This is a genomic window from Mycobacterium venezuelense (genome assembly GCF_054919535.1).
Genome location: NZ_JBONDW010000035.1, coordinates 1 through 45,551, shown reverse-complemented (window position 1 = coordinate 45,551; position 45,551 = coordinate 1). Strand labels below are relative to the sequence as shown.

Annotated in this window: 44 protein-coding genes; 32 read left to right on the top strand and 12 right to left on the bottom strand. The window is 67.2% G+C overall.

Annotation, left to right across the window (positions count from 1 at the left end; all coding sequences use genetic code 11):
* Positions 1 to 36: 36 nt before the first annotated feature.
* Complete coding sequence (locus ACRCUN_RS33240) at positions 37 to 888, bottom strand: aldo/keto reductase (protein WP_462145854.1); 852 nt, start codon at positions 886 to 888, stop codon at positions 37 to 39.
* 5 nt (positions 889 to 893) lie between these two features.
* Positions 894 to 1,721 (bottom strand): aldo/keto reductase, encoded by an 828-nt coding sequence (locus ACRCUN_RS33235; RefSeq protein ID WP_462145858.1) that lies wholly within the window; start codon positions 1,719 to 1,721, stop codon positions 894 to 896.
* Between the two features lie 13 nt (positions 1,722 to 1,734).
* Here ACRCUN_RS33235 and ACRCUN_RS33230 point away from each other — a divergent pair, with 13 nt between their 5' ends.
* From ACRCUN_RS33230 to mutM, 11 genes are all read left to right on the top strand, one after another.
* Entirely contained in the window at positions 1,735 to 2,859 is a 1,125-nt protein-coding gene (locus ACRCUN_RS33230) for an alpha/beta hydrolase (RefSeq protein ID WP_462145853.1), read from the top strand.
* A gap of 33 nt (positions 2,860 to 2,892) precedes the next feature.
* Complete coding sequence (locus ACRCUN_RS33225) at positions 2,893 to 3,645, top strand: thioredoxin domain-containing protein (RefSeq protein ID WP_462145852.1); 753 nt, start codon at positions 2,893 to 2,895, stop codon at positions 3,643 to 3,645.
* Positions 3,642 to 4,274, top strand: a complete 633-nt coding sequence (locus ACRCUN_RS33220; protein WP_462145851.1) for a vitamin K epoxide reductase family protein — start codon at positions 3,642 to 3,644, stop codon at positions 4,272 to 4,274. Before ACRCUN_RS33225 ends, ACRCUN_RS33220 begins: the two co-directional genes overlap by 4 nt.
* A gap of 34 nt (positions 4,275 to 4,308) precedes the next feature.
* Complete coding sequence (locus ACRCUN_RS33215; protein ID WP_462145850.1) at positions 4,309 to 7,701, top strand: pyruvate carboxylase; 3,393 nt, start codon at positions 4,309 to 4,311, stop codon at positions 7,699 to 7,701.
* Positions 7,698 to 8,252 carry a 16S rRNA (guanine(966)-N(2))-methyltransferase RsmD gene (gene rsmD / locus ACRCUN_RS33210; protein ID WP_462145857.1) on the top strand — a complete coding sequence of 185 codons (555 nt, stop codon included), beginning with the start codon at positions 7,698 to 7,700 and terminating at the stop codon, positions 8,250 to 8,252. Before ACRCUN_RS33215 ends, rsmD begins: the two co-directional genes overlap by 4 nt.
* Before the next feature lie 36 nt (positions 8,253 to 8,288).
* A complete protein-coding gene (gene coaD, locus ACRCUN_RS33205) occupies positions 8,289 to 8,765 on the top strand; it encodes a pantetheine-phosphate adenylyltransferase (protein WP_462145849.1) in 477 nt (158 codons plus the stop codon).
* 84 nt (positions 8,766 to 8,849) lie between these two features.
* The gene (locus ACRCUN_RS33200; protein ID WP_462145848.1) at positions 8,850 to 9,416 is read left to right on the top strand and encodes a hemerythrin domain-containing protein; all 567 of its coding nucleotides are present in this window, start codon (positions 8,850 to 8,852) and stop codon (positions 9,414 to 9,416) included.
* A 187-nt stretch (positions 9,417 to 9,603) separates the two neighbouring features.
* The gene (sepIVA, locus tag ACRCUN_RS33195; RefSeq protein ID WP_462145847.1) at positions 9,604 to 10,341 is read left to right on the top strand and encodes a cell division protein SepIVA; all 738 of its coding nucleotides are present in this window, start codon (positions 9,604 to 9,606) and stop codon (positions 10,339 to 10,341) included.
* A 58-nt stretch (positions 10,342 to 10,399) separates the two neighbouring features.
* Positions 10,400 to 10,990, top strand: coding sequence for a YceD family protein (locus ACRCUN_RS33190; protein ID WP_462145846.1), 591 nt, complete (start codon positions 10,400 to 10,402; stop codon positions 10,988 to 10,990).
* Positions 10,987 to 11,679 carry a ribonuclease III gene (rnc, locus tag ACRCUN_RS33185; protein WP_462145845.1) on the top strand — a complete coding sequence of 231 codons (693 nt, stop codon included), beginning with the start codon at positions 10,987 to 10,989 and terminating at the stop codon, positions 11,677 to 11,679. Before ACRCUN_RS33190 ends, rnc begins: the two co-directional genes overlap by 4 nt.
* Positions 11,672 to 12,529: a bifunctional DNA-formamidopyrimidine glycosylase/DNA-(apurinic or apyrimidinic site) lyase gene (gene mutM / locus ACRCUN_RS33180; protein WP_462145844.1), complete on the top strand. Its 858-nt coding sequence runs from the start codon at positions 11,672 to 11,674 to the stop codon at positions 12,527 to 12,529. The genes rnc and mutM overlap by 8 nt, the downstream gene beginning before the upstream one ends.
* Positions 12,530 to 12,533: 4 nt before the next feature.
* Here the strand turns inward: mutM and ACRCUN_RS33175 are convergent, their stop codons facing one another.
* Entirely contained in the window at positions 12,534 to 13,310 is a 777-nt protein-coding gene (locus ACRCUN_RS33175; protein WP_462145843.1) for an Rv0361 family membrane protein, read from the bottom strand.
* A 140-nt stretch (positions 13,311 to 13,450) separates the two neighbouring features.
* On the opposite strand from ACRCUN_RS33175, the gene ACRCUN_RS33170 reads away from it, so the two are divergent.
* The 7 genes from ACRCUN_RS33170 to ACRCUN_RS33140 all read left to right on the top strand — a co-directional run bounded on the left by ACRCUN_RS33170 (position 13,451) and on the right by ACRCUN_RS33140 (position 23,809).
* Entirely contained in the window at positions 13,451 to 13,858 is a 408-nt protein-coding gene (locus ACRCUN_RS33170; protein WP_462145842.1) for an OsmC family protein, read from the top strand.
* On the top strand, positions 13,855 to 14,151 hold the full coding sequence (locus tag ACRCUN_RS33165; protein WP_462145841.1) for an acylphosphatase: 297 nt from the start codon (positions 13,855 to 13,857) through the stop codon (positions 14,149 to 14,151). The genes ACRCUN_RS33170 and ACRCUN_RS33165 overlap by 4 nt, the downstream gene beginning before the upstream one ends.
* A gap of 26 nt (positions 14,152 to 14,177) precedes the next feature.
* A complete protein-coding gene (gene smc, locus ACRCUN_RS33160) occupies positions 14,178 to 17,765 on the top strand; it encodes a chromosome segregation protein SMC (RefSeq protein ID WP_462145840.1) in 3,588 nt (1,195 codons plus the stop codon).
* Positions 17,766 to 17,915: 150 nt separating this feature from the next.
* Positions 17,916 to 19,283: a signal recognition particle-docking protein FtsY gene (gene ftsY, locus ACRCUN_RS33155; RefSeq protein ID WP_462145856.1), complete on the top strand. Its 1,368-nt coding sequence runs from the start codon at positions 17,916 to 17,918 to the stop codon at positions 19,281 to 19,283.
* Positions 19,284 to 19,457: 174 nt separating this feature from the next.
* Complete coding sequence (locus ACRCUN_RS33150; protein ID WP_462145839.1) at positions 19,458 to 20,837, top strand: ammonium transporter; 1,380 nt, start codon at positions 19,458 to 19,460, stop codon at positions 20,835 to 20,837.
* Positions 20,838 to 20,843: 6 nt separating this feature from the next.
* Entirely contained in the window at positions 20,844 to 21,182 is a 339-nt protein-coding gene (locus tag ACRCUN_RS33145; protein WP_003881099.1) for a P-II family nitrogen regulator, read from the top strand.
* Between the two features lie 101 nt (positions 21,183 to 21,283).
* Positions 21,284 to 23,809 carry a [protein-PII] uridylyltransferase gene (locus ACRCUN_RS33140; protein WP_462145838.1) on the top strand — a complete coding sequence of 842 codons (2,526 nt, stop codon included), beginning with the start codon at positions 21,284 to 21,286 and terminating at the stop codon, positions 23,807 to 23,809.
* A 6-nt stretch (positions 23,810 to 23,815) separates the two neighbouring features.
* On the opposite strand, the gene ACRCUN_RS33135 is transcribed toward ACRCUN_RS33140, so the two are convergent.
* The gene (locus tag ACRCUN_RS33135) at positions 23,816 to 25,999 is read right to left on the bottom strand and encodes a molybdopterin-dependent oxidoreductase (RefSeq protein WP_462145837.1); all 2,184 of its coding nucleotides are present in this window, start codon (positions 25,997 to 25,999) and stop codon (positions 23,816 to 23,818) included.
* A gap of 85 nt (positions 26,000 to 26,084) precedes the next feature.
* Between ACRCUN_RS33135 and ACRCUN_RS33130 the strand changes: the two genes are divergently transcribed.
* From ACRCUN_RS33130 to ACRCUN_RS33120, 3 genes are read left to right on the top strand one after another with little or no spacing between them, the layout of a single operon-like run.
* On the top strand, positions 26,085 to 26,720 hold the full coding sequence (locus ACRCUN_RS33130) for a TetR/AcrR family transcriptional regulator (protein WP_462145836.1): 636 nt from the start codon (positions 26,085 to 26,087) through the stop codon (positions 26,718 to 26,720).
* A 44-nt stretch (positions 26,721 to 26,764) separates the two neighbouring features.
* Positions 26,765 to 28,336 (top strand): signal recognition particle protein, encoded by a 1,572-nt coding sequence (ffh, locus tag ACRCUN_RS33125; RefSeq protein WP_462145835.1) that lies wholly within the window; start codon positions 26,765 to 26,767, stop codon positions 28,334 to 28,336.
* Complete coding sequence (locus tag ACRCUN_RS33120) at positions 28,336 to 29,397, top strand: amidohydrolase family protein (protein WP_462145834.1); 1,062 nt, start codon at positions 28,336 to 28,338, stop codon at positions 29,395 to 29,397. Before ffh ends, ACRCUN_RS33120 begins: the two co-directional genes overlap by 1 nt.
* On the opposite strand, the gene ACRCUN_RS33115 is transcribed toward ACRCUN_RS33120, so the two are convergent.
* From ACRCUN_RS33115 to ACRCUN_RS33105, 3 genes are all read right to left on the bottom strand, one after another.
* On the bottom strand, positions 29,394 to 31,007 hold the full coding sequence (locus tag ACRCUN_RS33115; RefSeq protein WP_462145833.1) for a diflavin oxidoreductase: 1,614 nt from the start codon (positions 31,005 to 31,007) through the stop codon (positions 29,394 to 29,396). The two genes, ACRCUN_RS33120 and ACRCUN_RS33115, sit on opposite strands and share 4 nt — an antisense overlap.
* Positions 31,008 to 31,109: 102 nt before the next feature.
* Positions 31,110 to 31,925, bottom strand: coding sequence for a D-alanyl-D-alanine carboxypeptidase (locus ACRCUN_RS33110; RefSeq protein WP_462145832.1), 816 nt, complete (start codon positions 31,923 to 31,925; stop codon positions 31,110 to 31,112).
* A gap of 80 nt (positions 31,926 to 32,005) precedes the next feature.
* Positions 32,006 to 32,893, bottom strand: a complete 888-nt coding sequence (locus tag ACRCUN_RS33105; RefSeq protein WP_462145831.1) for a D-alanyl-D-alanine carboxypeptidase family protein — start codon at positions 32,891 to 32,893, stop codon at positions 32,006 to 32,008.
* A gap of 32 nt (positions 32,894 to 32,925) precedes the next feature.
* Here ACRCUN_RS33105 and ACRCUN_RS33100 point away from each other — a divergent pair, with 32 nt between their 5' ends.
* The 5 genes from ACRCUN_RS33100 (at position 32,926) to trmD (ending at position 35,503) form a co-directional block, all read left to right on the top strand.
* Positions 32,926 to 33,357 (top strand): nuclear transport factor 2 family protein, encoded by a 432-nt coding sequence (locus ACRCUN_RS33100; protein WP_462145830.1) that lies wholly within the window; start codon positions 32,926 to 32,928, stop codon positions 33,355 to 33,357.
* 183 nt (positions 33,358 to 33,540) lie between these two features.
* On the top strand, positions 33,541 to 34,023 hold the full coding sequence (gene rpsP / locus ACRCUN_RS33095) for a 30S ribosomal protein S16 (protein WP_462145829.1): 483 nt from the start codon (positions 33,541 to 33,543) through the stop codon (positions 34,021 to 34,023).
* Positions 34,024 to 34,031: 8 nt separating this feature from the next.
* On the top strand, positions 34,032 to 34,274 hold the full coding sequence (locus ACRCUN_RS33090; RefSeq protein ID WP_003881089.1) for an RNA-binding protein: 243 nt from the start codon (positions 34,032 to 34,034) through the stop codon (positions 34,272 to 34,274).
* 17 nt (positions 34,275 to 34,291) lie between these two features.
* Entirely contained in the window at positions 34,292 to 34,813 is a 522-nt protein-coding gene (gene rimM, locus ACRCUN_RS33085; protein ID WP_462145828.1) for a ribosome maturation factor RimM, read from the top strand.
* A gap of 12 nt (positions 34,814 to 34,825) precedes the next feature.
* Complete coding sequence (trmD, locus tag ACRCUN_RS33080; protein ID WP_462145827.1) at positions 34,826 to 35,503, top strand: tRNA (guanosine(37)-N1)-methyltransferase TrmD; 678 nt, start codon at positions 34,826 to 34,828, stop codon at positions 35,501 to 35,503.
* A gap of 16 nt (positions 35,504 to 35,519) precedes the next feature.
* On the opposite strand, the gene ACRCUN_RS33075 is transcribed toward trmD, so the two are convergent.
* Complete coding sequence (locus tag ACRCUN_RS33075) at positions 35,520 to 36,464, bottom strand: serine hydrolase (RefSeq protein ID WP_462145826.1); 945 nt, start codon at positions 36,462 to 36,464, stop codon at positions 35,520 to 35,522.
* 300 nt (positions 36,465 to 36,764) lie between these two features.
* Here ACRCUN_RS33075 and rplS point away from each other — a divergent pair, with 300 nt between their 5' ends.
* The 5 genes from rplS (at position 36,765) to ACRCUN_RS33050 (ending at position 40,389) form a co-directional block, all read left to right on the top strand.
* Positions 36,765 to 37,106 carry a 50S ribosomal protein L19 gene (gene rplS, locus ACRCUN_RS33070; protein ID WP_067854222.1) on the top strand — a complete coding sequence of 114 codons (342 nt, stop codon included), beginning with the start codon at positions 36,765 to 36,767 and terminating at the stop codon, positions 37,104 to 37,106.
* 67 nt (positions 37,107 to 37,173) lie between these two features.
* Positions 37,174 to 38,007 (top strand): signal peptidase I, encoded by an 834-nt coding sequence (gene lepB / locus ACRCUN_RS33065; protein ID WP_462145825.1) that lies wholly within the window; start codon positions 37,174 to 37,176, stop codon positions 38,005 to 38,007.
* 22 nt (positions 38,008 to 38,029) lie between these two features.
* On the top strand, positions 38,030 to 38,791 hold the full coding sequence (locus tag ACRCUN_RS33060) for a ribonuclease HII (RefSeq protein ID WP_462145855.1): 762 nt from the start codon (positions 38,030 to 38,032) through the stop codon (positions 38,789 to 38,791).
* Positions 38,792 to 38,854: 63 nt separating this feature from the next.
* Entirely contained in the window at positions 38,855 to 39,160 is a 306-nt protein-coding gene (locus ACRCUN_RS33055; RefSeq protein WP_003881082.1) for a DUF2469 domain-containing protein, read from the top strand.
* A 5-nt stretch (positions 39,161 to 39,165) separates the two neighbouring features.
* Positions 39,166 to 40,389 carry an amidohydrolase gene (locus ACRCUN_RS33050; protein ID WP_462145824.1) on the top strand — a complete coding sequence of 408 codons (1,224 nt, stop codon included), beginning with the start codon at positions 39,166 to 39,168 and terminating at the stop codon, positions 40,387 to 40,389.
* Here the strand turns inward: ACRCUN_RS33050 and ACRCUN_RS33045 are convergent.
* From ACRCUN_RS33045 to ACRCUN_RS33030, 4 genes are all read right to left on the bottom strand, one after another.
* Positions 40,376 to 41,080 (bottom strand): dienelactone hydrolase family protein, encoded by a 705-nt coding sequence (locus ACRCUN_RS33045; RefSeq protein WP_462145823.1) that lies wholly within the window; start codon positions 41,078 to 41,080, stop codon positions 40,376 to 40,378. The genes ACRCUN_RS33050 and ACRCUN_RS33045 overlap by 14 nt on opposite strands.
* Before the next feature lie 42 nt (positions 41,081 to 41,122).
* Positions 41,123 to 42,598, bottom strand: coding sequence for a protein adenylyltransferase SelO (locus ACRCUN_RS33040; protein WP_462145822.1), 1,476 nt, complete (start codon positions 42,596 to 42,598; stop codon positions 41,123 to 41,125).
* Between the two features lie 158 nt (positions 42,599 to 42,756).
* A complete protein-coding gene (locus tag ACRCUN_RS33035; protein ID WP_462145821.1) occupies positions 42,757 to 43,143 on the bottom strand; it encodes a DUF2237 family protein in 387 nt (128 codons plus the stop codon).
* Between the two features lie 179 nt (positions 43,144 to 43,322).
* Positions 43,323 to 44,963 carry a PucR family transcriptional regulator gene (locus ACRCUN_RS33030; protein WP_462145820.1) on the bottom strand — a complete coding sequence of 547 codons (1,641 nt, stop codon included), beginning with the start codon at positions 44,961 to 44,963 and terminating at the stop codon, positions 43,323 to 43,325.
* A gap of 120 nt (positions 44,964 to 45,083) precedes the next feature.
* On the opposite strand from ACRCUN_RS33030, the gene ACRCUN_RS33025 reads away from it, so the two are divergent.
* Positions 45,084 to 45,551, top strand: a 468-nt coding sequence (locus tag ACRCUN_RS33025) for an aldehyde dehydrogenase family protein (RefSeq protein WP_462145819.1), incomplete at its 3' end; no start/stop codon positions are given.

The following is a 45,551-nucleotide window of genomic DNA, read 5'->3' as shown; positions in this document are numbered from 1 at the left end:
CTGTTGATCTAGGGTGCTTTTGCGTCTGCTCGCGGTTTAGGTGCCGGTGTAGGTGGCCGGATCCGGACGGAACCGGGTGCCCTCGTCGAGGCCGTTGAGGGTCGCCATCTCGTCCTCGGTCAACTCGAAGTCGAACACGTCCAGGTTGGACACGATGCGGTCCGGATTCGCCGATCGCGGGATCACGATGTTGCCCAGCTGCACACTCCACCGAATGAGCACCTGTGCCGGGGTCTTGCCGTGCGCGTCGGCGACGGCCGTGATGGCCGGGTTGTCCAGCAGGCGGCCCACGCCGAGCGGCCCGTATGCCTCGGTGGCGATGTTGTGTTCGGCGTTGGCCGCACGCAGTTCGGCCTGGTTGAGCAGCGGGTGCAACTCGATCTGGTTGACCGCCGGGGTGAAGAACGTCAGATGGACGATCGTCGAAAGGTCGTCGGCGCTGAAGTTGCAGACCCCGATCGAGCGGGCCACGCCGTCCTCCTTGGCCCGCATCAGGCCGCCCCAGCTGTCGACGTATTTGCTGGTGTCACCGCCGGGCCAGTGGATGAGATACAGGTCGATGTAATCGAGCCCGAGGCGCTCGAGGCTCGCGCGGGCCGCGTCCTGGGACGACTGGAAGCCCTGGTCGCTCGTTGCGAGCTTCGTGGTCACGAAGATCTCGTCACGGGCAAGACCCGAGGCGGCGATCGCGCGACCCACGCCGGCCTCGTTGCCGTAGGCGGCCGCGGTGTCGATCAACCGGTAACCTGCCTCCAGCGCTGCCGAGACCGAGCGCTCGGCCTCTGCGTCGGACAATTCGCCGACACCGAGGCCGACGATCGGCATCGTGTTGTCGTCGTTGAGCGTGACGGTGGGAATTGCAGCCGCCTGCCCATGGGACGAGGTCATGTCACCTACCCTGTGAAATTGAAGGTTCGTGGATCGGGACCCATTCGTGTTCCCGTCTCCAGCGACGCGATGGACGCCATGTCCTGTTCGCTGAGATCGAAATCGAACACGTCGAAATTGCTCGCAATCCGTTCTGGGTTCACCGACTTGGGGATGACGATATTACCCAGGTGTATATGCCACCTAATCAGAACCTGGGCGGGCGTTTTACCGTGCTGATCGGCGATGCCGGTGATCACCGGGTCCGACAACAGCGATCCCTGACCCAGCGGACTCCACGCCTCGGTGGCGATGCCCAATTTGGCATGCACCTCGCGGAGTTCCTGCTGAGGCAAAAGCGGATGGAGTTCGATCTGGTTCACCGCGGGAACGATGCCCGTCGCGTCGATCAAAATGTTCAAGTGCTCGGGCTCGAAGTTGCTGACACCGATCGAACGAACACGTTGCTGGTCGTGCAGGTGCGCAAATGCCTTGAAGGTGTCGATGAAGGTGTTTTTCGCGGGCATCGGCCAATGGATGAGGTATAGGTCGAGGTAGTCGACTCCGAGACGCTCCAGGCTCGCATCGAACGCCGCGAGCGTGGAATCGTAGCCCTGATCGCTGTTCCACAGCTTGGTCACGAGGAAGATGTCCTCACGCGGCACACCCGAGTTGGCGATCGCACGACCGGTTTCGGTCTCGTTCTGATACGCGGCTGCGGTGTCGATGTGCCGGTAGCCGGTCTGCAGCGCAGCGGTGACGGCACGTTCGGTGTCTTCGGCAGGCGTCTGCCAAACACCCAACCCGACTTGCGGTATGGAATTACCGTCGTTGAGCGTGACACGAGGATTCACAGAGGAAGCTGCCATGACCAGAAGTCTGCCAGGCGAGGACGTCGCTGTCGGAAGTCCAGGTGAGAGGACCGGACTCGTCAAGGACATGCTGCTGGGCCGCGCCACCAAGTTCACGCTCAACGCCATCCCGCACATCTCGGACCGGCGTAAACGCCTGCTGCTCGGCGGGCGCACGGTGACCGTCGACGGCAACACCCTCGACACGACCCTGCAGTTCACCCTGGCCGCCCAGCAGTCCGCCGGACTGGCCGGCCTCGTCGCGGATTTCAGCCCGGTCTCCGGGGTGGCGGTGTCTCGAGCCCAGCTGCGCGCGACCGCGGCCATGATGCCGGGCAGCATCCACGTCGACGTGAGCGAAATCTCCATCCCCGGGCCGGCCGGGACGATGGCCGCCCGGCGCTATATGCCCGTCGACGCCGGACCGGTCACCGCGCTGCTGCTCTTCTTCCACGGCGGCGGTTTCGTGATCGGCGATCTCGACACCCACGACGGTTTGTGCCGGCTGATCTGCCGCGACGCCGGCGTCCAGGTGGTCTCGGTCGACTACCGGCTGGCTCCCGAACACAAAGCCCCGGCAGCCGCGGAAGACGCCTATGCCGCCTATCAGTGGGCCCTCGACCACGCTGCGGGGCTCGGGGCGGCCCACATCGTGATCGGCGGGGACAGTGCAGGCGGCAACCTGGCCGCGGTCGTTTCCCAGTGGGCGCGCGACGACGAACTGCCGCTGCCCGCGCTGCAACTGCTGCTGTACCCGGTCACCGACTTCTCGAGCGAGACGCGATCGCGGACGCTGTTCGCCGACGGCTACTTCCTGACCAAACGCGATATGGACTGGTTCAGGGACCACTATCTGGAGGGTGCGGACGTCACCGCCGAGGATCCGGCGGTATCGCCCTTGCTGGCCGAAGACCTCTCCGGGCTGCCGCCCGCGCTTGTGATCACGGCCGGGTTCGATCCGCTGCGTGACGAGGGCAACCGTTACGCGGGAGCCATGCGGGATGCCGGCGTGCTGGTTGACCTGCGGGAAGAGCGCTCGCTGATCCATGCCTTCGCCAACTTCTTCCCACTCGGCGGCGGCAGCGCCAAGGCCATGACCGCCATGACGTCTGCGCTGCGGGCTCATCTGAGCCACGCCTGAGGTGGCGGTCATCATCGCCGGTACGCTTGATCCGTGGCCAAACCGAAAAAGACCGCCAAGTACGACCTCAAGGCAGCCGATCGCAAGCGCAATCTGTGGGTGCAGATCGGGCTGACCTCGGTCGTGGTGCTGTTCGCTGTCGCACTGGTGCTCTACATCGTGATGACCGGCGAGAAGCGGCCCGACTCGAATGCGGGCAAAGCCATCCGGGTGGTGTCGAGCAACGTCATCACCAACGAAGGCACGAGCGACCCCAAGGCCGTGCTCGGCCTCTACGAGGACTTCCTGTGCCCCGCGTGCGGCAACTTCGAGCGTCAGTTCGGTCCCACGATCAACAAGCTCATCGACACCGGCGCGGTCGCCGCGGACTACTACATGGTCGGCATCCTCGACCGTGCCGGCAACGGCTACTCGTCCCGCGCCGGTGGCGCGGCCTACTGCGTGGCCGACGAATCCAACGAGGCGTTCCGCCGCTTCCATTCCGCGCTGTACACCAGAGAGCTTCAGCCGCAAGAGAACAGCGGTGTCTACCCGGACAACGCCCGGCTGATCGAGCTGGCCCGTCAGGCCGGTGCCGCCGGTGGCGTGCCCGACTGCATCAACAACGGCCGCTATGTCGAGATGGTTCAGGGCATGGCAGGCGCGACGGGCATCAACGCCACCCCCACCATCCGGATCAACGGCGAGGACTACGAGCCGTCCACGCCGCAGGCCCTGGTGGACAAGATCAAGGAGATCGTCGGTGACGTGCCGGGTCTCGAAGCCGTGGCACCCGCAGCATCATGACCGTGACCGCCCAGCCGCCAGCTGACTCCCAGCACACCGCCGACGAGCGTTCGTCGGGGGTGCCGGTCGCGCGGGCCAGTGCGGTGTGGGTGCTGATCGCCGGTGTGATCGGCCTGGCGGCATCGTTGACGCTGACGGTCGAGAAGATCGAAATCCTGATCAACCCGGCGTACGTGCCGTCCTGCAGCATCAATCCGGTGCTGTCGTGCGGGTCGGTGATGGTGACCCCGCAGGCGTCGGCGTTCGGGTTCCCCAACCCGCTCATCGGCATCGTCGCGTTCACGCTCGTAACGGTGACCGGCGTGCTGGCCGTCGCCGGGGTTCGCCTGCCGCGCTGGTACTGGGGCGGGCTTGCGGTCGGCAGCCTGCTGGGTACCGCGTTCGTGCATTGGCTGATCTTCCAGAGCCTGTATCGCATCGGCGCGCTGTGCCCGTACTGCATGGGCGTCTGGGCCGTGACGATTCCGCTGCTGGTCGTGGTGAGTTCGATCGCGCTGCGTCCACTGGGTGCCAACCCGGTGGCCCGCGGCATCTACCAGTGGCGTTGGTCGCTGGTGGCGTTGTGGTTCACGGGCCTGATACTGCTGATTCTGGTCCGGTTCTGGGACTACTGGTCAACACTCTTGTAACACTGCGGAAACAACTCGGCGGTTAGGGTTACGCGTGATCTCCAAGGTGCTGGTAGCCAATCGTGGCGAGATAGCGATCCGTGCGTTCCGTGCTGCATACGAGATGGGCATCGCCACGGTCGCGGTGTATCCGTATGAGGATCGGAATTCACTGCATCGTCTGAAGGCGGACGAGTCGTATCAGATCGGCGATGTCGGCCATCCGGTGCGGGCGTATCTGTCGGTGGACGAGATCATCCGCGTGGCCAAGCATGCCGGCGCGGATGCGGTGTATCCGGGCTACGGCTTCCTGTCGGAGAACCCCGAGCTGGCCGCGGCGTGCGCCGAGGCAGGTATCACGTTCGTCGGGCCGTCGTCCGAAGTCCTGGAGTTGACGGGCAACAAATCGCGTGCGATCGCCGCGGCGCGGGCCGCGGGCCTGCCGGTGTTGACGTCGTCAGAGCCGTCGTCATCGGTCGAGGAGTTGGTGGCGGCGCCGGCCGGCATGGAGTTCCCGCTGTTCGTCAAGGCCGTGTCGGGTGGCGGCGGGCGCGGCATGCGCCGGGTCACCGACCGCGAGGCGTTGGCGGAGGCGATCGAGGCGGCTTCTCGTGAGGCCGAGTCGGCGTTCGGCGACGCGTCGGTGTATCTGGAGCAGGCGGTGCTCAATCCCCGCCACATCGAGGTGCAGATCCTGGCCGACGGGCAGGGCAACGTGATGCACCTGTTCGAGCGCGACTGCAGTGTGCAGCGGCGCCATCAAAAGGTCATCGAGCTCGCGCCCGCGCCCAATCTGCCCGAGGAACTGCGCGCCAAGATCTGTGCCGACGCGGTGGCGTTCGCGCGCCAGATCGGTTACTCGTGCGCGGGCACCGTCGAGTTCCTGCTCGACGAGCGCGGCCATCATGTGTTCATCGAGTGCAACCCGCGCATCCAGGTGGAGCACACGGTGACCGAGGAGATCACCGATGTGGATCTGGTGTCGTCGCAGTTGCGGATCGCGGCGGGCGAGACGCTGGCCGATCTCGGGTTGAGCCAGGACACGCTCGTGTTGCGCGGCGCGGCGATGCAGTGCCGGATCACTACCGAGGACCCGGCCAATGGATTCCGCCCGGACACCGGCCGGATCACCGCTTACCGGTCGCCGGGAGGTGCGGGTATCCGCCTCGACGGTGGAACGAACCTGGGCGCCGAGATCAGCGCGCATTTCGATTCCATGCTGGTCAAGTTGACGTGCCGGGGCCGCGACTTCTCCGCGGCGGCCGCGCGTGCCCGTCGGGCCCTGGCCGAGTTCCGCATCCGCGGGGTGTCGACGAACATCCCGTTCCTGCAGGCCGTGATCGACGATCCGGATTTCCGGGCCGGGCGGGTCACGACGTCGTTCATCGACGACCGGCCGCAGTTGTTGACGGCGCGAGAGCCGGCCGACCGCGGCACCAAGATCTTGAATTACCTGGCCGACGTCACGGTCAACAAGCCCAACGGGGAACGGCCCTCGACGGTGTATCCGCAGGACAAGCTGCCTGCCATCGATCTGCAGGTGCCGCCCGCGGCGGGCTCCAAGCAGCGGCTGGTGGAGTTGGGCCCGGAAGGGTTCGCCCGGTGGATGCGCGACAACCCGGCCGTTGGGGTCACCGATACGACCTTCCGTGACGCTCATCAGTCTTTGCTGGCGACGCGGTTGCGGTCGACGGGCCTGCTCAAGGTGGCGCCGTACGTGTCGCGGATGATGCCGCAGTTGCTGTCGATCGAGTGCTGGGGCGGGGCGACTTATGATGTGGCGCTTCGCTTTTTGAAGGAAGATCCGTGGGAGCGGCTGGCCGCGCTGCGTGAGGCCGTGCCCAACATCTGCCTGCAGATGCTGCTGCGGGGCCGCAACACCGTCGGCTACACGCCGTATCCGGAGATCGTGACGTCGGCGTTCGTGCAGGAAGCCACGGCAACGGGGATCGATATCTTCCGGATCTTCGACGCGCTCAACAACGTCGAGTCGATGCGTCCGGCGATCGATGCCGTGCGCGACACCGGTACCGCGATCGCCGAGGTTGCGATGTCCTACACCGGCGATCTGAGCGATCCGGGCGAAACCCTCTACACGTTGGACTACTACCTGCGGTTGGCCGACGAGATCGTGGAGTCCGGTGCGCACGTGCTGGCGATCAAGGACATGGCCGGGCTGTTGCGCCCGCAGGCCGCCCACGCCTTGGTGAGCGCGTTGCGCAGCCGGTTCGATCTGCCGGTGCATGTGCACACCCATGACACGCCGGGCGGGCAGTTGGCCACCTATCTGGCGGCCTGGCAGGCCGGGGCGTCGGCGGTCGACGGTGCGGCGGCGCCGTTGGCGGGCACGACAAGCCAACCGGCGTTGTCCTCCATCGTGGCGGCCGCGGCCCACACCGACCGTGACACCGGACTGGACCTGGGCGCGGTGTGCGACCTGGAGCCGTACTGGGAGGCGCTGCGCAAGGTGTATGCGCCGTTTGATGTTGCGGCATCTGGTCCTCCGTTCCCGACCGGGCGGGTGTACTCCCATGAGATCCCGGGCGGTCAGCTGAGCAATCTGCGGCAGCAGGCGATCGCCCTTGGGCTGGGGGACCGGTTCGAAGCCATCGAGAACTCCTACGCCGCGGCTGACCGGATCCTGGGCCGGCTGGTCAAGGTCACCCCGTCGAGCAAGGTGGTCGGGGACCTGGCGCTGTCGTTGGTGGGCGCAGGCATCAGCGCCGAGGAGTTCGCCGCCGACCCGGCGCGCTTCGACATCCCCGACAGCGTGATCGGCTTTCTGCGCGGTGAGTTGGGTGATCCGCCCGGTGGCTGGCCTGAGCCGTTGCGTACCAAGGCTCTTGAGGGTCGCGGCCCGGCCAAGCCGACCGAGGAACTGTCGGCCGAGGACGAGGCGCTGCTGGCGGCGCCGGGGGTCAAGCGACAAGCCGCGCTCAACCGGCTGTTGTTCCCCGGACCGACAAAGGAGTTCGAGGCGCATCGCGAAACTTACGGTGACACTTCGTCATTGAGCGCGAACCAGTTCTTCTACGGGCTGCGCCACGGCGAGGAACACCGCGTCGCGCTGGAACGCGGGGTGGAGCTGCTGATCGGTCTGGAGGCCATCTCGGATGCCGACGAGCGCGGCATGCGTACCGTGATGTGCATCCTCAACGGCCAACTGCGTCCGGTGCTGGTGCGTGACCGCAGCATCGCCACGGAGGTCCCGGCCGCCGAGAAGGCCGATCGCACCAACCCCGACCACGTCGCCGCGCCGTTCGCCGGTGTGGTGACCGTGAACGTGACCGCCGGTGACACCGTCGAGGCGGGTGCGACGATCGCGACCATCGAAGCGATGAAGATGGAAGCCGCGATCACCGCGCCGAAGGCGGGCACCGTCGACCGTGTCGCCGTTGCCGCCACCGCACAAGTCGAGGGCGGAGACCTCCTGGTGGTCGTGCGCTGACCCGGATCATCGCCGGGACCCGCGGTGGTCGTCGAATTGAGGTGCCGCGCAGCGGAACACGGCCCACGTCGGATCGCGTGCGGGAGGCCGTGTTCAACGCGCTGACGGCGCGGGTGGATTTCACCGGGCTCACGGTGCTCGACCTGTACGCCGGCTCGGGAGCGCTTGGCCTGGAAGCACTTTCGCGTGGAGCGGCCTCGGCGCTGTTCGTCGAGGCCGACCAGCGGGCGGCGGCCGTCATCACCAAGAACATTGCGGCGTTGAAGATGACCGGCGCGACGGTGCGGAGGGGGACCGTCGCGTCGGTGCTCGCAGGCGGTGCCGGCCGGCCGGTCGATCTGGTGCTGGCCGATCCGCCGTACGACGTCGAGGCCGCTGCCGTCGACGCGATGGTCGTTGCGCTGGTCGACGGCGGTTGGGTCAGCGCGGGATCGGTCGTGATGGTCGAGCGACGTTCGACGAGTGATCCGGTCGCGTGGCCGGACGGCTGGATCGCGCTGAGCGCACGTCGATACGGCGACACCCGTGTCGAGCTCGCCGAGGTGGGGTAGTCACATCCGCCGGGCGACCCTGTACCGTCGTCACCCATGAGCGGCGCGGTGTGCCCAGGATCCTTCGACCCGGTGACCCTCGGTCATATCGACATATTCGAACGCGCTGCCGCGCAATTCGACGAGGTTGTGGTGGCGGTTCTGGTGAACCCCAACAAGAAAGGCATGTTCGACCTCGACGAGCGCATGACGATGATCGTCGAGTCGACCGCCCATCTGCCGAACCTCCGGGTGGAATCCGGGGAGGGCCTGGTGGTCGACTTCGTGAAGTCGCGTGGGTTGACCGCGATCGTCAAAGGTCTGCGCACGGGCACCGACTTCGAATACGAGCTGCAGATGGCCCAGATGAACAAACATGTGGCAGGCGTGGACACCTTCTTCGTGGCCACCACACCGCAGTACTCGTTCGTGTCGTCCTCGCTCGCCAAGGAGGTTGCCTCACTCGGCGGCGACGTTTCGGCGCTGCTGCCCGAGCCGGTCAACGTCCGGTTGCAGGCCAAACTGAACGGTTAGCGGGCTCCGATAAACGGGTAATCAGCGGTTGGCGCACAGCCCATAGCGCCCACTCGTCCAGCCCGATTCACGGAGGTGTTCACCGTGCCCAAGACATTCGTCCAATCGACCGACGACGTCGTCAAGTTTCTCCGCGACCAACACAATCTGATCAAGGATCTGTTCGAAGAGGTGTTCTCCGCCTCGAGCGACGAGGCCCGCGAGAAGGCATTCGTCGAACTGCGTCAGCTGCTGGCGGTGCACGAAACCGCCGAGGAAATGGTGGTGCACCCGCGGGTCCGTCGCGAGGTTGCCGACGGCGAAGAGATCGTCGAGGCCCGGCTCCACGAGGAGCACGCCGCCAAGGAGCAGTTGTCCAAGCTGGAAAGCATGGACATCGGTTCCAAGGAGTTCATCACCGAGCTCACGAAGTTCCGTGAGGCCGTGATCGATCACGCCGAGCACGAAGAGCACGAGGAGTTCAACAAGCTCCAGCGCAAGCTCGACTCCGATGACCTTGAGCGCATGGCGAAGGCCGTTCAGGCGGCTGAAGCCATCGCGCCGACGCGGCCACACGCCGGTGTGGAGTCGGCTGCCGCGAACTTCGCCATCGGGCCGTTCGCGTCGATGCTCGACCGCGCCCGCGATCTGATCGGTGCCGCGCTGCGCTGACTCCCGGCCGTCGTCGCCCCGCCGGGCAGTCCGGCGGGGCGACGACGTGTATTTTCCCTTGCCATAATGGCGGCAAGACGAATGTGCTGGGTGTGGCAGTGCGAGCGACACACCGCCAGTGCTCCACAGTCACAGGCGTAACACCAGGCACACTAGTCACTAACAACGACGCCTGGAGGGTTTTGCCGTGTACCGAGTTTTTGAAGCGCTCGACGAGCTCGGCGCGATCGTCGAAGAAGCGCGCGGCGTGCCGATGACCGCGGGCTGTGTGGTACCCCGTGGTGACGTGCTCGAGCTCATCGACGACATCAAGGACGCCATCCCCGGCGAACTCGACGACGCACAGGACGTGCTCGACGCGCGCGATTCGCTGCTGCGGGAAGCCAAAGAGCATTCCGAGTCGGTGATGTCGAAGGTCAACGCCGACGCCGACGGCATGATCAACCACGCCAGAGCCGAAGCCGATCGGTTGCTGGCTGATGCCAAGGCGCAGGCTGACCGGATGGTTGCCGAGGCGCGCCAGCACAGCGAGCGCATGGTGGTCGAAGCGCGGGAAGAAGCGGCCCGCATGACGGCCGCAGCAAAGCGTGAATATGAGGCGAGCACTGGTCGCGCGAAGGCGGAAGCCGACCGGCTCATCGAGAACGGCAACATCTCGTACGAGAAGGCGATCCAGGAGGGCATCAAGGAACAGCAGCGGCTGGTGTCCCAAACCGAGATCGTCGCCACCGCCAACGCCGAGGCCACCCGTGTGATCGACGCTGCGCACGCCGAGGCCGACCGGTTGCGGGGTGAATGCGACATCTATGTTGACAGCAAACTTGCTGAGTTCGAGGAGTTCCTCAACGGAACACTGCGCTCGGTGGGCCGTGGCCGCCATCAGCTACGTACTGCAGCCGGAACGCACGACTACGCGACGCGCTGACGGCTCCGTCAGCCATAACGAGTCGTCGTTCGCTGAAGCGTCGCCGTAGGATTGCTGCATGGCGACGCATGCGAGCGCGGGAAGGCACCGCGAGTCACGATCGCCGCTGGTGATCGGTGTTTCCCGACTGGGCCGGCGGCCGGGGTCGATGCTGACGTACCGAGAGACGGTGCCCAGCCCCGCGCGAATCGGTCTGGAACTGATCGGAATCGAGGCAGGCGCCCCGATCGATCTCGACCTTCGGCTGGAATCGGTGTCGGAGGGCGTGCTGGTCACCGGGACGGTATCGGCGCCGACGGTCGGCGAGTGTTCGCGGTGCCTGACCCCGATCACCGGAGACGTCGAGATCGATCTCACCGAGTTGTTCGCCTACCCCGACAGTGCGACCGATGAGACCACTGAGTCCGACGAGGTCGGGCGCGTGGTGGATGACACGGTCGATCTCGAGCAGGCGATCGTCGACGCGGTGGGGTTGGCTCTGCCGTTCGCGCCCCTGTGCCGTCCCGACTGCGCTGGGCTGTGTTCGGAATGCGGCATCGCGCTGGCCGACGCCGAACCGGGGCATCACCACGAACGGATCGATCCGCGGTGGGCGAAGCTCGCCGCGATGCGACCCACTGAAGAGGACCCCCGCGGGAGCGGCGAGTGACGGATTCGCACGCGGCGCTGCTGGCGGCGCTGGGGGTTGCGCTGCCCGACGAGCTGCTTACCATCGCGCTGACCCATCGCAGCTATTCCTATGAGAACGGTGGTCTGCCCACCAACGAGCGTCTGGAGTTCCTGGGCGATGCGGTCCTCGGGCTGACGATCACCGAGGAGCTCTACCACCGCCACCCCGACAGATCCGAGGGCGACCTGGCCAAGTTGCGCGCCAGCATCGTCAACACTCAGGCGCTGGCCGATGTCGGGCGCGGGCTCAGTGAGGGCGGGCTCGGCGCGCACCTGTTCCTCGGCAAAGGCGAGGAGAACTCGGGCGGCGCCGACAAATCGAGCATTCTGGCCGACGGTGTCGAATCTCTCCTCGGCGCAATCTATTTGGAGCACGGCCTGGACGTCGCCCGCGAAGTCATCCTGCGGCTGTTCGGTGAGTTGCTCGACACCGCGCCCACGCTGGGGGCCGGGCTGGACTGGAAGAGCAGTCTGCAGGAGTTGACCGCGGCCCGCGGCCTCGGCGCCCCGACCTACGTGGTGACGTCGACTGGTCCGGATCACGACAAGGAGTTCTCGGCGACCGTGGTGGTCGGCTCCGTCGAGTACGGCAGGGGCGTCGGGCGGACGAAGAAGGAGGCCGAGCTCAAGGCGGCCGCCAACGCCTGGCATGCGCTCGACGATGCCTGAGCTGCCAGAGGTAGAGGTCGTCCGGCGGGGTCTGCAAGAGCATGTCGCAGGTCGGACGATCACCGCTGTGCGAGTGCATCATCCACGCGCGGTACGCCGGCATGAGGCCGGGCCTGCGGACCTGACCGCCAGACTGCTGGACGCACACATCACCGGTACCGGCCGCCGCGGGAAGTATCTCTGGTTGACGCTCGACGAAACCGAAGCGCTTGTGGTGCATCTCGGTATGAGCGGCCAGATGCTGCTCGGCCCCGTCCGCGACGACCGGCATCTGCGGATCGCCGCGATGCTCGACGACGGCACCGCGCTGAGTTTCGTCGATCAGCGCACGTTCGGCGGCTGGCAACTGGCCGATATGGTCACGGTGGACGGCACCGACGTACCCCAGCCGGTGGCACACCTCGCCAGGGATCCGCTCGACCCCCTCTTCGATCGAGAAGGCGTCGTTACGGTGTTGCGCCACAAGCATTCCGAGATCAAGCGGCAACTGCTCGACCAGACCGTGGTGTCGGGTATCGGCAACATCTACGCCGACGAGGCGCTCTGGCGGTCGAAAATCAACGGGGCCAGGATCGCGGCGCCCCTTCCGCGCCGGCGCCTCGGGGAATTGCTCGACGCCGCCGCGGAAGTCATGCGGGAAGCCCTCGGGCAGGGTGGCACGTCGTTCGATTCGCTGTATGTCAACGTCAACGGCGAATCCGGTTACTTCGACCGGTCACTGGACGCCTACGGTCGCGAAGGCGAACCGTGTAGCCGCTGCGGTGCGGCGATACGCCGCGAGAAGTTCATGAACCGGTCGTCGTTCTACTGCCCGAAGTGCCAACCCCGTCCGCGGGTGATGACGCGGTAGCCGGTCAGGGCAATCCCGCGATGTCGGCGAGATTGGGCGAATCGGTCATGCAGATCTTCCAGTCACCGCTTTCTTTGCGGAAATGCATTGTCCCCGAACCGCTCTCGCTTTCGACCTTGGCGGTGGCGGTGTCGCCGTCGACCGTGATGTCGCCGATCGTCGCGGACTCGTCCGGCTTTTCCATCGGAAGACTGTTGATGTCGGGCGGTTCGATGCCGAGGTCTTCCAGAACGGAGAAGTTGAACAGCTCCTGATCGCCCGAGCAGAAGTACTGTTCGAGCGCGGCCGAGAAGTCGTCGGTAGCGCCGACGTCCTTCAGCAACTGCCCGATGGCCCGCTCGTCGCTGGACGGCATCATCATCGCGATCACGACGCCGACGATCACCACGAGCGCCACGACCGCAGCCGCCACACCGCCGATGATCAGGCCCTTGCGATTGCCGCCCGACGGCTGCGGCTGCGGATACGGATAGCCCGGCTGCGGCGCGCCGTAACCATAAGGCTGCTGAGGCGCGCCATAAGGCTGCTGCGGGGCGCCATAAGGCTGCTGAGGCGCGCCGTACGACTGCCCGTACTGCTGTTGCGGTCCGCCGAACTGCTGCCCGTAGGGCTGCCCGGGCGCCCCGTACTGCGGTGCGGCATATGGCGGCTGCGCAGGGGCCCCGTATTCAGGCGCACCGTACTGCGGCTCGCCGTACGACGGTGGTTGCTGCTGCGGCTGCCACGGGCCGTCGGGGCCGGGCGGCGGCGAGGCGGGCGGATTGTTCGGCGGGTAAGTCACTGTGCTCCTTGACGGATGGCGGTACGCCAGTCTATCCCCAGCACGCGGGCCCGGGGCGGGCGAGAAACCGCGCGTCGGAGCCGCGTTGTGGGGAACTTGCTGCGGGAATACCGGCTCGCCGCGGAGTGTAGAAATACCCCATGACCGAACTCTGGGTTGAGCGCACGGGCGTGCGCCGCTATACCGGGCACAGCTCGCGGGGCGCCGAGGTGCTCGTCGGCAGTGAGGACGTGGAGGGCGTCTTCACCCCGGGCGAGCTCATGAAGATCGCGCTCGCGGCATGCAGCGGGATGTCCAGCGACCAGCCGCTGCGCCGCCGCCTCGGCGACGACTATCCGGCCACGATCCGGGTATCCGGTCCGGCCGACCGGGAACAGGAGCGTTATCCGTTGCTCGAGGAGAAGCTCGAGATCGACCTGTCGGGACTTTCCGAGGCCGAGGTGGCCAGGCTGCTCACTGTCGTCGAACGTGCCATCGACCAGGTGTGCACGGTGGGACGCACGCTCAAATCGGGCACCGAGGTCAAGTTCGAGGTCACTCCCACATGACGGGACCGGAACCCGCGAACCCCGAGGTGCGGCTCAGCGCCTGGGTGCATGGACATGTCCAGGGCGTCGGGTTCCGGTGGTGGACGAGGTCGCGCGCGCTTGAACTCGGGCTGACCGGGTTTGCCTCGAACCGGCCGGACGGCCGCGTGCACGTGGTGGCCCAGGGTCCGCGCGACGCGTGCGAGCGTCTGCTCGACCTGCTGCAGAGCGGTAAAACGCCAGGTTCGGTCGACAAGGTCGTCGCCGATTGGTCCGAACCCGACGCCCCGATGGCGGGGTTTAGCGAACGGTAGCCGGCTCGGCGGTAGGGTTTGACCCCGTGCACCTCAAGAGTCTGACGCTGAAGGGCTTCAAGTCCTTCGCCTCGCCGACGACTCTGCGTTTCGAGCCCGGAATCACCTGCGTCGTCGGCCCCAACGGGTCGGGTAAATCCAACGTCGTCGACGCCCTGACCTGGGTCATGGGCGAGCAGGGCGCCAAGACACTGCGCGGTGGAAAAATGGAGGACGTCATCTTCGCCGGGACGTCGTCCCGCGCGCCCCTGGGTCGCGCCGAGGTGACGCTGACCATCGACAACTCGGACAACGCGCTGCCGATCGAGTACTCCGAGGTGTCGATCACCCGCCGGATGTTCCGCGACGGGGCAGGCGAATACGAGATCAACGGCAGCAGCTGCCGGTTGATGGATGTGCAGGAGCTGCTGAGCGACTCGGGCATCGGCCGCGAAATGCACGTCATCGTCGGTCAGGGCAAGCTCTCCGAGATCCTGGAGTCGCGGCCCGAGGACCGGCGGGCCTTCATCGAAGAGGCCGCCGGCGTACTCAAGCACCGCAAGCGCAAGGAAAAGGCGGTCCGCAAGCTCGACTCAATGCAGGCCAACCTGGCCCGGCTCACCGACCTGACCACCGAACTGCGCCGCCAGCTCAAGCCGCTCGGCCGGCAGGCCGAGATGGCCCGCCGAGCCCAGACCATCCAGGCCGATCTGCGCGACGCACGGCTGCGGCTGGCCGCCGACGACCTGGTGAGACGGCAGGTCGAGTTCCACAACACCAATCAGGCCGAGACCATGCTGCGGCGCGAGCACGAGGAGGTCACCGCGCGGCTGCAGACCGCGACGGCGGAGCTCGAAGCCCACGAGAGTGCGGTTGCCGAGCTGACGGCGCGTGCCGAGGCCGCGCAACAGACCTGGTTTCGAGCGTCGGCACTCGCGGAACGGGTGAGCGCGACGGTGCGCATCGCCACCGACCGGGCGCAACTGCTCGATGCCGAACCCGAGGTGTCGAGCGGGCGGGATCCCGACGCGCTCGAGGCCGAGGCCGACGAGGTCGCCGAGCTCGAGATGGAGCTGCTCGGTGAACTGGAGGAATCACGCATCGCGCTGGAGACCGCGCGCGCCGAGCTGGCCGAGCGGGAACGGGTGGCGGCCGAGGCCGAGCGGGCGCACCTGGCCGCCGCGCGCGCCGAGGCCGACCGGCGCGAGGGGCTGGCGCGGCTCGCCGGTCAGGTCGACACCATGCGTACCCGCGTCGAGTCCATCGACGAGGGTGTGTTGCGGCTTTCGGTCAGCATCGAAGAGGCCGCCGCCAAATCCCAACAGGCACAAGCGGAATTCGAGACTGTGCAGGGCCGGGTCGGCGAGCTCGATGCCGGCGAGGTGGGTCTGGACGAGCACCATGACCGCACGGTGGCAGCGTTGCGGCTCGCCGACGAGCGGGTCGCCGAACTTCAGGCGGCCGAGCGGGCCGCCGAGCGCCAGGTCGCGTCGTTGCGGGCCCGCATCGAGGCGCTCTCGGTCGGCCTGGACCGCAGGGACGGCGCTGCGTGGCTGCAGAAAAACCACACCGGCGCAGGGCTTTTCGGAACCATCGGCGATTTCCTCAAGGTGCGCGCGGGTTACGAAGTTGCGGTCGCTGCGGTGCTTGGTGCGGCCGCCGACGCGCTGGCCGCGGAGAACTTCGGTGCGGCCGCCTCGGCCGTTGCCGCGCTGAAGGAGTCCGACGGCGGCCGCGCTGCCATCGTGCTGGGTGACTGGCGGACCGATGGACCGTCGCCCGCGGTCCCGCTGCCGGACGGTGCGATCTGGGCCACCGAACTCGTCTCGGTGCCGGATCGGTTGCGCGGTGCGGTGTCCGCGATGTTGGCCGGTGTCGCGGTCGTACGCGATATGCCTGCCGGTCTGCACCTGGTGTCGACGCGCCCCGAGCTGCGCGCGGTGACCACCGAGGGGGACCTGGTGGGTGCCGGCTGGGTCAGCGGTGGTTCCGACCGGAAGCCGAGCACGCTTGAGATCGCATCCGAAATCGACAAGGCCCGTGCCGAACTGGAGGCCGCCGAGAGGCAGACCGGCGAGTTGGCCGCGGCGTTGGCGGGCGCACTCGCCGAACAATCGGCCCGGCAGGATGCCGCCGAACAGGCGCTGGCCGCGCTCAACGAATCCGATGCGGCGATTTCGGCGATCTACGAACAGCTGGGCCGGCTCGGCCATGACGCGCGCGGAGCCGAGGACGAGTGGCAGCGCCTGATCAAACAGCGCGACGAGCTCGAGGTCGGCCGCACCAAGACCGTCGAGGAACTCGTCGAACTCGAAAACCGGCTGCGCAATGCCGAGCAGGCGCCGCTCTTCGAAGCGGAACCGGTCGACCGGCAGGAGTCGGTGGCCGCCGCCGAGGCGGCTCGCTCAGTCGAGGTCGAGGCCCGGCTGTCGGTGCGTACCGCCGAGGAGCGTGCGAATGCCGTTCGGGGACGGGCGGATTCGTTACGGCGGGCGGCCGCGGCTGAACGCGAGGCGCGCCTGCGGGCGCAGCGGGCCCGTGAGGCGCGCGAGCATGCCGCACGCGTGGGTGCTGCGGTCGCGGAGTCGGGCCGCCTGGTGGCGCAACGGTTGAGCGCCGTCGTGGCGGTGGCCGCACGCACGCGCGACGAGCTCGCCACCGAACGCCAGGTGCGGGTCGCCGCGCTGGCCAAGGCCCGGGAGGAGTCGACGCAGCTCGGCTCGCGCATCAATGCCCTCACCGACGCGCTGCACCGCGACGAGATGGCCAAAGCCCAAGCGTCGCTGCGCATCGAGCAGCTCGAAGCCCAGGTGCTGGAGCAGTTCGGGATGCCCGCCGCAGATCTGATCGCCGAATACGGGCCGCAGGTGCCGCTGCCCCCGACCGAGCTCGAGATGGCCGAGTACGAACAGGCCCGCGAGCGCGGCGAGCAGGTCACCGCACCCGCACCCATGCCGTTCGACCGGCCCACGCAGGAGCGCCGCGCCAAACGGGCCGAACGGGAACTGGCCGAACTCGGACGGGTGAACCCGCTCGCGCTCGAAGAGTTCGCCGCTCTGGAAGAGCGGTACAACTTCCTGTCCACCCAACTCGAAGACGTCAAAGCCGCCCGGACCGATCTGCTCGATGTGATCGCGGAGGTCGACGCCCGCATCCTGCAGGTGTTCGCCGAGGCGTATGCCGATGTGGAGCGCGAGTTCGAGCAAGTCTTCTCGACGCTGTTCCCCGGCGGTGAAGGCCGGCTGCTACTGACCGATCCCAGCGACATGCTCACGACCGGCATCGAGGTGGAGGCCCGGCCGCCGGGCAAGAAGATCAAGCGGCTCTCGCTGCTGTCCGGCGGCGAGAAGTCGTTGACCGCGGTGGCGATGCTCGTCGCGATATTCCGCGCCCGCCCGTCGCCGTTCTACGTCATGGACGAGGTCGAGGCCGCGCTCGACGACGTCAACCTGCGTCGCCTCATCAGCCTGTTCGAACAGCTGCGGGAGCGGTCACAGCTGATTGTCATCACCCACCAGAAGCCGACCATGGAGGTCGCCGACGCGCTCTATGGCGTGACCATGCGCGGTGACGGCATCACGACGGTGATCTCGCAGCGCATGCGCGGCCAGGAACTGGTCTCGAATCCGAGCTAGGGCCAGCTTCCACTTCGAAAGTAGCGTGGCGGCGTCGAAAGTAGCGTGGTGGCGATTTCCGGCGCGTTCTTTCGCCATGACGCTACGCACGATGGGCGTGCCGTGGTCGATCAGCGGCCCTGAGACAATGACAGCGTGACTGAAGGTGCGTTGATAGGAATCTGGATCGCGATCGCGGTCGTCGCCGTTCTGTTGGTGACTGCGCTGATTGTCGGGCTGGTGCGCTACCGCCGTCGGCGGATCAGCTTGTCCGAACGCGAGGCCCCGAAGACGATCGACCGCTCCGGGGGCTACACCGCCTCGTCGGGCATCACCTTCAGTCAGTCGGCGACCCCGACCGTCGAACGCATCGACACCAGCGGGCTGCCCGCCGTCGGCGACGACGCGACCATTCCGCGTGATGCGCCCAAGCGGCCCATCGCCGACGTGCAGCTGCCTGACGCTCCTGTCGCGCCGCCTGCGCCGCCCGCCGAGCCCGAAGCCCCGCCCGTACCCACCGAGCCGCTGGCTCCTGCCGAGGCGCCGGCCGAACCGGCGCCGCCCGCTCAGACCGAGGCGCCGGTCGCCGAGGCTGCGCCCAGCGTCATCGAAGAGATCGCGCCGCCAGAAGGCCGGTTGGACCGGCTGCGCGGCAGGCTCTCCAAGTCCCAGAACGCCCTCGGCCGCAGCATGCTCGGCCTGCTCGGCGGCGGCGATCTCGACGAGGATTCGTGGGAGGCGGTCGAGGACACCCTGCTGATCGCCGATCTGGGACCGGTGGTCACCCAGTCCGTCGTCGAGGCGCTGCGGGCCAAGATGGCAAGCAAGAGTGTGCGCACCGAGGCCGATGCCCGCGCGGTCCTGCGCGAAGTGCTCATGTCAGAGCTGCGTCCGGATCTGGATCGCTCGATCAAGGCGCTGCCACACGCCGACAAGCCGTCGGTGCTCCTGGTGGTCGGCGTCAACGGCACGGGCAAGACCACCACCGTCGGAAAGCTGGCCCGGGTCCTGGTCGCCGACGGCAGGCGCGTTGTGCTTGGCGCTGCCGACACGTTCCGCGCGGCGGCCGCCGATCAGCTGCAGACGTGGGCGGCCAGGGTCGGCGCGGACGTGGTGCGCGGGCCCGAGGGCGCCGATCCCGCCTCGGTCGCCTTCGACGCCGTGGACGAAGGCATCTCCGAGGGCGCCGACGTCGTCGTGATCGACACGGCGGGCCGGTTGCACACCAAGACGGGCCTGATGGACGAACTCGGCAAGGTCAAGCGGGTGGTCGAGAAGCGCGCCGCGGTCGACGAGGTGTTGCTCGTTCTCGACGCGACGATCGGTCAGAACAGCCTGCCGCAGGCCAAGGTTTTCGCCGAGGTCGTCGACATCACCGGCGTGGTGCTCACCAAGCTCGACGGCACGGCCAAGGGCGGCATCGTATTCCGTGTCCAACAGGAACTCGGTGTCCCGGTCAAGCTCGTCGGCCTCGGCGAAGGGCCCGACGATCTGGCGCCATTCGAGCCCGCGGCATTCGTCGACGCGCTCCTCGGATGACGCCGCGACACTGAAAACGCGCGGTGTAACACCAGTGAAACGCAGCTCGGCTATCCGTTCACACGAGCGAAACGCGGTGGCGTCTTAGCCGAAACATCCACTCAGCATTGTCTTGGACCAGGTCAATGGTCGTAAATCCTTGCGGCTGTGGCGTGGTGAAGGAGGAAACTGCGAGTGGACCAATTCCCGACGATGGGTATACCGGACACCGGTGATACGGCGTGGATGCTAGTGAGCGCCGCCCTGGTGCTTCTGATGACACCCGGCCTGGCGTTCTTCTACGGCGGCATGGTGCGTGCCAAGAGCGTGCTCAACATGATCATGATGAGCATCAGCGCCATGGGCGTCGTGACAGTGCTGTGGGTGCTGTACGGCTACTCGCTGGCTTTCGGCAACGACGTGGGCAACCTCTTCGGTGACCCGACCCAGTTCTTCGGCCTCAAGGGCCTCATCGGCGGTAACGCCGCCGCAGAGGTGATCGCCGATCCGGCCACCGGTGTCGAGGCTGCCGAAGCGGTCAACATTCCTCTGGTATTCACCATGCCTGCCACGGTGTTCGTCGCGTTCCAGCTCATGTTCGCGATCATCACCGTCGCGCTGATCTCCGGTGCCGTCGCCGACCGCATCAAGTTCGGCGGCTGGCTGTTGTTCGTGGCCCTGTGGGTGACGGTCGTCTACTTCCCGGTCGCGCACTGGGTGTTCTCGTTCGACGGCGGTACCGCCGAGACGGGTGGCTGGATCGCAAACAAGCTGGCCGCCATCGACTTCGCCGGTGGCACCGCGGTGCACATCAACGCCGGTGTGGCCGGTCTGGTGCTCGCTGTCATCCTCGGCCGGCGTCGCGGCTGGCCGGCTTCGCCGATGCGGCCCCACAACCTGCCGTTCGTCATGCTGGGTGCCGGCCTGCTGTGGTTCGGTTGGTACGGATTCAATGCGGGCTCGGCGACCGCGTCGGGTGGTCTGGCCGGATCGACATTCGTGACCACAACGATCGCCACCGCAGCCGCGATGCTTGCCTGGTTGCTCACCGAGCGCATTCGTGACGGGAAGGCCACCTCGCTCGGTGCCGCCTCGGGCATCGTGGCCGGCCTGGTCGCCATCACGCCGTCGTGCTCGTCGGTCAACGTGCTGGGTGCCCTGGTGATCGGTGTCTGTGCGGGTGTGTTGTGCGCGCTCGCCGTCGGCCTGAAATACAAACTGGGATATGACGACTCGCTCGACGTGGTCGGCGTCCACCTCGTCGGTGGTCTGGTCGGAACGCTGCTGGTCGGTCTGGTGGCCGCCCCCGAGACGGGTGCCGGTGTCGCCGGGTTGTTCTATGGAGGCGGCGTCGACCAGCTTTGGCGCCAGGCCGTCGGTGCCGGGGCCGTTCTGCTCTACAGTGCCATCGGTACGGCTATCTTGGCTCTGATCGTGAAATACACGGTTGGCCTGCGGCTTAGCGACGAAGATGAGGCCCGAGGTGCTGATGAAGCCGAGCACGCGGAGAGCGGCTATGACTTCGCGGCCGTCGGCAGCAGCTCGGTAATCGGTCGTCACGGCGGGGAGGAATAAAGGAATATGAAGCTGATCACTGCGATCGTCAAGCCGTTCACGCTGGAGGATGTCAAGACCGGCCTTGAGCAGACGGGCATTCTCGGGATGACCGTCAGCGAGGTGCAAGGCTACGGCCGCCAGAAGGGTCACACCGAGGTGTATCGAGGCGCCGAGTACTCGGTCGACTTCGTGCCGAAGGTCCGGGTCGAGGTCGTCGTCGACGACTCCGCGGTCGACAAGGTCGTGGATGTCATCGTGCAGGCCGCACGCACCGGCAAGATCGGCGACGGGAAGGTCTGGGTCAGCCCCGTCGACACCGTCGTCCGCGTCCGCACGGGGGAGCGCGGCGCCGACGCCCTGTAGTCGCGGAGCGGTCGACTACTCCGTGACGGAGTAGTCGACCGCGTCTCCCGGCCAAGGGCAATGTCAGTGGTAGTCGGTGGTTGGCCGGGGGAGGAAGCGAAATGACAGAGCACAAACCAGAACCCGCCGACGAGCGCTTGCGCGAGGAGCGAGCAGCCCCAGACGAGCGCTTGCGCGAGGAGCGAGCAGCCCCCGGAGTCTCACCTGAGGCTCCGGCGGGCTCGTCGCGGCCCGCGACCGACCTGGCGGCGGCGTCCGAACAATTGATTTCCGGCGGCCGTCAACTGGATTCGGCCGCCCTGCGCGACGCGCTTCTCGATCTGCACGAATTCTGGCTCACCACAAAGGCGACCGAGATCGGTGTCACGCCGACGAGCGGTTTCGCGATCGTGGCCACCGGGGGTCTTGGCCGCGGCGAGATGTTGCCTTACTCCGACCTGGATTTGATGCTGCTGCACGACAACATGCCGACCGATGCCGTCAGCGAGATCGCCGAGAAGCTGTGGTATCCGTTGTGGGACGCCAATATCCGCATCGACCACAGCGTGCGCACCGTTCCCGAGGCGTTGCAGGTGGCCGGTGACGACATCTCGGTGGGCCTGGCGATGCTCGACGTCCGCCACATCGCCGGTGACGCCGACCTGTCGTCGCTTCTGGTCGGAGGTGCCCGCAGGCAGTGGCGGATCGGAATCGCCTCGCGCTTCGACGAACTCGTCGAACATGCGCAGGCTCGGTGGCAACGCAGTGGCCAGATCGCGCACCGGGCCGAGCCGGACCTGAAGTCAGGGCGGGGCGGTCTGCGTGACGTTCAGCTTCTCAACGCGCTGGCGATCGCACAGTTGGCCGACGTCTATCCGAGCCGGGCGCTGGCATCGCCGACGGGCACGCTCGGCGGCGCGCATCTGGCGTTGCTGAACGTGCGCACCGAACTGCACCGGGTGTCCGGGCGCGGTCGTGAGCTGCTGCTGGCCCAGCACGCCGACGAGATCGGTGCGGCGCTGCGGATCGGTGACCGGTTCGATCTGGCCCGCATGCTCTCCGACGCCGCACGCACCGTGAGCTACTACGTCGACTCCGGGATCCGAACCGCCGCAAACGCGTTACCGCGACGCGGGTTCGCCGCGCTGCGCCGCCCGGTGCGCCGCCCGCTCGACGAAGGCGTCATCGAATACGCCGGCGAGGTGATCCTCGCGCGTGATGCCCGGCCCGAGCGCGACCCCGGGTTGATCCTCCGGGTTGCGGCGGCCTCGGCGTCCTCGGGCCTGCCGATGGCGGTGTCGACACTCAGCAGGCTCGCCGAGACCGCGCCCGAACTGCGGACGCCGTGGCCGCGGCAGGCGCTCAAGGATCTGCTGGTGTTGCTGGCAGCGGGCCCGGCCGCGGTTGCCACGATCGAGGCGCTGGACCGGACCGGCCTGTGGGGCCGGTTGTTTCCCGAGTGGGGCGCGGTGCGTGATCTGCCGCCGCGCGACGTCGTCCACATCTGGACCGTCGATCGTCATCTGGTCGAAACCGTGTCGCGGGCAAGTGCTTTCACCACCCGCGTGTCGCGGCCCGATCTGCTTCTGCTCGGCGCGCTGTGCCACGACATCGGCAAGGGCCGTGGCGGTGACCACAGCGTCATCGGCGCCGAGTTGGCCACGCAGATCGGCACCAGGCTCGGTTTATGGCCCTCGGACATCGACGTGTTGTCCAAGATGGTGCGCTATCACCTGCTGTTGCCCGAAACCGCGACCAGGCGGGATCTGCAGGACCCCAAGACAATCGACGGTGTCGTCGAAGCGCTCGGCGGCGACATGGTGCTGCTGGAACTGCTTGACGTACTCGCCGAAGCCGATTCACTGGCGACCGGGCCGGGTGTCTGGGGTGACTGGAAGGCCTCGCTGATCGGCGACCTCGTGCGGCGGTGCCGGCTGGTGATGGCCGGTGAGCCGCTGCCGCAGCCGGACCCCGTCGACCCCCGCTTCCTCGAGCTGGCCGCCCAAGTCGGCGTCCACGTCGAGCTGACCCAGGGCGACGGCCCGCACATCTACAACGTCACGATGATCGCGCCGGACCGGCGTGGGCTGTTGTCGAAGGCGGCCGGGGTGCTGGCGCTGAACTCCCTTCGGGTGCACTCGGCCTCGGTGAACAGCCACGAGGGTTCGGCGATCAACACCTATGTGGTGTCACCGCATTTCGGCGCGCCGCCGGCGGCCGAGCTGCTGCGTCAGCAGTTCATCCTCGCGCTCGACGGCGAACTCGACGTCATCGCCTCGCTGGAGAAGCGCGAACGCGACGCGGCCCAGTATCCGACCACGCGCGCGGGGGAGATCCTTGCCGCGGTGCCCGCCAACCACGTGCCGGCGCGCCCGCGGATCCTGTGGTCGGAGGGCAGTGTGCCGGGGGAGCTCATCGTGCAGATCCGCACGATCGACCGCGCCGGCCTGCTCGCGCGGCTCACCGCGGTGTTCGAGCGCGACGGCGTCGACATCGCGTGGGCGAAGGTCACGACGCTGGGATCCTCGGTGGTCGACGCGTTCGCGATCACGACCGCCGACGGCCTGGCGCGTGAGGATCTGGAACGCGATCTGTACGCGGTCCTGCCGACGCCTGCGCCCGCCAAACCGGCTGAACAGGCGAGTTGAGGTTGGTCAGCGAGCGGTGACCGCGACCCAGGTGTCGTTGACGGCCGCCGTGCCGGTGAAGGCGTCCACCTGCTGCGGGTCGTGTAGCAGGTTCACGTTGGCGCCAGGCAGCGTGCGGGCATGGCGCCATCCGGTGCGCTGGTGGCCCCATCCGTGCGGAACCGCGACCGTACCGACCCGGATGTCATCGCTGATGTCGAGCGGCAGTTCGATCGTGCCGACCGCTGAGGTGACCGTCACGGTGTCGCCCTGCACGAGACCGCGTGCGACGGCGTCATCGGGATGCATCAGCACCGTGCAGGTGTTGTTGCCGCCGGTCATGGTTGGCACGTTGTGCAGCCAGGAATTGTTGCTGCGCAGCTGGCGGCGGCCGATCAGCTGGAGGTCGTAGCGCCGGTCGGGGTTCGACGCCGCTTTGTGGAGCAGGGTACGAGCGGCGGCGACGAACTCCTCGGGCGCCAGATGGATCTTCCGGTCAGCCGTAGCGATCACTTTCCCCAAGCGTGGTCGCAGCGGCCCGAGGTCGATACCGCCCAGACTGTTCTTGAGATCGCTCATCGTGATCCCGTTGCGGCGGCGACGGATTCGGCCATACGGTCCGGTGGCGATGGCCAGCGACGCCAGCCGCAGCGGATCGATGAGCTTGATCAGGCGGTTGCGCAGCGGCCTCGTCAACTGCCGGATGGGGGAGGGCAGCAGCTCCATCGCAAGCCGGGTCAGGATCTCCCAGTCCTCCTTGGCGTCGGCCGGTGGCTCGAATGCGCGGTGCTGATATCGAATGTTGTTGTGCACGCTGAAGATCGGGATCAGAAGTCCGACGTCCTCGCGTTCCAACGGGGACACCGGCGGCAGGATGAAGTCGGCGTGACGGGTCGTCTCGGTGACGTACATGTCGACCGCGACGTACAGCTCCAGCTCTGACAGTGCTTGGTCGAGACGGCCTTTCTGCGGGATCGAGGACACCGGGTTACCGGCGTAGGTGATCATTCCGCGGATCTGCCCCTTGCCGGGGGTGAGAATCTCGTCCGCCATGATGACGGCGGGCAGTTCGGCCCGGAAAGCCTTGTGCCGACCCGACCGGTCCGTCCACAACCCGTGACCGACGGGTATGTGACGTGCGAGCCTCGGCACGTCGGCGACCGGGGTGGAGAACATCGTGCCGCCGGCCCGGTCGACATTGCCGGTGACGGCGTTGATCGCCATCACCAGCCAGCTGACCAGGGTCCCGGTTTCCTGCTGGCAGATGCCGATCCTGGCGTAGATCGCCGCCGACTCGGCCGCCGCGTGCTCGCGGGCCAGTGCGCGGATGTCGTCGGCACGGACACCGGCCCGCTCGGCCATCGCCTCCGGCGTAGCGTCGGCCACCAGGTCGGCGAGTTCGGAGAAGCCGGCCGTGTCTCTGGCCGCTCTTGCGTCACAGAGGTTTTCGTCGATCAACACGTGCAGCATGCCGAGCAGCAGGTAGGCGTCGCCGCCGGGCCGGACCATCACGTGCTGATCGGCCAGCCGCGCGGTCTCGGTGCGCCGCGGGTCGATCACGACGACCTTGCCGCCGCGGTCCCGGATCGCCTTGATGCGCCGTTTGGCCCCGGGCATGATCGACAGCGATCCGTTGGACACCGCCGGATTGGCACCGAGGATGACCAGGCGGTGTGTGCGGTCGATGTCGGTGATCGGCACCAGGACGTTGGAACCGAAGACTTTCCACGCGGCATACTCGTGCGGCATCTGATCGATCGAGGACGCGGTGAAGAAGTTCGGGGTCAGCAGTGCGGTGCGCAGCAGGAATCCGTAAAGGGCGCCCGAGCTGTGCGCGGCCGGGTTGCCGAGATACATTCCGAGAGAACGAAATCCGTGCTCCTTGCGGATCCGGCGGATTCTGGCGCCGATCTCGGTGAGTGCTTCCTCCCAGCCGATCGGTTCGAATGTGTCGCCGACGCGTCGCATCGGGGTGCGCAATCTGTCCGGGTCGTGATGCAGGCCGCCCATGGCGGTCGCCTTGGGGCAGATGTATCCCTTGGAGAAGACGTCGTCGGGATTGCCCGCGATGCGGCTGACCTTTCCGTCGGCGACCGTGACGTGGATGCCGCAGTGCGCTTCGCAGAGCGTGCACTGGCTGACGACCGTCGTGCTCGGGGCGTCGCTGAGGGCGCCGCGTTCGTCGTGCAGGGGGACGTCGATTGCGGTCATGTGAGCCTCTCGGCGTATCTGTCATCGAGCGTTGATAGATGTGACGACGCTAACAATCTGTCAACGCGTGTGTCAAGATTGGGGTGTGGGCGGAGCGCGACGGTATGGCGGTGCCACCGGTGAGGAGCGGATTGCCGAGCGCCGCAACCGTTTTCTCGACGCCGGCCTGCAGCTGATGGGCACCAGGGGCATCGCGGCGACCACGCTGCGGGGCGTTTCGGACGCGGCCGGTCTCGCGCCGCGCTATCTCGCCGAGTCGTTCCCGACGATCGAGGATCTACATATCGCGGTCTTCGAGCGCATCGCCGACGAGATCGAGACGGCGTGTCTGGCCGCGATCGCGCAGGCAGCGGACAACCCGCCGGCCCGCACCCGGGCCGCGCTCGCCGCGCTGACCGATCTGCTGCTGGGCGACCCGCGCAAGGGGCAGGTCATGCTCATCGAGTCCGCGTCATCGCCGGCGGTGGGTCCGCGCCGCCGCGCCGGGGCGCAGCGGTTCGCCGCCATCCTGGCCGATCTCGCCCGTGGCGAAAGTCCAGGCGACGGCGACGTGCTCCAAGAGCGGCTCGCCGCGCACTTCATCATCGGCGGCGTGTCGGAGGCGCTGGCCGCGGTACTGGCCTCAGAAATCGACATCGATCGCGGTCATCTCATCGACAGACTCACCGCGCTGCTCTTCGGCGCGACCCTCGGCAGCCGGTCCCCGCAGCGTCTGGGTTGAGTGGGCGGACGTTCGCCCGACCCGTCGACCGTTAGGCTGGTCACGTGTTTGAAAGCCTGTCTGACCGGTTGACCGGGGCCCTGCAGGGCCTGCGTGGCAAGGGGCGGTTGACCGACGCCGATATCGATGCCACGACCCGCGAGATCCGGTTGGCGCTGCTGGAGGCCGACGTCTCGCTGCCCGTGGTGCGCGCGTTCGTGGCGCGCATCAAGGACCGCGCGAAGGGCGCTGAGGTCTCAGCGGCACTGAATCCGGCCCAGCAGGTCGTCAAGATCGTCAATGAGGAGCTCATCGGCATCCTCGGCGGCGAGACCCGCCAGGTGGCCTTCGCCAAGACGCCGCCGACCGTGATCATGCTCGCGGGTCTGCAAGGCGCGGGTAAGACCACGCTGGCCGGCAAGCTCGCGAAATGGCTTAAAGGGCAAGGACACACCCCCCTTCTGGTGGCGTGTGACCTGCAGCGCCCCGGCGCGGTGAGCCAGCTGCAGATCGTTGGCGAACGGGCCGGTGTGTCCGTCTTCGCGCCCCATCCCGGAACGTCGCCGGAAGGGCTGGAGAATGCCGGGCAGGGTGACCCCGTCGCGGTGGCCGCGGCCGGTCTGGCCGAGGCCAAGACCAAGCACTTCGACGTCGTCATCGTCGACACGGCCGGCCGGCTGGGCATCGACGAAGAACTGATGGGCCAGGCCGCCGCGATCCGCCAGGCCGTCGACCCCGACGAAGTGCTGTTCGTGCTCGACGCGATGATCGGTCAGGACGCGGTCGCCACGGCCGAGGCGTTCCGCGAGGGCGTGGGCTTCACGGGCGTCGTGCTGACCAAACTCGACGGCGACGCTCGTGGTGGCGCCGCGCTGTCGGTCCGCGAGGTCACCGGCGTGCCGATCCTGTTCGCCTCAGCGGGCGAGAAGCTCGACGACTTCGACGTCTTCCATCCTGACCGCATGGCCAGCCGCATCCTGGGCATGGGCGACGTGCTCACCCTGATCGAGCAGGCCGAACAGGTCTTCGACCAGCAGAAGGCCGAGGAGGCCGCGGCCAAGATCGGCTCGGGCGAACTCACGCTCGAGGACTTCCTCGAGCAGATGCTCGCGATCCGCAAGATGGGTCCGATCGGCAATCTGCTCGGCATGCTGCCCGGCGCGGGCCAGATGAAGGACGCGCTGGCGGCCGTCGACGACAAGCAACTGGACCGCGTGCAGGCCATCATCCGCGGTATGACGCCCGCCGAGCGCGCCGACCCGAAGATCATCAACGCCTCGCGTCGCCTGCGTATCGCCAATGGCTCCGGTGTCACGGTGTCGGAGGTCAATCAGCTAGTCGACCGGTTCTTCGAGGCCCGCAAGATGATGTCGTCGATGGCCGGGCAGATGGGCATGGGCTTCGGGCGCAAGAGCGCGACCCGCAAGGCGGCCAAGGGCAAGAACAAGCAGGCAGGCAAGAAGGGCCGCAAGTCGGGGAAGGGGCCGACCCCGCCGAAGGCGCGCAATCCGCTGGGTATGCCCGGCGGTATGCCCGCCGGATTCCCCGACCTGTCGAACATGCCGAAGGGGCTCGACGAGCTGCCGCCCGGCCTCGCCGACTTCGACCTGTCCAAGCTGAAGTTCCCCAAGAACTAGTGCTCCACATCCGGGGCCGTGGCCTGCCCGATGGTGAACCCGTCGAATGGTGGGTGGCCCACGGGCTGCTGTCGGCGGAGCCGAATGCCAACGCAGACACGGTTTTTGACGGCGGCTGGATAATCCCGGGCCTCGTCGACGCGCACTGTCATGTCGGCCTCGGGCCGGGTGGTGCGGTGTCGACGGACGAGGCCGTCGCGCAGGCCGAAACCGAGCGCGACGCCGGTGCGCTGCTGCTGCGCGACGCCGGATCCCCGGTCGACACCCGCAGCTTCGACGATCGTGACGACCTGCCGCGCATCATCCGCGCCGGACGGCATCTGGCACGGCCCAAGCGCTACATGCCGGGGTTGCCGATCGACATCGAGGACGAGTCGCAGCTGCCGGAGGCCGTGGCCGAGCAGGCCCGGTGGGGCGACGGCTGGGTGAAACTCGTCGGCGACTGGATCGACCGGGGGATCGGCGATCTCGCGCCGCTGTGGTCGGATGACATCCTCAAGGCTGCGATCGACGCCGCACACGCCGAGGGCGCCCGGGTCACGGCCCACGTCTTCGGAGAGGACGCCCTGCCCGGCCTGATCAACGCGGGCATCGACTGCATCGAGCACGGCACCGGCATCACCGACGACATCATCGAATTGATGCTGGCGCAGGGCACCGCGCTGGTGCCGACGTTGATCAACATCGAGAACTTCCCTGGCATCGCCGACAAAGCCGCCAAATACCCCACCTATGCCAAGCACATGCGCGACCTGTACGCGTCGTGCCATCAACGCGTCGGCGCGGCACACGAGGCCGGGGTGCCGATCTTCGCCGGAACCGACGCGGGCGGGATGATCGCGCACGGCCGGATCGGCGACGAGATCGGGGCACTCAAGAAGGTGGGGCTGAGCCCCACCGACGCGCTCGGCGCGGCGTGCTGGGATGCACGGGCCTGGCTCGGCCGGCCCGCACTGGAGCACGGCGCGTCCGCCGACCTGCTGTGTTTCGCCGAGGATCCGCGGGTGGTCGGAGTCGACAACCCCGACCTGGTGATCCTGCGCGGCAAGGTGTACCGCTAATACACGTCCCGCACGTAGCGGTGCGTCTTGATGAGGTCGTTGACATAGGCGTGCGCGGCGTCGGCGTCCATCCCGCCGGATCGGGCCACGATGGCGTGCAGCGCCGCATCGACGTCCTTGGCCATTCGGTCGGCATCGCCGCACACGTAGACGTGGGCGCCATCCTCCAACCAGCCGTAGAGTTCGTCCGCGTTCTCCAACATGCGGTGCTGCACATAGACTTTCGCGTCCTGGTCGCGCGAGAACGCGAGGTCAAGCCGGGTCAGGGTCCCCGATGAGACGAAGTCATCCAGCTCGTCGCCGTAGAGGAAGTCGGTGGCGCGGCGGCGGTCGCCGAAGAACAGCCATGACCGGCCCGCCGCCTGGGTGGCCCGGCGCTCCTGCAGGAATGCGCGAAACGGCGCGATACCGGTGCCGGGGCCGATCATGATGATCGGCACGTCGGCGCCGGGCAGCCGGAAGTTGTGGTTCGGGCGAAGGTGCACCCGCAGGCTCTCGCACCGCTCCGCCAGGAACGTCGAGGCCACGCCGCCGTGTCGGCGATCGTCATTGGTGTAGCGCACGGTGGCCACGGTCAGATGGACGTGGTCGGGGTGGACGAGGGGGCTCGACGCGATCGAGTAGTCGCGGAACTGCAGCGGACGCAAGGTGTCCATGAACTCGTCCACGGACAGCGTGGCCAGCCGGATGAGATCGAGGACGTCCTTGCCGTACAGCCACGAACCTTCGCCGGCCGACGCGTCGGCGCCGAGCGCCGCTGCCACGCGCGGATTGCGGGTGCGCGATGCCACCAGCGCCTGCAGCGCCCGCGACGGGGTTCGGATTTCCAGGTGCTCGGTGAGCAGGACACCGATCGGTTGATCGTGGTCGGCGACCGTGTGATCCTGGCCGACGCCGAGCTCGGTCAGAATCGCTTCGACGAGGTTTGGATCGTTGGTCGCGTGCACGGCGATCGAATCGCCTGCGTGATAGGCGAATCCGCTCGGGAGCTCGACCTCGTAGTGGCGGACCTCTTTGTCGGACGCCGACGCGGTGAGTAGCCGGTTGACGCTCAGCCGGGCGTCGACCGGGTGATGATGGCGGTCCCGGCTCGGCTGTTCGGTGCGCTCGGTCGGCTCGGCGACGGTCGTGACGTCGGCCGGCGCGGCGTGCTCGGCAGCCAGAAGTTTGACGAGGTCGGTCGTCCACGCCTTGGCCGGTTGTTCGTAGAAGCCGTCGACGTCGACGCGCTCCAACATGCGTGCGGCGCCCAGCGCCTCGAGCCGTTCATCGAGCAATTTGCCTGCGTTGCAGAATAATTCGTATGAGCTGTCGCCGAGTGCGAGCACCGCGAAGCTCAGATGCTCGAGGCGGTCGGTGTCAGCGCTGATCGCCTCCCAGAACAGGGTGGCGTTGTCGGGGAATTCGCCGTCGCCGAACGTCGAGGTCACCACGACGAAATGCGTGGCCTGTTGCAGCTCGGCGAGTTCGATCTGATTGAGCTCGCGTGCCTCGGCCTCGATACCGAGGGTAGCGGCTGCGGCCTCGCAGAACGTCATCGCGGCATCTTCGGCGTTGCCCATATCGGTGCCGAAGGCGACGATCAGCGAGAAGTCGCGGTGCTCGGTCACATGGCTCCCCTCAATCGCGCGCCGCGGATTGGACGGGCGCTGAATTTAGGGTGACCTTACTTTGGCGGGGCCGGTTGCGGGGCGCTCCCTTCCAGGGCGGGCCTACTGACCGAAACCGAAGTCGAACAGGTTCATCGCCTGGCCGTAAAGATCGCCGGTGCCGTACATCTGAACGACCACCAGGCGGCGGTTACCCCGTTGGGCGGCACCGACATAGGTCTTGCGGGCCAGATTGGTGTAGCCGGTCTTGCCGCCGATGTCGCCGGGATAGCGGGTCATCAGCTCGTTCTGGTTGGTGATGGTCTTGCCGGGAAACTGGGCCGATGTCTGCCGCATGATGTGGGCGATCAGCGGATATTTCAGCGCGGCCCGGAAGATCACGGCCAGGTCGTGCGGTGTGGTGATCGACTCCCATCCGGGTCCGTCGAGGCCAGAGGGGGAGGACGCACGGGTTTTGCGGGCGCCCACGCCGGCAGCCTTGCGGTTCATCGCCGCGACGGTGACGCGCTGCCCGCCCAGCATGTCGGCCAGCATGTTCGCCGCGTCGTTGCCCGACACCATGAGCAGCGCCTCGAGCAGTTGGCGCGTGGTGTAGGGCCGGCCCGGCTGGAGCCCGACGCATGAGCACTCGACCTTGGTGTGAGATGCGTTGGCGCGCGCGAAGTTATCTGGTCGGAGGTGGTCGAGCACGACCATCGCGAGCAGCGGTTTGATCGTGCTGGCCGGCGCGTACGAGCCGTACGGGTCTTTCGATGCGAGCACACGGCCGGTATCGAGGTCGGCGACGAGCCACGCCTTCGCCGGGCCGTCCGCGATCGCTTGTGCGCCCGCCGGTTCCACGGTGGGCTGCGCTGCCGCAGCGGGCGCCGCCACGATCGTCCCGAGGGCAAGCGCGGCCGCCGCGAACAGTCTTCGCACGAGCGCCGAGGCTACGGAGCTCAGGACTCGTTCAGCGCGCGATCAGGTTTCCGTACGGTCTCGACACCGGCTTGGCTTCGTTACAGCGCACCGATGCTTGCCGATCGGTCTTGTGCGAACCCCCAGTCCAGAAGTGTGGCGGCCTGGTCCCAATACGTCGGCCCACCCTCTTTGACCAGCCCGTACATCAGGGAAACGACCAGACGACGCCCGTCGCGCTGAGCCGCGCCGACGAATGTCTTGCGGGCGATGTCGGTGAATCCGGTCTTGCCGCCGATGGCGCCCGGGTAGCGATGCAGCAGCTCGTCCTGGTTGACCAGGACCCGCTCACCGGTCTTGGACGGAAACACCGTCGTGGGCATGGCGGTGATCTGCGCGAAGACGGGGTTGGCCATCGCTGCGCGGAAGATCACCGCGAGATCGTGGGGCGTCGACCAGAACGGCATGCCGGGCCCGTCCAGTCCGGACGGCGTCACCACGTTCGTTCCGTGGGCACCCAGCGCCGCGGCCTTGGCGTTCATCTTCGCGACCGCGGCTTCCGGACCGCCCAGCATGCGCGCCAGAGTGTTCGCGGCGTCGTTGCCGGAGGCCAGGAGCGCGGCCTCGAGCAGCTGGCGCGCGGTGTAGGTACGCCCGGGCGCGACGCCGGCGCAGTTGCACTCGACTCGCGTGTCGGACTCGTCGGCGACGATCGTCGCGTCCAGCGGAACCTCGTCGAGCACCACCTGGGCCAGCAGGGTCTTGATCGTGCTCGCGGGTGCGTAGCGGACGTTCTCGTTGCGTCCGGCCAGTACCTGGCCCGTGTCCATGTCGGCCACGATCCAGGCCTGCGCCGGTCCTTCCGGAATGGGGACCGAGCCAACCTGCTGTACGTCGATGTCGGCGCCCGCGACCGGCGTCGCGACCGTCGTCAGAGCGGTGAACACGGCGGTGATGGACACGACGAGCGCGCAGACGATCCTCCCCATGGCGGGACAGCGTAATCGTGTTGAATCGAGGCATGTTGAGCCTGGCTGAGATTTCGGATCGACTGGAGATTCAGCAACTCCTGGTGGACTACTCCACGGCGATCGACCGGCGGCAATTCGATGATCTGGACGCGGTGTTCACCGCCGACGCCTACATCGACTACCGCGCGATGGGCGGCATCGACGGCCACTATCCAGAGGTCAAGGCGTGGCTGGCCGAGGTCCTGCCGAACTTCCCGGCCTATGCCCACATGCTCGGGAATTTCGACGTGAAGATCACATACGATCCGGCTGGCGACACCGCGTCGTCGCGCACCATCTGCTTCAACCCGATGGTTCTGGGCGGTGAGGCTCAGCAGGTGCTGTTCTGCGGGCTCTGGTACGAGGACGAGTTCGTCCGCACCGCCGACGGCTGGCGCATGAGCAGGCGCGTCGAGACGAAGTGCTTCGACCGCGTGATCTGACGATTACGCCGATCAGCCGCGATTTTGGGCTGCCGCGCCTGCTCTGGCACAATGAACGGCTGTCTGTCGCGCGACCCGTTAGATGTGCTGCGCGGCGGTCATACACGTAAGGCAAAACCGGATCGGGCAATTCCGCCCGCATCGCCGAATTGCAGCGTGACACCACAGGAGAAACGCTTAACCATGGCTGTCAAGATCAAGCTCACCCGGCTTGGCAAGATCCGCAATCCCCAGTACCGCATCGCCGTCGCCGATTCGCGCACCCGCCGAGACGGCCGCTCCATCGAGGTCATCGGCCGCTACCACCCGAAGGAAGAGCCGAGCCTGATCGAGATCGATTCGGAGCGCGCGCAGTACTGGCTGGGTGTCGGCGCCCAGCCCACCGAGCCGGTTCTGGCCCTGCTGAAGATCACCGGTGACTGGCAGAAGTTCAAGGGCCTGCCGGGCGCCGAGGGCACGCTGAAGGTCAAGGAGCCCAAGCCGTCGAAGCTCGATCTCTTCAACGCGGCTCTCGCCGAGGCCGAGAGCGGCGGCACCACCGAGGCCACCACGCCGAAGAAGAAGAAGGCGCCCGCCAAGAAGGACGCCGCCAAGGACGAGGCGGCCACCGAGGCTTCCGAGGCCAAGGCTGACGAGGCTGCCGCCGACTCGGCAAGCGAGAGCTGAGCAGTCCAGTGAGTTCTGTCGTGGTCGACGCGGTCGAGCACCTCGTCCGCGGAATCGTGGACAACCCCGACGATGTGCGTGTGGACATGGTGACCAGCCGCCGCGGCCGGACCGTCGAGGTGCACGTGCATCCCGATGATCTCGGCAAGGTCATCGGCCGCGGTGGCCGTACCGCCACCGCACTGCGCACGCTCGTCGCGGGCATCGGTGGGCGCGGTATCCGCGTCGACGTGGTGGACACCGACCAGTAGTCGCCAGTAGTCGTCGTATGGACCTGGTTGTCGGGCGGGTCGTCAAAGCTCACGGGATTTCCGGTGAGGTCGTCGTCGAGGTCCGCACCGACGATCCGGACGCCCGATTCACGCCGGGCGGTGTTCTGCGCGGCCGGGCCAAGGGCGGCGCGGAACGACCGTTCACCGTCGAATCGGTCCGTGAGCACGGCGGCCGGTTGTTGATCCGGCTTGCCGGTGTCGCCGACCGCAACGCGGCCGACGAGCTTCGAGGCACGGTCTTTCTGGTCGACACCGCCGAACTTCCCGCGATCGACGATCCCGACGAGTTCTACGACCACGAACTCGAAGGGCTGCGCGTCGTGACCGTCGACGGCACACCGGTCGGCTCGGTCACCGAGGTTTTGCACACCGCGGCGGGGGAGTTGCTCGCCGTCAAGGCCGACGGCGATGGCCGCGAGATCCTGGTTCCGTTCGTCGGCGCCATCGTCACGTCGGTGTCGCGGGACACCGGAACAATCGTCATCGACCCGCCCGAGGGTCTGCTGGAACTGGGCTGAGGATGGCCGACCGTGCGTATTGACGTCGTCACGATCTTCCCGGCCTATCTCGATCCCATTCGGCAGTCCTTGCCTGGCAAGGCAATTGATGCCGGGATCATCACGCTGGACGTGCATGACCTGCGGTCATGGACCCACGACGTACATCGTTCCGTCGATGACGCGCCGTACGGTGGCGGACCGGGAATGGTGATGAAGGCGCCCGTGTGGGGTGCGGCGCTCGACGACATATGCACCGACGACACGCTTTTGGTGGTCCCGACGCCCGCGGGCCGGTTGTTCACCCAGGAGGTGGCCCAACGCTGGAGCGGCGAGCGGCATCTCGTCTTCGCGTGCGGCCGTTATGAGGGCATCGACCAGCGCGTCGTCGACGATGCCGCCCGGCGCATGCGGGTCGAAGAGGTGTCGATCGGCGACTATGTGCTGACCGGTGGCGAATCGGCCGCGCTGGTGATGATCGAGGCGGTGGTCCGGTTGATGCCCGATGTGCTGGGCAATCCGGCGTCTCACCAACAGGATTCGCATTCCGACGGCTTGCTGGAGGGGCCGAGCTACACCCGGCCGCCGAGTTGGCGCGGCCTGGATGTTCCGCCGGTCCTGCTATCGGGTGACCATGCCAAGGTGGCGGCCTGGCGGCATGAGCAATCGCTGCAGCGAACGCGGGAGCGCCGCCCCGATCTGCTGGACTGAGCCCGCCGCGCGGGCGTCAGATACGCCCGTCGGGGAACATCGTCTTGACCGCGTCGGTGATGGTCTCGCGTGCGGTGGAGGCGTTGGTGGGCTGCAACGAGCCGATCACCATGACGAAGCGGCGGTCGGGGCCGATGACGCCCGTCGACAGATGCATCCAGTCCGACCCGACGCAGCACATCCAGCCCTGTTTGACCGCGACGGGCTCGGCGTAGAGGCCGTCGGGGATGCCGAACCGCTGCGGGTAGATGCCGCCGGGCTGGGTGCCGTCGATCGCGTTCGGGGTCGACTGCGCGAGGTTGGACAGGATGACGTTGGCCTGTTCGGTGGGTAGCCCGCCGCTGCCGTTCATCAGCATGTCGTAGTAGCGCACCAGGTCGGCCGCGGTGCTGATGGTGTTCCACCAGCGGCCGTTGTTGGGCGGTCGCGTCGAGCCGAGGCCGTAGCGCGCCGCAACGCGGGTGACGATCGAGTTGCCGCCGCTGCGATTCCAGAACACCTCGGCCGCGCTGTCGTCGGACGACCGCAGCATCACGTCGAGTTGCTTGCGATCCTCCGGGCTGATGACCGTCTCGCCGTTGGCTTCCTGTAACAGCAGATCATCGGCGATGAACAACTTCACGACGGATGCGATCGCGATGGTCGTCCCGTTGCCGTTGGAGACGAGCTGACCCGTGTTGCGGTCGAGTACAAGGACGGTGATGTCGGCTCCGGCGTCCGACGCGACGGCCGTCGCCTGCAGTGCGCGTTCCTGCAGGCCTTCGAAGCTCATCGGCGGCTCATCGGGCGGGGCTTCTGGGATCGGGGCCATGCTGCCCTGCGGTACGACCACGGTGAGCTGCGGCGCGGCCGGCGAATCCGAAGGTGTGCCGTACACCCTGGCTTCGCATCCGGTGACGACCAACAACGCAGTCGCGCTGATCGCTGCCGCCGACACGAGTCTCGACGGCCGCCGTTCCATCGCCCTCCCTCGAACCTCGCTGGAACTCCCGTGCAGCCTAACCGCTGGGGAGCCCGCCCGCGCGCGTAGTTAGTCATACTCAGTGTTGCCGGTGGTGACGGCGGCCAAACGGCGGAACGCGTCACCGGATTTCACTGGATGGGGACCCATCTGGCACAATTGAGCAGTTGTCTGTGCAGGACGGGGCCGGATGAACCTCCCGCCCGCTGCGAGATGCACCCCGATACACCCGAAAAGATAGCTCTGGCTGCGCGACTGCGCTCACTGACCGGAGCCGCGAACAACAAGGAAGTGTCACCGATGAACACGCTGGACTTCGTCGATCAGACGTCGCTGCGCGACGACATCCCGACCTTCAGCCCCGGCGACACCGTCAACGTGCACGTGAAGGTGATCGAGGGCTCCAAGGAGCGCATCCAGGTCTTCAAGGGCGTCGTGATCCGCCGCCAGGGCGGTGGCATCCGCGAGACCTTCACCGTGCGCAAGGAGAGCTACGGCGTCGGCGTCGAGCGGACCTTCCCGGTCCACTCGCCGAACATCGACCACATCGACGTCGTCACCCGCGGTGACGTGCGCCGGGCCAAGCTGTACTACCTGCGCGAACTTCGCGGCAAGAAGGCGAAGATCAAGGAAAAGCGCTGAGCGACGCGTCGCGCATGGCGCAGCTGTCGGCACAGAGCTTGATACGACGCTCGCTACTGTGGATCCCGTGACCGGATCCACCGACTCAACCGACGCGTCGTCGGAGGACGAGCTCGACACCCATTCCGAACCGTCCCAGCCGGAGGACAACGAGGAATCCCCGAAGCGCAAGCACTCTGCCTTGCGCGAAGGGGCCATCCTCGTCACCATCGCGCTCGTCCTGTACTACGTGATGCTGACGTTCGTCGCCCGGCCGTACCTGATTCCGTCGGAATCCATGGAGCCGACGCTCCACGGCTGCCCGGGCTGTGTCGGCGACCGGATCATGGTCGACAAGCTCACCTACCGGTTCTCCGAGCCGGAGCCCGGCGACGTCGTGGTGTTCAAGGGACCGCCGTCGTGGAACATCGGCTACAAGTCCATCCGCTCTGACAACACCGCGATCCGGTTCGTGCAGAACGCGTTGTCCTTCGTCGGATTCGTCCCGCCGGACGAGAACGACCTCGTCAAACGAGTTATCGCGGTGGGCGGACAGACCGTGGAGTGCCGCGCGGCGACCGGTCTCACGGTCAACGGCAAGCGTCTGAACGAGCCCTATCTGAATCCGACCACGATGATGGCCGATCCGAACATCTACCCGTGCCTCGGCAACGAATTCGGGCCGGTCACCGTGCCCAAGGACCGTATCTGGGTGATGGGTGACAACCGCACGCACTCCGCGGATTCGCGGGTGCACTGCACGAATCTGCCCGCGGACGCGCAAAAGGGTCTGCTGTGCACGGGTGACCCGATGGCCGGCACCGTCCCGGTGGAGAATGTGATCGGTAAGGCACGATTCATCGCATGGCCGCCATCCCGGTGGGGTGGGATCAGCAGCGTGAATCCGCAGACCAACTCTTAGGAGCAGCCCCGTGCCCTCCGAGGTGAAGATGTCGTGGCCGCCTCGAACGGTGATCCGGAAGTCCTCGGGTCTGCGCACGCTGGAGTCTGCGCTCTATCGCAACGGCCTCGGGCCGGTTGCGGGGGTCGATGAAGTTGGCCGGGGTGCGTGTGCGGGACCCCTCGTGGTCGCCGCCTGCGTGCTCGGTCCGAACCGCTTGGAAAGCCTGGCCGCGCTCGACGATTCCAAGAAGTTGGGCGAGAAGGAACGCGAACGCCTTTTCCCGCTGATCCGCCGCTACGCACTGGCCTACCACGTGGTGTTCATCCCGTCTGTGGAGGTGGATCGCCGCGGCGTGCATGTGGCGAATATCGAGGGCATGCGCCGTGCGGTCGCGGGTTTGGCGGTGCGGCCCGGCTATGTGCTGTCCGACGGCTTCCGGGTGCCCGGTCTGTCGGTGCCGTCGCTGCCGGTCATCGGGGGTGACGCCGCGGCGGCATGCATCGCGGCGGCGAGTGTGCTCGCCAAGGTGAGCCGCGACCGATTGATGGTCGCGATGGAGCGTGACCACCCCGGCTACGGCTTCGCCGAGCACAAGGGCTACAGCACACCGGCTCACACCGCGGCGATGGCAGAGCTGGGCCCGTGTCCGGAGCATCGCTACTCGTATGTGAACGTGCGGCGGGCCGCAGCGACGACAGACGTGCGGCGGGCCGCAGCGACGGGCGTACCCGTGCGGCGTGGCGATGGGACGTACGCAAAGATGGGCGACGAATGCTTGAGCGAAGAGCAGACTACTGGGTGAGTGCTCGCGAAGAGCAGACAATGTGATTGAGGCCGTGGACCTACGAGAAGGACAGCAGAGCAGATGAGTGCCGAGGATCTCGAGAAGTACGAAACCGAGATGGAGCTCTCGCTGTACCGCGAATACAAAGACATCGTCGGCCAGTTCAGCTACGTCGTCGAGACCGAACGGCGGTTCTACTTGGCGAACAGTGTGGAACTGATCCCGCGTAACTCCGAGGGCGAGGTGTATTTCGAGCTCCGGTTGGCCGACGCGTGGGTGTGGGACATGTACCGCCCGGCGCGCTTCGTCAAGCAGGTCCGGGTGATCACGTTCAAAGACGTGAACATCGAGGAAGTCGAGAAGCCCGAGCTACGGCTGCCCGAGTAGCCGAAATGGGCAACCGGGTCGATTCGGTGCTGGCGGGATTGCCCGAGGTGCGGGCCTGGCAGGAACCGCTGTACCGGGATCTGCATCGGAACCCGGAACTGTCGCATCAGGAGCATCGCACCGCGGCTCTGGTGGTGTCCCGGCTGACCGACGCCGGGCTGGAGGTGCACGACGGCGTCGGCGGGACCGGGGTTGTCGGCATTCTGCGCAACGGAGACGGACCGACCGTGCTGTTGCGCGCCGACATGGACGCGCTGCCGGTGACCGAGGCGACCGGCCTACCGTATGCCAGCACGCAACCCGGGGTGATGCACGCGTGCGGACACGACGTCCACGTGACGTGCCTGCTGGGCGCGGCCGAATTGTTCGCGCAGGCAACGCAACACTGGAGCGGTACGCTCGTCGCCTTGTTTCAGCCCGCCGAGGAGGTCGGTGACGGCGCACGCGGCATGATCGATGACGGCCTGCCCGATCTGGTGGGGCCTGTCGACGTGGTGCTGGCCCAGCATGTGGGGCCCGCGCCGGCCGGCATGCTCGGTGTGCACAGCGGGCCGTTCCTGTCGGCCGCCGACAGCATGCGGGTCATCCTGCACGGCCGCGGCGGCCACGGCTCCATGCCGCATGCGACCGTCGACCCGGTTGTGCTGGCGGCGATGATTGTCATCCGGTTGCAGACGATCGTGTCCCGCGAGATCGCACCCACCGAGACGGTCGTGCTGACCGTTGGCAGCATCCGGTCGGGCGTGAAGAGCAATGTGATCGGCGACCATGCGGTGCTCGAACTCAACGTGCGGACCTACGATCCCGCGGTGCGGACGGCGGTGCTCGACGCGATCCGGCGCATCGTTGTCGCCGAATGCCAGGCCTCGGATTCGCCGAAGGACCCCGAATTCGAGTGCTACGACAGCTTTCCGCTCACCGTCAACGACGACGACGTCACCGCCCGGGTGCACCACGCGTTCACCGAGTTCTTCGGCGCGCGGGTGCAGACGATCGGTCAGGCAACTGCCAGTGAGGATTTCAGCAACATCCCGGTCGCGCTCGGTGCCCCCTACACGTATTGGGCGCTCGGCGGCATCGATGAGCAGGTGTACCGCGCCGCCGCGGACGCCGGCCGCGTCGGCACCGACATTCCGGTGAATCACTCATCGGGGTTCGCACCCGCGACTCAGCCGACGCTGGATGTGGGCACACAGGCCCTGGTGGTGGCTGCCCTCAGCTGGCTTTAGGTTGCAGGTGCTGCCCGAAGAAGGCGAACACCCGGGACCAGGCATCGGCGGTGGCCGCTTCGTCGTAGCCGAATCCGGTGATGCGCATGAGCGGCTGTGCCGGTAACTGATTGGCGAAGCTGTGGCCGGCCTCGGGGTACACCTTGATGTCGGCGGGAATGTTCTTGGCCTGTACAACCTTGCGCAGTTTCGCCGGTGCGCCGATACCGATGGGATCGCGACGGCCGAAGCTGGCCACGATGGGGCAGGACGCGTCCAGCGTCTCGTCGAGACGACGGGGGAGCGGTGTGCCGTAGAACGGTGCGGATGCGGCGAAACCCTTGGGGCCCATGATGAGCGCGAATTGTCCGCCCATGCAGAACCCGGCGATGCCGATGGTTCCGGTGCACTGCGGATGTGCCAACAGGTGGTCACGTGCGGCGAGGATGTCGTCGAGCGCTCGGCCGCGCTGGGTCAGCAACTCGCGGAACACCCGGGTGATGCAGCGGGCCCGCCCGCCACGCGAATACAGGTTGGGGGTGATCGCCAGGTAACCGGCGGCCGCGATTCGCGTGGAGATCGACTCGTTGTCGGGGCCGTATCCGATCGCGTCGTGGATGACCACGACACCGGGCCACGGCCCCGCGTCTTCCGGAGTGCCCAGCAGGGCGTCGATCGGACCGTCCGGGGTGGTGATCGAGATCGTCGTCACCTCACCGAATGTAGCGGCTCGGCGGCCGCGGGTCACCGGCGATCAGGTACCGCAGAACGTCCGGTAGCCACCGAAGTCCTGCGGGGCGGGTGCTGCGTACCGGTCGAGGCCCGCGCGTTCCTGGTACGGAGCGGCAAGAACGTCCATGAGCCGGTGCAGTGGTTCGAGATCGCCTGCGGTCGCCGCATCGAGCGTCTCTTCGACTATGTGGTTGCGCGGTATGTAGATCGGGTTGACCTCGTCCATCGTGTCGGCCGATGGGCCGAATGTGCGCCAGCGCCCGAGCCACTCGTCGAATGCCGAGAGCGCGGCGAACAGACCGCGGGCTTCCTCGGCATCACCGCGGGCGGCGCGGCCGAGGGCGCGGAAGAACGACGTGTAGTCGATCTGGTTCTGCTGCATCAGCACAAGCAGGTCCTCGATCAGTGTCCGTGCCTTCTCATCGTCGACGTCGGAGGGAAGACCCAGCTTGGTGCGCATGCCAGCCGTCCACGCGCGATCGAACCGCTCGCCGAACCCGCCGAGTGACTCGGTCAGGATCGCGACCGCTTGCTCGCCGTCGTCGGCGATCAGCGGGAGGAGCGTTTCGGCGAATCGGGCGAGGTTCCACTGGGCGATGGCCGGCTGGTTGCCGTATGCGTAACGGCCGTCGTGGTCGATCGAGCTGAAGACCGTCGCCGGGTCGAAGGCCTCCATGAAGGCGCACGGCCCGTAGTCGATCGTCTCGCCCGAGATCGTCATGTTGTCGGTGTTCATCACGCCGTGCACGAACCCGACGAGCAGCCACTTCGCCACGAGGCTGGCCTGTACCGACACCACGGCGTCGAACAGTGCGAGATACCGGTTGTCGGTGTTCGCCGCGTCGGGATGGTGCCGTGCGATCGCGTGGTCGGCCAGCCGTCGCAGCAACTCGAGATCACGTGCGGCATTGCAATATTGGATCGCGTACTGGAAGCTGCCGACCCGCAGATGACTGCTCGCGACCCGGGCGAGCACCGCACCGGGCAACTGGGTCTCGCGCCACACGTCGCGTCCGGTCGCCACGACGGCCAGCGAACGCGTGGTGGGAATGCCCATCGCGTGCATCGCCTCGCTGACGATGTACTCGCGCAGCATCGGGCCGACCGCGGCGAGCCCGTCGCCGCCGCGCGCGAACGGTGTGCGGCCCGACCCCTTGAGATGCAGGTCCCGCGGATTGCCGCCGCTGTCGGTCAGTTCGCCGAGCAACAATGCCCGGCCGTCGCCCAGCCGGGGAACGAACCCGCCGAACTGGTGGCCGGAATACGCCTGTGCGACCGGGGTGGCGCCATTGGGAACAGTGGTGCCCAGCAACAGGCCGAGCCCGTCAGCGCTGCGCAGCAGGCCCGGGTCGAGCCCGAGTTCGGTGGCCAGGCGGTCGTTGAGCACGAGCAGCCGCGGGTCCGGCGCCGCTTCGGCCTGCCAGGGGACCGCCATCTCCGGCAGCTCGCGCGCGAAGCGGTTGTCCAGGACGACCGCCGTCTCCGGTGTCACACTCACTCCCCGAGCCTACGGAGAAATCCCATCGACTCACACCCGATGAGTTCGCGGCGGCGGCACTGTCTGCATCGCTGAGCAGCGGGAGCAGTTACCCGCAGACTCCGCCGTATGACCGGTGGCGCCGGCGTGACGATTACCCGCAGTAGACGTCGGGATTCTCAGATATCGGCGAGGTCGTCGGGAACGTCGACCGCGTACTGCGAAAGCACCTCGAGCGGCACCACGTCGAGCGTGCGCTCATGGGTGGCCGCGAGCACGACCGGTGCGGCGTACCCGTCCTCGTGGGCGCGCAGCCAGTTCGCCGCGGTGACGCACCAGCGGTCGCCTGGCACGAGCCCGGGGAACCGGAAATGCGGTGCGGGCGTGGACAAGTCATTGCCGATGGACCGCTGGTGTTCGAGAAACTCGGTCGTCACGACGGCGCAGATGGTGTGCCTGCCGAGGTCGGCGTCCCCGGTAGAGCAGCAGCCGTCGCGGTAGAACCCGGTCAGCGGGTCGGTGCCGCATTCCTCCAGACGGCCGCCCAGGACGTTGCGCTCAGCCATGCCACCAGTATCGCGCGGTCGTTCTGCTCGGGTCGCTCAATCCCAGGCGACAGTGAGTTCGTCGCGTGCACAGCTCCGAGTGCAGCCTCGGCGCCGAGCGTGCGCCAGGGGCGGCCGCACAGCCGATCCACCGCCCTCAGCGCACACTCGGCGCACCCAGGTTCACCGCGCCAATCGCCTCAGTGCGCCGGTTGCGGGCTGGCACTGCGCTGGGCGTCGAGGATCAGCAGGGCGACGTGCAGCGACGTCATCGACTCGCCGTCGTCGAGGTCGACGCCGAGGCGGCGCTGGATCGAGTCCAGCCGGCTGTAGAGCGCGGGCCTGCTCATGTGCAGGCGCTTGGCCAGAGCTGATTTGTTACCGGCCAGCTCCAGATAGCCGCGCAGGATGGCCAAGTCGTTCTCACCGTGATCGGCATCGTGGATGAGCAGCGTCTTGAGCTCGGTCTCGGCGAAGGTCTGTACGCGTGGATCGTCATGGAGCAGCGTGATCAGCCCGCGCAGGCGGACATCGGAGGCGCGGACGAACGGACGTTGCAGCCCGGTCATCGACATCGCCACCTCGGCGACGTGGGCGGCTTCACGCAGTCCCGGGACGGCTTCGGCGAATGCCGACGCACTGCTGCCGACGGCAACCGTGACCTTGGGGCCGGCCTTCGGGCTTACCTTGGCGCCGGCTCGGTCGCCTTCACCGCCCCGGCCGATCGCCTCGCGTATGCCTTCGGCGAGGCGCGCGAGCGCCGCGTCGTGATTCATGCCGCGCCGTGCCGAAACGGCCAGCACGAGACCGACCTCGCCGTCCTGGCGGGTTGAGCATATTGCGGTGTGGCCCTGGGATTTGACGCTGTGGGTGACCGCGTCGAGGATGCGGATGTTGCGCCGTTGCACGGCAACCGGATCGAGCCGGTCGGCCGGTGCGGCCACCCGCACCGTGACCGGAAGATAGGGGCCGGTCGCGCGCAATCCGAGCGCGACAGCCCGTGCGTCCGCCTCACGGTCGTCGGCGATGCGGCCGCCGAGCACGTCGTCGATCAGGCCGCTCTGCGCCTGGTTTTCCAGTCCGGAGCGGCCGCGCTCGGCCATGCGGTGCAGGGCCAGGGCCTGGGCCGCGCGTTCCAGGACCATCTTGGCCTTCGCCGGCGCGGCAGGCGGGTGCGGAATGATGAGCCGTCCCCACTCCTCGGTGCGGGGGCCCACGGTGGTCGTCGCCCAGTCCTCGGTCATCGCCCTCGAGCGTCGTTGCCAGTCGGTGAGTACCGCGGTGGCCGGTTCGCCACGCGGCGACAGCGCCAGCACCTGGTGTGACAGGTCTTCGAGAACGACGGATTCGTTGACCATGTCCGCGGCCGCCCGCACGATGTCGGCGAGGGATGCGCGCTTCATGCTCAGATCGGTGAAGGTCTGGTGCGCGCGGTGCGCGAACGCCAGTTCTTCGTACTGGTCGGCGACGATCAACCGGTGCACCGCCTCGGTGACCTCGACGAATTTCGTCTCGCGATGCAGAAGCACGAGCGCAAGGCCGAGCGACTGGGCGATGCGGCCCACCGAGGCGGGAAGGGACTTGATGCGGGTGCCGAGTTCCACGACGACGCCGACGGCGCCTGCGGTGCGCATGCGGTCGAGATAATCGCGGGGCGCGTCGCGCAGCGCAGAACCGGTGGTCAGGACCAGCTCACCGCCCTGCAGCAGACCGGCGAGGTCGGGCATGTCGCTGACGTGCACCCATCGCACCGGGCTGTCGAGGTGTTCGGCACTCACGACCTCGGGCACACCGGCTTGCACGACAGGCAGCTCGATGACGTCGCGCACGGTCGGGATCATTTACAGAGTGTAATCAACGGCTTCTGATCGAATACAGATTGACCGCCGATGACAGGTAGTCGGTGCCGCAAAGTGGTGCATGAAAACGACAGTCGAACCATCGCAGAGAGGTCCCGATACATGAGCACAGTCATCCAACATTGGCGCGACGGCAAGGTATTCGCCGGCAGCTCGACGGCAACCGCCCCGGTGACGAATCCGGCGACGGGTGCGGTGACCGGTGAGGTGGCGTTGGCCAGTGTGGAGGATGCGCGTGCGGTGATCGATGCGGCGGTGGCGGCGTTCCCGGGGTGGCGAGACACGTCGCTGGCCAAGCGGACGTCGGTGTTGTTCGCGTTTCGGGAATTGCTCAACGCGCGTAAGGACGAGCTGGCGGCGCTGATCACCGCCGAGCACGGCAAGGTGCTGTCGGATGCGCTCGGCGAGGTGAGCCGGGGCCTGGAGGTCGTGGAGTTCGCGTGCGGCATCCCGAGTCTGCTCAAGGGCGGGTTCACCGAGAACGCCTCGACGAATGTCGATGTGCATTCGGTGCTGCAGCCGCTGGGCCCGGTCGGTGTGATCAGCCCGTTCAACTTCCCGGCGATGGTT

What these genes read in the sequence shown, in the direction of transcription:
- ACRCUN_RS33240 (WP_462145854.1), bottom strand. Translation starts at nt 888, where the DNA reads ATGACCTCGTCCCATGGGCAGGCGGCTGCAATTCCCACCGTCACGCTC.
- ACRCUN_RS33230 (WP_462145853.1), top strand. Translation starts at nt 1,735, where the DNA reads ATGACCAGAAGTCTGCCAGGCGAGGACGTCGCTGTCGGAAGTCCAGGT.
- ACRCUN_RS33220 (WP_462145851.1), top strand. Translation starts at nt 3,642, where the DNA reads ATGACCGTGACCGCCCAGCCGCCAGCTGACTCCCAGCACACCGCCGAC.
- coaD (WP_462145849.1), top strand. Translation starts at nt 8,289, where the DNA reads ATGAGCGGCGCGGTGTGCCCAGGATCCTTCGACCCGGTGACCCTCGGT.
- ACRCUN_RS33190 (WP_462145846.1), top strand. Translation starts at nt 10,400, where the DNA reads ATGGCGACGCATGCGAGCGCGGGAAGGCACCGCGAGTCACGATCGCCG.
- mutM (WP_462145844.1), top strand. Translation starts at nt 11,672, where the DNA reads ATGCCTGAGCTGCCAGAGGTAGAGGTCGTCCGGCGGGGTCTGCAAGAG.
- ACRCUN_RS33170 (WP_462145842.1), top strand. Translation starts at nt 13,451, where the DNA reads ATGACCGAACTCTGGGTTGAGCGCACGGGCGTGCGCCGCTATACCGGG.
- ACRCUN_RS33165 (WP_462145841.1), top strand. Translation starts at nt 13,855, where the DNA reads ATGACGGGACCGGAACCCGCGAACCCCGAGGTGCGGCTCAGCGCCTGG.
- ACRCUN_RS33145 (WP_003881099.1), top strand. Translation starts at nt 20,844, where the DNA reads ATGAAGCTGATCACTGCGATCGTCAAGCCGTTCACGCTGGAGGATGTC.
- ACRCUN_RS33140 (WP_462145838.1), top strand. Translation starts at nt 21,284, where the DNA reads ATGACAGAGCACAAACCAGAACCCGCCGACGAGCGCTTGCGCGAGGAG.
- ACRCUN_RS33135 (WP_462145837.1), bottom strand. Translation starts at nt 25,999, where the DNA reads ATGACCGCAATCGACGTCCCCCTGCACGACGAACGCGGCGCCCTCAGC.
- ACRCUN_RS33105 (WP_462145831.1), bottom strand. Translation starts at nt 32,893, where the DNA reads ATGGGGAGGATCGTCTGCGCGCTCGTCGTGTCCATCACCGCCGTGTTC.
- ACRCUN_RS33100 (WP_462145830.1), top strand. Translation starts at nt 32,926, where the DNA reads ATGTTGAGCCTGGCTGAGATTTCGGATCGACTGGAGATTCAGCAACTC.
- rpsP (WP_462145829.1), top strand. Translation starts at nt 33,541, where the DNA reads ATGGCTGTCAAGATCAAGCTCACCCGGCTTGGCAAGATCCGCAATCCC.
- rimM (WP_462145828.1), top strand. Translation starts at nt 34,292, where the DNA reads ATGGACCTGGTTGTCGGGCGGGTCGTCAAAGCTCACGGGATTTCCGGT.
- ACRCUN_RS33075 (WP_462145826.1), bottom strand. Translation starts at nt 36,464, where the DNA reads ATGGAACGGCGGCCGTCGAGACTCGTGTCGGCGGCAGCGATCAGCGCG.
- rplS (WP_067854222.1), top strand. Translation starts at nt 36,765, where the DNA reads ATGAACACGCTGGACTTCGTCGATCAGACGTCGCTGCGCGACGACATC.
- ACRCUN_RS33055 (WP_003881082.1), top strand. Translation starts at nt 38,855, where the DNA reads ATGAGTGCCGAGGATCTCGAGAAGTACGAAACCGAGATGGAGCTCTCG.
- ACRCUN_RS33050 (WP_462145824.1), top strand. Translation starts at nt 39,166, where the DNA reads ATGGGCAACCGGGTCGATTCGGTGCTGGCGGGATTGCCCGAGGTGCGG.
- ACRCUN_RS33035 (WP_462145821.1), bottom strand. Translation starts at nt 43,143, where the DNA reads ATGGCTGAGCGCAACGTCCTGGGCGGCCGTCTGGAGGAATGCGGCACC.
- ACRCUN_RS33030 (WP_462145820.1), bottom strand. Translation starts at nt 44,963, where the DNA reads ATGATCCCGACCGTGCGCGACGTCATCGAGCTGCCTGTCGTGCAAGCC.